Annotated in this window: 51 protein-coding genes (1 of these 51 only partly in view); 15 read left to right on the top strand and 36 right to left on the bottom strand. The window is 72.7% G+C overall.

Annotated elements, in window-relative coordinates:
- Positions 1-22: 22 nt before the first annotated feature.
- The 4 genes from ACIRSU_RS23995 to ACIRSU_RS23980 form a co-directional block, all read right to left on the bottom strand.
- Positions 23-1,147, bottom strand: coding sequence for a GuaB3 family IMP dehydrogenase-related protein (locus tag ACIRSU_RS23995; RefSeq protein WP_403795590.1), 1,125 nt, complete (start codon positions 1,145-1,147; stop codon positions 23-25).
- 115 nt (positions 1,148-1,262) lie between these two features.
- On the bottom strand, positions 1,263-2,762 hold the full coding sequence (gene guaB / locus ACIRSU_RS23990; RefSeq protein WP_403795587.1) for an IMP dehydrogenase: 1,500 nt from the start codon (positions 2,760-2,762) through the stop codon (positions 1,263-1,265).
- 151 nt (positions 2,763-2,913) lie between these two features.
- On the bottom strand, positions 2,914-3,516 hold the full coding sequence (locus ACIRSU_RS23985) for a sigma-70 family RNA polymerase sigma factor (RefSeq protein ID WP_403795584.1): 603 nt from the start codon (positions 3,514-3,516) through the stop codon (positions 2,914-2,916).
- Positions 3,517-3,762: 246 nt separating this feature from the next.
- On the bottom strand, positions 3,763-4,374 hold the full coding sequence (locus ACIRSU_RS23980) for a response regulator transcription factor (RefSeq protein ID WP_003948568.1): 612 nt from the start codon (positions 4,372-4,374) through the stop codon (positions 3,763-3,765).
- Positions 4,375-4,813: 439 nt separating this feature from the next.
- Here ACIRSU_RS23980 and ACIRSU_RS23975 point away from each other — a divergent pair, with 439 nt between their 5' ends.
- The gene (locus ACIRSU_RS23975) at positions 4,814-5,161 is read left to right on the top strand and encodes a WhiB family transcriptional regulator (RefSeq protein ID WP_403795581.1); all 348 of its coding nucleotides are present in this window, start codon (positions 4,814-4,816) and stop codon (positions 5,159-5,161) included.
- A gap of 1,132 nt (positions 5,162-6,293) precedes the next feature.
- Here the strand turns inward: ACIRSU_RS23975 and ACIRSU_RS23970 are convergent.
- Positions 6,294-7,229 (bottom strand): LysR family transcriptional regulator, encoded by a 936-nt coding sequence (locus tag ACIRSU_RS23970; protein WP_403795578.1) that lies wholly within the window; start codon positions 7,227-7,229, stop codon positions 6,294-6,296.
- Between the two features lie 87 nt (positions 7,230-7,316).
- Between ACIRSU_RS23970 and ACIRSU_RS23965 the strand changes: the two genes are divergently transcribed.
- On the top strand, positions 7,317-7,991 hold the full coding sequence (locus ACIRSU_RS23965; protein ID WP_403796450.1) for an MOSC domain-containing protein: 675 nt from the start codon (positions 7,317-7,319) through the stop codon (positions 7,989-7,991).
- 67 nt (positions 7,992-8,058) lie between these two features.
- Complete coding sequence (locus tag ACIRSU_RS23960; RefSeq protein WP_403795575.1) at positions 8,059-8,832, top strand: SDR family NAD(P)-dependent oxidoreductase; 774 nt, start codon at positions 8,059-8,061, stop codon at positions 8,830-8,832.
- Between the two features lie 30 nt (positions 8,833-8,862).
- On the opposite strand, the gene ACIRSU_RS23955 is transcribed toward ACIRSU_RS23960, so the two are convergent.
- The gene (locus tag ACIRSU_RS23955; protein WP_403795572.1) at positions 8,863-10,389 is read right to left on the bottom strand and encodes a right-handed parallel beta-helix repeat-containing protein; all 1,527 of its coding nucleotides are present in this window, start codon (positions 10,387-10,389) and stop codon (positions 8,863-8,865) included.
- Positions 10,386-12,245, bottom strand: a complete 1,860-nt coding sequence (locus ACIRSU_RS23950; protein WP_403795569.1) for a DUF2264 domain-containing protein — start codon at positions 12,243-12,245, stop codon at positions 10,386-10,388. The genes ACIRSU_RS23955 and ACIRSU_RS23950 overlap by 4 nt, the downstream gene beginning before the upstream one ends.
- Before the next feature lie 174 nt (positions 12,246-12,419).
- On the opposite strand from ACIRSU_RS23950, the gene ACIRSU_RS23945 reads away from it, so the two are divergent.
- From ACIRSU_RS23945 to ACIRSU_RS23925, 5 genes are all read left to right on the top strand, one after another.
- Complete coding sequence (locus ACIRSU_RS23945) at positions 12,420-13,532, top strand: substrate-binding domain-containing protein (RefSeq protein ID WP_403795566.1); 1,113 nt, start codon at positions 12,420-12,422, stop codon at positions 13,530-13,532.
- A gap of 99 nt (positions 13,533-13,631) precedes the next feature.
- Positions 13,632-14,957, top strand: a complete 1,326-nt coding sequence (locus ACIRSU_RS23940) for an ABC transporter substrate-binding protein (RefSeq protein ID WP_403795563.1) — start codon at positions 13,632-13,634, stop codon at positions 14,955-14,957.
- Between the two features lie 4 nt (positions 14,958-14,961).
- The gene (locus ACIRSU_RS23935; protein ID WP_403795561.1) at positions 14,962-15,849 is read left to right on the top strand and encodes a carbohydrate ABC transporter permease; all 888 of its coding nucleotides are present in this window, start codon (positions 14,962-14,964) and stop codon (positions 15,847-15,849) included.
- The gene (locus tag ACIRSU_RS23930; protein WP_403795559.1) at positions 15,846-16,706 is read left to right on the top strand and encodes a carbohydrate ABC transporter permease; all 861 of its coding nucleotides are present in this window, start codon (positions 15,846-15,848) and stop codon (positions 16,704-16,706) included. Before ACIRSU_RS23935 ends, ACIRSU_RS23930 begins: the two co-directional genes overlap by 4 nt.
- A gap of 17 nt (positions 16,707-16,723) precedes the next feature.
- A complete protein-coding gene (locus ACIRSU_RS23925) occupies positions 16,724-17,743 on the top strand; it encodes a hydroxyacid dehydrogenase (protein WP_403795556.1) in 1,020 nt (339 codons plus the stop codon).
- Here the strand turns inward: ACIRSU_RS23925 and ACIRSU_RS23920 are convergent.
- Positions 17,720-21,181 (bottom strand): hypothetical protein, encoded by a 3,462-nt coding sequence (locus ACIRSU_RS23920; RefSeq protein WP_403795554.1) that lies wholly within the window; start codon positions 21,179-21,181, stop codon positions 17,720-17,722. The two genes, ACIRSU_RS23925 and ACIRSU_RS23920, sit on opposite strands and share 24 nt — an antisense overlap.
- 87 nt (positions 21,182-21,268) lie before the next feature.
- Here ACIRSU_RS23920 and ACIRSU_RS23915 point away from each other — a divergent pair, with 87 nt between their 5' ends.
- Positions 21,269-21,967: an ester cyclase gene (locus tag ACIRSU_RS23915; protein WP_403795552.1), complete on the top strand. Its 699-nt coding sequence runs from the start codon at positions 21,269-21,271 to the stop codon at positions 21,965-21,967.
- A gap of 120 nt (positions 21,968-22,087) precedes the next feature.
- Here the strand turns inward: ACIRSU_RS23915 and groL are convergent, their stop codons facing one another.
- The 3 genes from groL to ACIRSU_RS23900 form a co-directional block, all read right to left on the bottom strand.
- Positions 22,088-23,716, bottom strand: a complete 1,629-nt coding sequence (groL, locus tag ACIRSU_RS23910) for a chaperonin GroEL (RefSeq protein ID WP_403795549.1) — start codon at positions 23,714-23,716, stop codon at positions 22,088-22,090.
- A gap of 126 nt (positions 23,717-23,842) precedes the next feature.
- Positions 23,843-24,151: a co-chaperone GroES gene (gene groES, locus ACIRSU_RS23905; protein WP_020132158.1), complete on the bottom strand. Its 309-nt coding sequence runs from the start codon at positions 24,149-24,151 to the stop codon at positions 23,843-23,845.
- 506 nt (positions 24,152-24,657) lie between these two features.
- Complete coding sequence (locus ACIRSU_RS23900; protein WP_403795546.1) at positions 24,658-25,638, bottom strand: polysaccharide deacetylase family protein; 981 nt, start codon at positions 25,636-25,638, stop codon at positions 24,658-24,660.
- A 101-nt stretch (positions 25,639-25,739) separates the two neighbouring features.
- Between ACIRSU_RS23900 and ACIRSU_RS23895 the strand changes: the two genes are divergently transcribed.
- Positions 25,740-26,924, top strand: a complete 1,185-nt coding sequence (locus ACIRSU_RS23895; protein ID WP_403795543.1) for a methyltransferase domain-containing protein — start codon at positions 25,740-25,742, stop codon at positions 26,922-26,924.
- Here the strand turns inward: ACIRSU_RS23895 and ACIRSU_RS23890 are convergent.
- The 8 genes from ACIRSU_RS23890 to tsaB all read right to left on the bottom strand — a co-directional run bounded on the left by ACIRSU_RS23890 (position 26,869) and on the right by tsaB (position 32,747).
- Positions 26,869-27,555: a hypothetical protein gene (locus ACIRSU_RS23890; protein ID WP_403795540.1), complete on the bottom strand. Its 687-nt coding sequence runs from the start codon at positions 27,553-27,555 to the stop codon at positions 26,869-26,871. The two genes, ACIRSU_RS23895 and ACIRSU_RS23890, sit on opposite strands and share 56 nt — an antisense overlap.
- Positions 27,556-27,564: 9 nt before the next feature.
- Positions 27,565-28,794 carry an RNA polymerase sigma factor gene (locus ACIRSU_RS23885; RefSeq protein WP_403796447.1) on the bottom strand — a complete coding sequence of 410 codons (1,230 nt, stop codon included), beginning with the start codon at positions 28,792-28,794 and terminating at the stop codon, positions 27,565-27,567.
- Positions 28,795-28,884: 90 nt separating this feature from the next.
- Positions 28,885-29,241 (bottom strand): YciI family protein, encoded by a 357-nt coding sequence (locus ACIRSU_RS23880; RefSeq protein WP_403795537.1) that lies wholly within the window; start codon positions 29,239-29,241, stop codon positions 28,885-28,887.
- 98 nt (positions 29,242-29,339) lie between these two features.
- Positions 29,340-30,203 (bottom strand): polysaccharide deacetylase family protein, encoded by an 864-nt coding sequence (locus ACIRSU_RS23875; RefSeq protein ID WP_403795534.1) that lies wholly within the window; start codon positions 30,201-30,203, stop codon positions 29,340-29,342.
- Positions 30,204-30,249: 46 nt separating this feature from the next.
- Positions 30,250-30,492, bottom strand: coding sequence for a hypothetical protein (locus ACIRSU_RS23870; protein ID WP_403796444.1), 243 nt, complete (start codon positions 30,490-30,492; stop codon positions 30,250-30,252).
- Between the two features lie 14 nt (positions 30,493-30,506).
- On the bottom strand, positions 30,507-31,610 hold the full coding sequence (tsaD, locus tag ACIRSU_RS23865) for a tRNA (adenosine(37)-N6)-threonylcarbamoyltransferase complex transferase subunit TsaD (protein ID WP_403795531.1): 1,104 nt from the start codon (positions 31,608-31,610) through the stop codon (positions 30,507-30,509).
- The gene (gene rimI / locus ACIRSU_RS23860) at positions 31,600-32,070 is read right to left on the bottom strand and encodes a ribosomal protein S18-alanine N-acetyltransferase (protein ID WP_403796441.1); all 471 of its coding nucleotides are present in this window, start codon (positions 32,068-32,070) and stop codon (positions 31,600-31,602) included. The genes tsaD and rimI overlap by 11 nt, the downstream gene beginning before the upstream one ends.
- Positions 32,071-32,087: 17 nt before the next feature.
- Positions 32,088-32,747, bottom strand: a complete 660-nt coding sequence (gene tsaB, locus ACIRSU_RS23855; RefSeq protein ID WP_403795528.1) for a tRNA (adenosine(37)-N6)-threonylcarbamoyltransferase complex dimerization subunit type 1 TsaB — start codon at positions 32,745-32,747, stop codon at positions 32,088-32,090.
- A 121-nt stretch (positions 32,748-32,868) separates the two neighbouring features.
- Between tsaB and ACIRSU_RS23850 the strand changes: the two genes are divergently transcribed.
- Positions 32,869-33,438 carry a L,D-transpeptidase gene (locus ACIRSU_RS23850; protein ID WP_403795524.1) on the top strand — a complete coding sequence of 190 codons (570 nt, stop codon included), beginning with the start codon at positions 32,869-32,871 and terminating at the stop codon, positions 33,436-33,438.
- Positions 33,439-33,672: 234 nt separating this feature from the next.
- On the opposite strand, the gene ACIRSU_RS23845 is transcribed toward ACIRSU_RS23850, so the two are convergent.
- The 8 genes from ACIRSU_RS23845 to ACIRSU_RS23810 all read right to left on the bottom strand — a co-directional run bounded on the left by ACIRSU_RS23845 (position 33,673) and on the right by ACIRSU_RS23810 (position 41,661).
- Positions 33,673-33,849, bottom strand: a complete 177-nt coding sequence (locus ACIRSU_RS23845) for a hypothetical protein (protein WP_403795521.1) — start codon at positions 33,847-33,849, stop codon at positions 33,673-33,675.
- A gap of 111 nt (positions 33,850-33,960) precedes the next feature.
- The gene (gene tsaE / locus ACIRSU_RS23840) at positions 33,961-34,461 is read right to left on the bottom strand and encodes a tRNA (adenosine(37)-N6)-threonylcarbamoyltransferase complex ATPase subunit type 1 TsaE (protein ID WP_403795518.1); all 501 of its coding nucleotides are present in this window, start codon (positions 34,459-34,461) and stop codon (positions 33,961-33,963) included.
- A 28-nt stretch (positions 34,462-34,489) separates the two neighbouring features.
- Entirely contained in the window at positions 34,490-35,629 is a 1,140-nt protein-coding gene (locus tag ACIRSU_RS23835) for an alpha/beta fold hydrolase (protein ID WP_403795515.1), read from the bottom strand.
- Positions 35,630-35,643: 14 nt separating this feature from the next.
- Positions 35,644-36,792 carry an alanine racemase gene (gene alr, locus ACIRSU_RS23830; RefSeq protein ID WP_403795513.1) on the bottom strand — a complete coding sequence of 383 codons (1,149 nt, stop codon included), beginning with the start codon at positions 36,790-36,792 and terminating at the stop codon, positions 35,644-35,646.
- Between the two features lie 243 nt (positions 36,793-37,035).
- Entirely contained in the window at positions 37,036-38,484 is a 1,449-nt protein-coding gene (locus ACIRSU_RS23825; RefSeq protein ID WP_403795510.1) for an NAD(P)H-hydrate dehydratase, read from the bottom strand.
- 194 nt (positions 38,485-38,678) lie between these two features.
- Positions 38,679-39,047 carry a holo-ACP synthase gene (locus tag ACIRSU_RS23820; protein ID WP_403795507.1) on the bottom strand — a complete coding sequence of 123 codons (369 nt, stop codon included), beginning with the start codon at positions 39,045-39,047 and terminating at the stop codon, positions 38,679-38,681.
- A 50-nt stretch (positions 39,048-39,097) separates the two neighbouring features.
- Entirely contained in the window at positions 39,098-40,945 is a 1,848-nt protein-coding gene (gene glmS, locus ACIRSU_RS23815; RefSeq protein ID WP_403795504.1) for a glutamine--fructose-6-phosphate transaminase (isomerizing), read from the bottom strand.
- A gap of 38 nt (positions 40,946-40,983) precedes the next feature.
- Positions 40,984-41,661: a hypothetical protein gene (locus ACIRSU_RS23810; RefSeq protein ID WP_403795503.1), complete on the bottom strand. Its 678-nt coding sequence runs from the start codon at positions 41,659-41,661 to the stop codon at positions 40,984-40,986.
- Between the two features lie 171 nt (positions 41,662-41,832).
- Here ACIRSU_RS23810 and coaA point away from each other — a divergent pair, with 171 nt between their 5' ends.
- Complete coding sequence (coaA, locus tag ACIRSU_RS23805; protein ID WP_403795501.1) at positions 41,833-42,837, top strand: type I pantothenate kinase; 1,005 nt, start codon at positions 41,833-41,835, stop codon at positions 42,835-42,837.
- Positions 42,838-42,957: 120 nt separating this feature from the next.
- Positions 42,958-43,923, top strand: coding sequence for a DUF389 domain-containing protein (locus ACIRSU_RS23800; protein WP_403795499.1), 966 nt, complete (start codon positions 42,958-42,960; stop codon positions 43,921-43,923).
- Between the two features lie 96 nt (positions 43,924-44,019).
- Here the strand turns inward: ACIRSU_RS23800 and glmM are convergent, their stop codons facing one another.
- The 4 genes from glmM to ACIRSU_RS23780 form a co-directional block, all read right to left on the bottom strand.
- Positions 44,020-45,378: a phosphoglucosamine mutase gene (gene glmM / locus ACIRSU_RS23795; protein ID WP_403795496.1), complete on the bottom strand. Its 1,359-nt coding sequence runs from the start codon at positions 45,376-45,378 to the stop codon at positions 44,020-44,022.
- A 213-nt stretch (positions 45,379-45,591) separates the two neighbouring features.
- A complete protein-coding gene (gene rpsI / locus ACIRSU_RS23790; RefSeq protein WP_403795494.1) occupies positions 45,592-46,104 on the bottom strand; it encodes a 30S ribosomal protein S9 in 513 nt (170 codons plus the stop codon).
- Between the two features lie 42 nt (positions 46,105-46,146).
- Positions 46,147-46,590, bottom strand: a complete 444-nt coding sequence (gene rplM / locus ACIRSU_RS23785; RefSeq protein ID WP_403795492.1) for a 50S ribosomal protein L13 — start codon at positions 46,588-46,590, stop codon at positions 46,147-46,149.
- 257 nt (positions 46,591-46,847) lie between these two features.
- A complete protein-coding gene (locus ACIRSU_RS23780; protein ID WP_403795489.1) occupies positions 46,848-47,258 on the bottom strand; it encodes a winged helix-turn-helix transcriptional regulator in 411 nt (136 codons plus the stop codon).
- Positions 47,259-47,376: 118 nt separating this feature from the next.
- On the opposite strand from ACIRSU_RS23780, the gene ACIRSU_RS23775 reads away from it, so the two are divergent.
- The gene (locus ACIRSU_RS23775) at positions 47,377-48,321 is read left to right on the top strand and encodes an NADP-dependent oxidoreductase (RefSeq protein WP_403795487.1); all 945 of its coding nucleotides are present in this window, start codon (positions 47,377-47,379) and stop codon (positions 48,319-48,321) included.
- A 31-nt stretch (positions 48,322-48,352) separates the two neighbouring features.
- On the opposite strand, the gene ACIRSU_RS23770 is transcribed toward ACIRSU_RS23775, so the two are convergent.
- Positions 48,353-49,975, bottom strand: coding sequence for an ABC-F family ATP-binding cassette domain-containing protein (locus tag ACIRSU_RS23770; RefSeq protein WP_403795484.1), 1,623 nt, complete (start codon positions 49,973-49,975; stop codon positions 48,353-48,355).
- A gap of 56 nt (positions 49,976-50,031) precedes the next feature.
- On the opposite strand from ACIRSU_RS23770, the gene ACIRSU_RS23765 reads away from it, so the two are divergent.
- Positions 50,032-51,030 carry a hypothetical protein gene (locus tag ACIRSU_RS23765; protein ID WP_403795482.1) on the top strand — a complete coding sequence of 333 codons (999 nt, stop codon included), beginning with the start codon at positions 50,032-50,034 and terminating at the stop codon, positions 51,028-51,030.
- A gap of 15 nt (positions 51,031-51,045) precedes the next feature.
- Here ACIRSU_RS23765 and ACIRSU_RS23760 read toward each other — a convergent pair whose 3' ends face one another.
- From ACIRSU_RS23760 to ACIRSU_RS23745, 4 genes are all read right to left on the bottom strand, one after another.
- A complete protein-coding gene (locus ACIRSU_RS23760) occupies positions 51,046-52,524 on the bottom strand; it encodes a glycosyltransferase family 39 protein (protein WP_403795479.1) in 1,479 nt (492 codons plus the stop codon).
- Complete coding sequence (locus ACIRSU_RS23755; RefSeq protein ID WP_403795477.1) at positions 52,521-53,951, bottom strand: glycosyltransferase family 39 protein; 1,431 nt, start codon at positions 53,949-53,951, stop codon at positions 52,521-52,523. Before ACIRSU_RS23755 ends, ACIRSU_RS23760 begins: the two co-directional genes overlap by 4 nt.
- Before the next feature lie 224 nt (positions 53,952-54,175).
- The gene (locus ACIRSU_RS23750; protein WP_403795475.1) at positions 54,176-55,195 is read right to left on the bottom strand and encodes a glycoside hydrolase family 26 protein; all 1,020 of its coding nucleotides are present in this window, start codon (positions 55,193-55,195) and stop codon (positions 54,176-54,178) included.
- Positions 55,195-55,757: the final stretch of a glycosyltransferase family 2 protein gene (locus tag ACIRSU_RS23745; protein WP_403796438.1), read on the bottom strand. The gene runs 865 nt beyond the window's last position; only the last 563 of its 1,428 coding nucleotides appear in the window; the start codon falls outside the window, past its right edge; it ends in the stop codon at positions 55,195-55,197. Before ACIRSU_RS23745 ends, ACIRSU_RS23750 begins: the two co-directional genes overlap by 1 nt.

Below are 55,757 nucleotides of genomic sequence, written 5' to 3'. Positions count from 1 at the left end.
CTCCTGCGTACGCCGGGGGGCGTCAGCGCTTGTGCTGCGCGTCCGCCACGGTGACCTCGACGCGCTGGAACTCCTTGAGCTCGCTGTAGCCGGTGGTGGCCATCGCGCGGCGCAGGGCGCCGAAGAAGTTCATGGAGCCGTCCGGGATGTGCGACGGGCCGGTGAGGATCTCCTCGGTGGTGCCGACGATGCCCAGGTCGACCAGCTTGCCGCGCGGCACGTCCTCGTGGACGGCCTCCATGCCCCAGTGGTGGCCCTTGCCGGGCGCGTCCGTGGCGCGGGCCAGCGGGGAGCCCATCATGACGGCGTCGGCGCCGCAGGCGACGGCCTTCGGGAGGTCGCCGGACCAGCCCACGCCGCCGTCGGCGATGACGTGCACGTAGCGGCCGCCGGACTCGTCCATGTAGTCGCGGCGGGCGGCGGCCACGTCGGCGACGGCGGTGGCCATCGGGACCTGGATGCCCAGCACGTTGCGGGTGGTGTGCGCGGCGCCGCCGCCGAAGCCGACCAGGACGCCTGCGGCGCCGGTGCGCATCAGATGCAGGGCGGCCGTGTAGGTGGCGCAGCCGCCGACGATCACGGGGACGTCGAGCTCGTAGATGAACTGCTTCAGGTTCAGCGGCTCGGCGGCGCCGGAGACGTGCTCGGCGGAGACGGTCGTGCCGCGGATGACGAAGATGTCCACGCCGGCGTCGACGACGGCCTTCGAGAACTGCGCGGTGCGCTGCGGGGAGAGCGCGGCGGCGGTGACCACACCCGCGTCGCGCACCTCCTTGATGCGCTGCCCGATCAGCTCCTCCTTGATCGGCGCGGCGTAGATCTCCTGCAGACGCCGGGTCGCCGTGGCCTCGTCCAGCTCGGCGATCTCGTCGAGCAGCGGCTGCGGGTCCTCGTAGCGGGTCCACAGGCCCTCGAGGTTCAGCACGCCGAGGCCGCCGAGCTCGCCGATGCGGATGGCGGTCTGCGGCGAGACGACCGAGTCCATGGGGGCGGCCAGGAAGGGCAGCTCGAAGCGGTAGGCGTCGATCTGCCAGGCGATCGAGACCTCCTTCGGGTCCCGGGTGCGCCGGCTCGGTACGACGGCGATGTCGTCGAACGCGTACGCCCTGCGGCCGCGCTTGCCGCGCCCGATCTCGATCTCAGTCACGTTGTGTGGCCTTTCCCTCTGTGTCTGCGCCTACCAGTATCCCCGACACACGCGGAAGGGACGGTTCCGGCCACATGCCGGAACCGCCCCTCCCACGAGCGAGGACGCGTACGGACTACTTCCTGCTGTAGTTCGGTGCCTCGACCGTCATCTGGATGTCGTGCGGGTGGCTCTCCTTGAGGCCCGCCGAGGTGATCCGGACGAAGCGGCCGTTCGCCTGGAGCTCCGGCACCGTGCGCCCGCCGACGTAGAACATCGACTGGCGCAGGCCGCCCACCAGCTGGTGGACGACGGCCGAGAGCGGGCCGCGGTAGGGCACCTGGCCCTCGATGCCCTCGGGCACGAGCTTCTCGTCGGAGGCGACGCCCTCCTGGAAGTAGCGGTCCTTGGAGAAGGAACGCTGCTCGCCACGGGACTGCATGGCGCCGAGCGAGCCCATGCCGCGGTACGACTTGAACTGCTTGCCGTTGATGAAGAGCAGCTCGCCCGGGGACTCCTCGCAGCCCGCGAGCAGCGAGCCGAGCATCACCGTGTCGGCGCCGGCGACCAGGGCCTTCGCGATGTCGCCGGAGTACTGCAGACCGCCGTCGCCGATGACCGGGACGCCGGCCGCCTTGGCGGCGAGGGAGGCCTCGTAGATCGCGGTGACCTGCGGGACGCCGATGCCGGCGACCACGCGGGTGGTGCAGATGGAGCCCGGGCCGACACCGACCTTGATGCCGTCGACACCGGCGTCGATCAGCGCCTGGGCACCGTCGCGGGTGGCGACGTTTCCGCCGATGACGTCGACCGAGGAGTTCGACTTGATCTTGGCGACCATGTCGCCGACCAGGCGGGAGTGCCCGTGGGCGGTGTCGACGACGATGAAGTCGACGCCCGCCTCGATCAGGGCCTGGGCGCGCTCGTACGCGTCACCGGCGACACCGACGGCCGCGCCGACGAGCAGCCGGCCGTTGGCGTCCTTGGCCGCGTTCGGGTACTTCTCGGCCTTGACGAAGTCCTTGACCGTGATGAGGCCCTTGAGCAGCCCGGCCTCGTCGACGAGCGGAAGCTTCTCGATCTTGTGGCGGCGCAGCAGCTCCATGGCGTCCACGCCGGAGATGCCGACGTGGCCGGTGACCAGCGGCATCGGGGTCATGACCTCGCGCACCTGGCGGCTGCGGTCGGACTCGAAGGCCATGTCACGGTTGGTGACGATGCCGAGGAGCTTGCCCGCCGGGTCGGTGACCGGGACGCCGCTGATGCGGAACTTGGCGCAGATCGCGTCGGCCTCGGCGAGCGTGGCGTCCGGGTGCACGGTGATCGGGTCGGTCACCATGCCGGACTCGGAGCGCTTCACCAGGTCGACCTGGTTGGCCTGGTCGGCGATGGAGAGGTTGCGGTGCAGGACACCGACGCCGCCCTGGCGGGCCATGGCGATGGCCATCCGGGACTCGGTGACCTTGTCCATCGCGGCGGAGAGCAGCGGGATGTTCACCCGCACGTTCTTCGAGATGTACGAGGAGGTGTCGATCTGGTCGGGAGCCATGTCCGAGGCTCCGGGCAGCAGCAGCACATCGTCGTAGGTCAGCCCGAGTGTCGCGAATTTTTCGGGCACTCCGTCGACGTTGGTCATGACACCTTCCCCAATGGCCTTGATCGGTGCGGATGTCCATGCTAACGGGCTGCGGCCGTGTCTCATTCCACGAGCAAGATCAGCGAGGATCTTTGGACATTCCTACGTGTACGTGAGGGACACCTGCCCCTCGCGAGGCTTACTCGGCGGACTACTGCTCGGCCAGCGCGCGCAGCCGGCTCAGCGCGCGGTGCTGCGCCACCCGGACCGCGCCCGGCGACATGCCGAGCATCTGTCCGGTCTCCTCGGCGGTCAGCCCGACGGCCACCCGGAGCACGAGCAGCTCGCGCTGGTTCTCCGGGAGGTTGGCGAGCAGCTTCTTGGCCCATTCGGCGTCGTCGCTGAGCAGCGCCCGCTCCTCGGGCCCCAGCGAGTCGTCGGGCCGCTCGGGCATCTCGTCGGAGGGCACCGCCGTCGATCCGGGGTGCCGCATGGCGGCCCGCTGGAGGTCGGCGACCTTGTGTCCGGCGATGGCGAAGACGAACGCCTCGAAGGGCCTGCCGGTGTCCTTGTAGCGCGGGAGCGCCATCAGGACGGCGACACAGACCTCCTGGGCGAGGTCCTCCACGAAGTGGCGGGCGTCACCGGGCAGCCGGTTCAGCCGGGTGCGGCAGTAGCGCAGGGCGAGCGGGTGCACGCGCGCCAGAAGGTCGTGCGTGGCCTGCGCGTCGCCGTCCACGGCACGGTGTACGAGTGCACCGATCTCCCCCTGCCCGGCGGGCACGGGTGACCCCACGGTCTCGTCGTCGCGCATCGCTCCATGGTGCCCCGGCGCCGCTTCGTTCGCGGCACCGTGTCCGTAGTTGTGCACCGAAGCGTTATGAGCAGGTGCGCCGGGACTCATATCCTGCGCCCTCCCCTTCCGCTTGTCTTCCGCCGGCTCGCTCGTCTCGTCCCCGAGGAACTCCACGTCTTCAAGGATGCGGCATTCCGCGGGGAAGTGACACAAGCCCACCCCGTCCGCCCCGCGGCGGACGGGGATGCGGCCGACGGCCGCAGGTCAGCGGACCAGGCCCCAGCGGAATCCGAGCGCGACGGCGTGCGCCCGGTCCGAGGCGCCCAGCTTCTTGAACAGACGCCGGGCGTGCGTCTTGACGGTGTCCTCGGAGAGGAAGAGCTCGCGGCCGATCTCCGCGTTGGACCGGCCGTGACTCATGCCCTCCAGGACCTGGATCTCGCGGGCGGTGAGGGTGGGTGCGGCGCCCATCTCGGCCGAGCGCAGCCGGCGCGGGGCGAGCCGCCAGGTCGGGTCGGCGAGGGCCTGCGTGACGGTGGCCCGCAGCTCGGCGCGCGAGGCGTCCTTGTGCAGATAGCCACGGGCACCGGCGGCGACGGCGAGCGCGACGCCGTCCAGGTCCTCGGCGACGGTGAGCATGATGATGCGGGCGCCGGGGTCCGCGGAGAGCAGCCGGCGGACGGTCTCCACGCCGCCCAGACCGGGCATGCGCACGTCCATCAGGATGAGGTCCGAGCGGTCCGCGCCCCAGCGGCGGAGGACTTCCTCGCCGTTGGCCGCGGTGGTCACGCGCTCGACGCCGGGCACGGTCGCGACCGCGCGGCGGAGCGCCTCTCGGGCAAGCGGGGAGTCGTCGCAGACGAGAACGGATGTCATGACTGACCTCCGCGACTCTCGCAGCTGATGCGCGTCACCTTGAGCCTCCAGGGCTGGTACGTCGGGTCACCTGTGCGGTTGACGCCCTCGGACACCTGCCCGAGCGCTTGTTCCTTCAACCGCCTCGCACTCTCAACGATGGTCACTCGAAAGAGTTACGGGTCGGACGGCGACCTTCGGCACTCTACGTGAGGGACCGTACGCGGAGGAGAGCGTCGCAGGTCATCCGTCCTTCACCCGAAGCTATGCCCCATTTAGCGGGTTTTCTTCCCTTTTTGCGGTGTCTGTGGCTAGATTCGCAATGAGTCATATTTACATCTACTTAGACAGTAGACGTAGGTATCCGAGACCCACGAGGGCGAAGGGCCCCCGTCGATCAGCCATCCACCCGCCCACTCAATCCGTATCCGCTCGACACGGTTTCAAGGGGACAAGCGCAATGGCAGATTTCTCCCGCCTTCCCGGACCCAACGCCGATCTGTGGGACTGGCAACTCCTCGCGGCCTGCCGCGGGGTGGACAGCTCCCTCTTCTTCCACCCCGAGGGAGAGCGCGGCGCGGCACGGAGTGCGCGTGAGAACTCGGCGAAAGAGGTCTGCATGCGGTGCCCGGTGCGCGCGGAGTGCGCGGCACACGCGCTCGCAGTACGGGAGCCCTACGGCGTCTGGGGCGGCCTCACCGAGGACGAACGCGAGGAACTCATGGGCCGGGCGCGCAACCGCCTGGTCACCACGACGGCCGGGCCGCCCGGCCCGGCGACGACGGCGAGGGCGGCCGCCACGACCTGAAGGAACGTTTCATCACCCGGACTCGCTCGTCCGGGAGCCATCCGGGCTTGCCCGCACGTGATCTGACGGGCCGGCACACCGGGCGCCGCACCGCGCGCGGCCCGGGGGCGCGCGGCGCGGACCCATCGGACGGGCGTCGCCGACCCCGTTCGGCCGGACCCGGTCACCCGTGCGGTCCCGGCCCGTGGCTGTCGTCGTCCCCCGTACGGCGGCGGGGCCGTCACCCGTACGGGCCCGGGGCACTCACTCCGACGGCCCGCACCTCCTCACCCGAACGGCCCCGGGGCGCACGCCCGTAGACCACCGCACGCTCGGCCGAGCGAGGGCGTGACATCACCCGTACGGCCGGGTCGCGGACCACTCGTACGGCCGGGTCGCGGACCACTCGTACGGCCCTGCCCGCACATCACCCGAACGGCGGCGGACGCCAGGGCCCGAGCGGGCGGCGCGACCGCCCTGGGACGCCCGCGCGGATCGCGTGCGCCGCCCCCGCCGGGCGGCCCTCGCCGCCCGCGTCACGCCTCCCGCCGCCCGGCCGGGGCAGGGCCGATCCGCCGAACGGCCGCCGGAGCCCGCCTCGGGAACAGGGTCGTGGACCGGCCGTGTCCGGCAGCACCTCCCGAGCCGGACGACCGCGAGGCGAGCGGCGCCGGGGGCACGGCCCCCGCACCCGAAGGGCTACGAGGCAACGCCTGCCGGTCCGCGAGGCCGGGAGGGCCTGCGGGTCCGGTCGGGCCCGCCAGGCCGGTCGGGCCCGCCAGGCCGCCAGGGCCCGCAAGCCCAGCAGCGTCCGCGAGACCCGGAGGGCCGCAAGCCCAGCAGCGTCCGCGAGACCGGGAGAGCCCGCCAGGTCGGCAGGGCCCCGCACGCGGGTCCGCGAGGCCAGTCGGGCCCGCCAGGCCACCAGGGCCCGCAAGCTCGGGCCCGCCAGGCCGCCAGGGCCCGCAAGCCCGGCAGCGTCCGCGAGACCCGGAGGGCCCGCAAGCCCAGCAGCGTCCGCGAGACCGGGAGAGCCCGCCGGCTCGGCAGGGCCCCGCACGCGGGTCCGCGAGGCCAGCAGGGTCCGGGAGGCCGGGGGCGCGAGACCGGGAGGGGCCCGGGAGGGCCGCACGCCCCCTCCCTGAGGCTGTTGCTATGCGCCCGCCGCGCGCGGTCGGTCGGCCGCGCGGGTTGCTGCGTGGGCGAGTTCGTCGAGGGTGGCGGCGACGGCCGGGACCTGGGCCAGGTCGGGCAGGGTGAGGGCGACGATCTCGCGCTCGACGGCCGGTTCGACGGTCACGGTGACCGCGCCCCGGGGTCGTACGGACTCGATGGCGAGCGCCGGCAGGACGGCGACGCCCAGGCCCGCGCCCACCAGGCCCATCACGGCCGGGTAGTCGTCGGTGGCGAAGTCGATGCGGGGCGTGAAACCGGCCGTCTCGCAGACGTCGACCAGCTGGCGGCGGCAGCGCGGGCAGCCCGCGATCCAGGGGTCCTCGGCGAGTTCGCCGATCGCGACGGAGCCGGCGCCGGCGAGCCGGTGGTCCTCGGGGACCAGGCCGACGAGCCGGTCGGCGAGCAGCGGGCGGACGACCAGGTCGTCCCAGGCGTCACGGCCCGCGGCGTCCGGCCCGGTGCCGTAACGGAAGGCGAGCGCCACGTCGCAGTCGCCCTCGCGCAGCATCTCCACCGAGCGCGGCGGCTCGGCCTCCACCAGGGAGACCCGGGTGCCGGGATGGGCGGCGCGCAGGGCGGCGAGGGCGGTCGGGACGAGGGTGGAGCTGCCGCTCGGGAACGAGACCAGCCGGACCCGGCCGGCCCGCAGGCCCGCGATGGCGGCGACCTCCTCCTCGGCGGCGGTGAGCCCGGCGAGGATGCCGGAGGCGTGCCGCACCAGGGCCTCGCCGGCCTGGGTGAGCCGCATCTCGCGGCCGGTGCGGACGAGCAGCGGGGTGCCGGCGGAGGCTTCGAGCGCCTTCATCTGCTGGCTGACCGCGGGCTGGGTGCAGCCGAGTTCGCGCGCGGCGGCGGAGAAGGAGCCGGTGGCCGCGACGGCGCGCAGGACACGGAGGTGGCGGGCCTCGATCATAGGTCGAGCATAAGTGACTCTTGGGGCCGCAGGCGAATTTCGCTGGTCAACTTTGAGACAGCGAATTAGGGTGCCGCCATGGAGTCCATGGAGCTGCTGAGCGTGAACGCGGGCCGGGCCAAGGCCGTGGAGTACACCAACGCCCCCTCGGGCACGACGGGCATCGACAAGCGGCCGGTCGCCGGGCCGGTGCGGGTCGAGGCCCCGGGCCCGGCCGGGACGGCCGCGAGCGGGGTCGCCGGAGACGACGTCTGCGACCTGCGCTTCCACGGCGGGAACGACCGGGCCGTGTACGCCTTCGCCCGCGAGGACCTGGACCACTGGGAGCGCGAACTGGGCCGCGCCCTCGTCCCCGGCATGTTCGGCGAGAACCTCACCACCCGCGGCCTCGACGTCGACAACGCCCTGATCGGCGAGCGCTGGCGGATCGGCGAGGACGTCGTCCTGGAGGTGACCGGCGGCCGCATACCGTGCCGCACCTTCGCCGGCTTCCTGGAGGAGGCCGGCTGGGTCAAGCGCTTCAACGAGTCGGCGGCCGGCCCCGGCGCGTTCTGCCGCGTGATCGTTCCGGGCGAGGTCAGGGCGGGCGACCGCATCGAGGTCGTCCACCGCCCCGACCACGACATCACCGTCGCCCGGCTGCACCACGCGGCCACCCTCGACCGCACGCTGCTCGCGGACATGCTGCCGGCGGCCGAGTGGATGGAGTCGGGGCTGCTCGGGCTGGTCCAGCGGTACACCGACAAGTACGGGGAGCGATAAGGAGAGACGCCGAGGGCGGTGGATTCCCGCACACGGCCTTCACACGCCGCGGGCTAACGTGCCGCATATGACGACTGCACTGATTACGGGCGCGACCGCGGGCATCGGCGCCGCCTTCGCGCGGCGGCTCGCCGCGGACGGGCATGACGTGGTCCTCGTGGCCCGGGACGTGAAGCGGCTGCGCGAGCAGGCCACCGAGCTGCACGACCGGCACGGGATCGAGGCCGAGGTGCTCACCGCGGACCTCTCCACGGAGGAGGGCATCACGGCCGTGGAGGCGCGGCTCTCCGACACCAGGCGCCCGGTCGATCTGCTCGTCAACAACGCCGGGTTCGGCAACAAGGGCCGCTTCCTCGAAGTGTCCATGGCCGACGAGCTGACCATGCTGAAGGTGCACTGCGAGGCGGTGCTGCGGCTGACCTCGGCGGCGGCCGGAGCGATGCGCACGCGCGGCCGGGGCGGCGTGGTGAACGTCGCCTCGGTGGCCGCGTTCGTGCCGCGCGGCACGTACGGCGCGTCCAAGGCGTGGGTCGTGCAGTTCACCCAGGGCGCGGCGCGGGACCTCGCGGGCAGCGGGGTGCGGCTGATGGCGCTGTGCCCCGGCTTCGTACGGACGGAGTTCCACCAGCGGGCGGGGATGGGGACGGACAACATCCCCGGCTGGATGTGGCTGGACGCGGACAAGCTGGTGGCCGCGGCGCTCACCGACCTGGCCCGGGGCAAGACACTGTCCATCCCCGATCCCCGCTACAAGGCGCTGATGGGCGTGGTGAAGCTGGCGCCGCGCGCGCTGCTCGGCGGGGTGTCGTCGAAGGCGGGCCGCAAGTACGGTCCGCAGTAGGCCCGTACGTACGGCCGGCCCACCAGCTCGCTAGTCCAGGCCGGGGCCCTCGTACGCGCCGATGTTCGGGGCCGCCGTCGCCGGCACGGCGTTCCCGAACCAGTCCCGGCCGCCGTTGTCCTCGATGACCGCGCCGGCGGACAGGGCCGGGGAGCCGGTGCCGAGCCGCAGGTCGGGGCGGAGCAGCGGGTCGGCGTCGAGGCCGCCGGGGTTCGGGCGGGTCATGGCGATGCCGTGGAAGAGGTCGTGGTCGAAGGAGAGCCCCGGTGTGGGGTTCTTGAAGCCGTAGCCGCCCGCCGCGCCCTCGCTGACGAAGATGTTGTTGCTGAAGGCGAGTTCGTGGCGGGTGGTGGCGGGGCTGCCGGCGTCGTCCTGGACGAGGTAGGCCGGGACGGTGGTCCGGTTGACGAACGTGTTGTTGTGGATCCGGGTGTTCAGGATCGGGCCCCAGCAGTTCTGGACGAGCCGGGCGCCGTCGTCGGTGCTGATGTTGTAGCGGACGACGGTGTCGAGGGTCTGGGCGCCGCTGTAGGGGCAGATCAGCAGGAAGCCGCCCTTGTTGTCATGGCTGTGGTTGTACTGGAAGACCGTGCCCCTGGACGCGCCGTCGGCGTCGAAGGACATGCCGTCCCTGGTGTTGCCGCCGCCGGAGACCTCGTTGTACTCGACGGTGGTGTGGTCGGTGTTGAAGGTCCAGACGCCGGCGTTGGCGGCCTTGGAGCGGAGCTGGAAGCCGTCGACGCGGTTGTGGTCGACGCGGGCGCCGCGGGTGGTGTCGAGCTTGATGCCGTCACCGGCGATCGAGGTCAGGGTGTTGTGGTGGATCCGGACGCCGAGGCTCGGGGTCCAGGGACCGGGGTAGGCGCTCGGGTCCTGCTGGTTGCCGACCAGATCGCGCTTGGAGAAGCGGGATTTGAAGTAGATGCCCTCGCGGTCGACGTCCCTGATGTCGTTGTGGTGGATCTCCAGGTCCTCGTACCAGCTGGGGACGGTCGTGCCCTCGACGGCGACGTGGATGGCGCTGGAGCCGGTGAGCGTCTTGTGGTCGCCGCCGCGGACGTCGTGGATGGCGAGGTGGTCGAGGGTGATGCCGGGCGCGGCGCCGTAGTCGGTGAGGCGGAGGCGGACGCCGTTGCGTTCGCTGCCGGGGGCGGCGGCGTTGGTGATCTCCAGGCGGGTGAGCCGCACGTGTCGGGTGTTGGCGAGGAGTACGGCGTCGTGGGCGCCGGCGCCGTCGATGACGGCGCGGCCGGGCGCGTCGCCGTAGTCGGCGATGGTGAAGGGGTACGCGGCCGAGCCGGCGCCCTGCGGCTGGAGCGTGCCGGTGCAGGTGGTGCCGCGCTTGAACAGGAGCGTGTCGCCGGGCCCGTAGGGGTGGGCGTCTGCCTCGGTCAGGGTGGTCCAGGGGTGTTGTGCGGAGCCGTCGCCCGGGCCGGTGGCGGCACAGTCGACGTGGTGGCGGTCGCCGGGCGGGGCGGCGGCCTGGGCGGGGACGGCGGCCAGGAGCGGGACGGCCAGGGCGGCGGCGAGAGCGGCGTACGGGCTGCGCGGGGTCACTGATCCTCCGAATCGGGGGCTTCGAGGGCGAGACGTGCGGTGGTGCCGTTCCGCCAGGTCACCGTGAGTGTGTGGGGGCCGGTGACCTGGACGTCTGCGAGGTCGGCCACGGGGGCCGGGTCGGGTTCCGCCGTGAGGGAGGCGAGGGAGACGAAGAGGGTGGCGGGGCCGGTCGTGGTGCCGTGCAGGGCTGGGGTGCGGGTCGGGCCGGGGCCCTGGAGGGTGGCGCCGGTGGGGAGTTCGGCGGCCTCGGGGCCGTAGCCGTGGACGGGGTGGAGCTGGGAGACGGGGGCGTCGGGGCCGGGGTGCACGGTCCAGCCGGTCTGCCGTACGGGTGTCCCTTCCGGGGCGCCGAGGACGAGGTGGACGCGGACCTCGGCGCGGCCGTGGACGAGGACGGCGGAGACGACCCGGACGCCGGGCAGCGGGCGGTGCGCGGAGACGGCCCGGTCGGGGCCGGTGCCGAGCGGGACGGCGGGGCCGCGGGTGGTGGCGGTGCCGTCGGGCCGGAGCAGCGCGAAGTGGTTGTCGGCGGGATCGGGGGCGGTGGTGGGTCCCGTACGGGTGGAGTAGGCGTGGCGGGCGTAGCCGGGCTCGTCGTCCGCTCCCCACTCGGTGGCCCCGACGTGGTTGCTGCCGTGGTTGTGGAGGCGGACGAGTCCGTCGGCCGCGGTGGTCTGGACGAGCAGGCCGGTGGGGCCGAAGGGCCGCACGGTGTCGGCGCGTTCGGCGGGCAGCGGCTCCTCGGTGGCGGTCCAGACGGGGTGGTCGGCGGGGAGCAGCAGGCCGAGGAAGCCCTTGGACGCCCAGTAGGGGGAGCCGGGTCCCGAGTAGGCCTGGAGCACGGGCTCGTAGGGGCCGTGCCAGCCGAGGGTGAGCAGGCCGTGCTCGTCGGTGGCGCCCCGGTCGAGGAAGTGGCGCAGGGCGCCGGAGGCGAGCCGGCGGGTGGCGCCGGGGGTGAGCGGGGTGTGTCCGGTGAGGGCGCCGAGCCAGGGGGCCGCGGCGGCGGCGAAGCGGTAGGTCAGGGACCGTCCGTACGGGACGGGGGCGCCGTTGGCGTCGAAGAGGTGGACGTGGTCGTCGAGTTGGGCGCGGAGGCGGGGGCCGTGGCGGTCGAGCAGCTCGCGGTCGCCGGCCAAGTGGGCGTGGAGGACGGGATAGAAGTGCAGGGCCCAGGCGTTGTAGTGGTCGAAGGCGCGGTTGTCGCCGTCGCTGTACCAGCCCTCGCCGAGGTACCACCGCTCGATCCGGTCGAGGGAGCGGCTGATGGTGGCTGCGGCGCGGTCGGTCTCGATGCCGGCGTCCTGGAGGAAGCCGGCGACGGTGAGGCCGAAGAGCCACCAGTTGTTGTCGACGGGGGACGGGTCGAGGGCGGGGAGCAGCCAGTCGACGGTCCGTTGGCGGACGTGGTCGTCGAGCCGGTCCCAGAGGCGGGTGCGGGTGAGGCGCAGGGCGAGGGCGACGGAGGCGGACTCGACGACGGCCTGGCGGGTGTCGGCCATGAGCGGCCAGGCGTCGGGTCCTTCGCCGCCGGGTTTCTCGGTGCCGGCGGCGAGTCCGGCGGCGTAGCGGTCGAGGTGGGTGTCCCTGCCGAGGAGCGCGGCGAGGAGGAAGGTGCGGGCGTAGCCCTCCAGGCCGTCGGAGCGGGCGCCGGACCAGCTGGGGCGGGGGCCGGGGAGATCGATCAGGCCGCCGCCGGGTGAGGCGTGGGGGCGGACGGCGAGCAGGAGGCGGTCGGCGGCGTCCTCCCAGTGGGCGCGGGTCCAGCCGGTGTACGGGCTGAGCTCCCGGCTCTCGGGCTCACGGTTCTCCGGCTCACGGTTCTCGGGCTCACGGTTCTCGGGTGGCGTGGGCATGATGCTCCCTGGAACTCGCTGGGGACGTCGGGCGTCGCCCGGAATCCTGAGGACGCTTCGATCGAACGTCAAGAGGCGAGGGAGCGAATGATCGAAACTCCTTCCGTTCGATCATTCCACCCCGGCCTGGTCTAAGGTCGGGTGACACCCACCACCGCAAGGGGGAACCGCACCGTGCGCGAGAGTGCTGCCGAACGACACGACCGACTGCTGGCCCTGGTGCGCGAGCGCGGCACGGCCCGCGTCTCCGACCTGGCCGGACTGCTCGGCGTCTCCCCCGTGACCGCCCGCCGGGACGTCGAGGCGCTGGCCGAGCGGGGGCTGCTCGACCGGGTGCACGGCCAGGTGTCCTGGCCGCGGGGCGCCCCGGGGCCGGCGGGTTCCGGGACCGGCGCCGGCGGCCTGGTGCTCGGCCTGCTCGCGCCCTCCGCCACGTACTACTTCGCCGAGGTCATCCGGGGCGCCCACGAGGCCGCCGCCCGGGCCGGCGCCCGGCTGATCCTGCGGATCTCCGACTACCGGCCCGAGGAGGACCGGGCCCGCACCGAGGGGCTGCTCGCGGCCGGCGCGGAGGGCGTGCTGGTGGCGCCCGGCTGGCGCGGGCCCGAGGACCGGCTCGCGTACGGGGACTGGCTCGCCGAACTGCCGGTGCCGGCCGTGCTCGTGGAGCGCCGGGCCGATCCGGGCAGCCCGCTCGACGGCCTCGACCGGGTGTCGTCCGACCACGCGCACGGGGTGCTGCTCGCCGTGCGCCACCTGCTCGGGCTCGGCCACGCGACCCCGCTCCTGGTGGCGCGCGGGGACAGCCCGACGGCGGTCGCGGTGCGCGCCGGGTACACCGAGGCGCTCGCCACGCTGGGCCTGCAGGCGCCGCGCGCGGTGATCGACTCCGTACCGGCGGAGACCGATCCGGAGGGCTTCGAGCGGGCGGTGCGGGCGCTGCACGCGGCGGTGGCCGGGGGGCGGGCGAGCGCGGCGCTCGTGCACAACGACGTGGACGCGATCCAGATCGTGCAGCGGCTCGCCGAGCTCGGGGTGCGGGTGCCGGAGGACCTGGCCCTGATCGCGTACGACGACGAGGTCGCCGCGCTCGCCGACACCCCGCTGACGGCGGTCGCCCCGCCCAAGCGACAGGTGGGCCGGCACGCCACGGAACTGCTCGTGGAGCGGCTCGCGGAGGCGTCCGCGGGCGGCGCCGGCGAGGAGCCCGCGAGGCGGCACCTGAGCCTGCTGCCGCGGCTGCGGGTGCGGGCCTCGTGCGGGGCGCCCCGGACAGAGACGGTCTGATCTTTTTTCGATCAATCAATCTTTCGCTCTTGACTTCGCTCATGAACCGTCCCAGGATCACGGCCAACCCGTCCGCGCCGCCGTGTCAGGAGCCGTGCCGTGAGCCTCAGTTGGAGCAGTTGGACCAGAACCACCCGTGTCATAGCCGGCACCGCCACCGCCCTGGCCGTCCTCACGGCCTGCGGCGGAAACGGTGACTCCGGTACCTCCAAGGACTTGTCCGGGCCCGTGACCATCACGTTCTGGGGCTGGGCCAAGGGCTCCAAGGACGTCGTCGACGCCTTCAACGCCTCGCACAAGGACATCCGGGTGACCTTCGAGGAGATCCCCTCGGGCACCGCCGGCGGCTACGCCAAGATCTCCAACGCGGTGAAGGCCGGCAACGCCCCCGACCTGGTCTCCATCGAGTACTCCTCGCTCCCCGAGTTCGTCTCCTCCGGCGCCCTGCAGGACATCGGCGACCAGTTCACCGAGCAGGACCGGGCCAAGCTGCTGCCGCAGGCCGTCGAGCTCACCACCCTGGGCGGCAAGAGCTGGGCCGTGCCCTTCGACGCCGCCCCGCAGGCCTTCTACTACCGCAAGGACCTCTTCGCGAAGTACGGCGTCGCGGTGCCGAGGACCTGGGACGAGTTCAAGTCGGCGGCGGAGAAGGTCAAGAAGGCCGACGCCAAGGCCCGGATCGCCACCTTCTTCCCGGACGACCCGACCACCTTCGAGGCCATGGCCTGGCAGGCCGGCGCGCAGTGGTTCAAGGCCGAGAACGACACCTGGAAGATCGACACCACCGACCCGGCCACCACCAAGGTCGCGAACTTCTGGCAGGGCCTCCTCGACGCCGACCTCGTCCACAAGAACGCCTCCTTCAGCCCCGAGTGGACCGGCTCCCTGAAGAACGGCACCACCATCGGCTACCTCGGCGCCTCCTGGGGCGCGGGCGTCCTCAAGGGCACCCTGCCCGAGCAGAGCGGCAAGTGGGCCGTCGCGCCCATGCCGAACTGGGGCACCCCCGCCAGCGGCATGCTCGGCGGCACCTCCTTCGCCGTCACCAAGGGCAGCGGGAAGAAGGCCGCCGCGGTCGAGTTCGCCGAGTGGATGTCCACCACCGAGGCCGGCGTGAAGGCCCGCATCTCCTCCGGCACCTCCAGCGCCTTCCCCGCCGCCACCGCGCTGCGCCCGGTCGCCAAGTCCGTCTTCGACGCGAGCTACTACGGCGGCGAGGACATCTACGCCCTCTTCGAGCAGTCCGGCGCCACCATCCAGCAGAACTGGGCCTGGGGACCGACCACCGGCACCACCAACACCACCATCAAGGACCAGTTCGGCAGGATCGCCAAGGGCGGCCCGACCCTCGCCGACGCCGTGAAGGCCGGCCACGACGCCACCGTCGCCGAACTCACCAAGCGCGGCCTGAAGGTCGAGGGCTGATCCCGTGAAGGCCCGCACCCGCGCGGCGGCGACCCTGCTGACCCCGTTCTTCCTGCTCTTCACCGCGGTGATGGTGGTGCCGATCGGCTACGCCGGCTGGCTCAGCCTCTTCACCGAGAAGCAGTCGGGGCTCGGCTTCGGCGGCACCGAGACCGTCTTCAGCGGACTCGACAACTACACCGCGGCGCTGGGTGACCGGGCCTTCCGCGAGGGCTTCGGCGTGCTGCTCGGCTACTGCCTGCTCTACATCCCGCTGCTGCTCGCCGGCGCCCTCGGCCTCGCCCTGCTGCTCGACTCCGCGCTCGCCCGCGCCCGCCGCTTCTTCCAGCTGGCGCTCTTCCTGCCGCACGCCGTCCCCGGCATCATCGCCGCGCTGATCTGGGTCTACCTCTACACACCGCAGCTCAGCCCGGTCGTCCAGGCCATGGAGGCCGGCGGCGTCGGCTTCGACTTCTTCTCCCCCGCGGGCTCCCTCCCCTCCGTCGTCAACATCGCGCTGTGGGAATGGCTCGGCTACAACATGGTGATCTTCTACGCGGCGCTGCAGGCCATCGACCGCTCCGTCCTGGAGGCCGCCACCGTCGACGGCGCCGGCGCCTGGCGGGCCGCCCTCGCCGTCAAACTCCCGCTGATCAGGCCCTCGCTCGTGATGGTGGCCCTGTTCACCGTCATCGGCTCACTCCAGCTGTTCACCGAACCGCTGATCCTCAACAAGGGCACGGGCTCGGCCGTCACCTCCACCTGGACACCCAACATGTACGCGTACACCGCCGCGTTCGACCGCAACGACTACGGCCTGGCCGCCGCCGCGGCCGTACTGCTCGCCCTGACGGCGGCGCTGCTGTCGTTCGCGGTGACGAGGCTGACCAGCCGGAAGGGGAAGGCCGCATGAGCACCACCCGCAACCGCCCCCAGAGCGTCTGGCTGTCCAAGGCCGCCGTCAACGGCGCCCTCGTCCTCGCCGTCGTCTACATGCTCTTCCCCCTCGTCTGGCTGCTCACCGCCGCCACCAAGGACGCCGGCGGACTCCTGGCCGGAGACGCCTTCTCCTTCGAGGGCTTCGACCTCGGCGGCAACCTGAGCCGGCTCGCCGCCTACAACGACGGCATCTACTTCCACTGGTACCTCAACAGCCTCCTCTACGCGGTCCTGGGCGCCCTCGGCTGCTCGCTGGTGAGCGTCGCCGCCGGATACGCCTTCGACAAGTACGACTTCCGGGGCAAGGAGCAGCTGTTCGGCGTCGTCCTGCTGGGCGTGCTCGTCCCGACCACCGCGCTCGCCCTGCCCATGTACCTGCTCGCCAGCAAGGTGGGCATCGTCAACACCTACTGGGCCGTCCTCGTCCCGGTCCTCGTCAACCCCTTCGGGGTCTACCTCGCGCGGGTCTTCAGCGCCGGCTACATCCCGAACGAGGCTCTCGAAGCCGCCCGTATCGACGGGGCCGGCGAGCTGCGCACCTTCTGGTCCATCGGACTGCGCATGATCATGCCGGGCTTCGTGACCGTCTTCCTCTTCCAGTTCACCGCGATCTGGAACAACTTCTTCCTCCCCCTGGTGATGCTCTCGGACCAGAAGCTCTTCCCGCTGAGCCTCGGCCTCTACGCGTGGAACAGCAACGCCCACGCCGAACCCGGCTACTACCCCCTCGTCGTCACCGGATCCCTGCTCGCCGTCGTCCCCCTCGTCGTCGCCTTCGTCTCCCTCCAGCGCCACTGGAAGGCGGGTCTGACCGCCGGCAGCGTCAAGTGAGGAGCGCAGTTCCCAGCATGCACCCCACCACTGACAACCGCCCCGGACTCCTGCTGGCCATGGGCCCGGGCGTCTCCGAACGGCTCCTCACCGACACCCACCGCGCCCGCCTCGCCGCCCTCACCCGCACCGACCCGCACCTCGTCGCCCACGACCTCACCGCGCCCACGCCCGAGGCCGCCGCCGCCCTCGCCGAGGCCGAACTCCTCCTCACCTGCTGGGGCGCGACCCCGCTCACCCCCGACGTCCTCGCCCGCGCCCCGCGCCTCAAGGCCGTCGTCCACGCCGCCGGCTCGGTCAAGCACCACATCACCGACGCGTGCTGGGAACGCGGCATCCGGGTCACCTCGGCCGCCGCCGCCAACGCGCTGCCGGTCGCCGAGTACACCCTCGCCGCGATCCTCATCGCCGGAAAGCAGGTCCTCCGCTCGGCGCAGCGGTACGCCGAACTGCGCACCGACCACGCCTGGCTGGCGGAGTCCGCCACCTGGGGCAACTACCGCCGCACCGTCGGCATCGTCGGCGCCTCTCGCATCGGCCGCCGGGTCCTCGACCTGCTGCGCCCCTTCGACCTCGACGTCCTGCTCTACGACCCGTACGTCACCACGCCCCCGCCCGGCGTCGAGCTCGTCGCCCTCGACGAGCTGTGCGCCCGCAGCAGCGTCGTCTCCGTCCACGCGCCCCAGCTCCCCGCCACGTACCGCATGATCGGCGCGGCCCAGCTCGCCGCGATGCCCGACGGCGCGACCCTGATCAACACCGCGCGCGGCTCACTGGTCGACGAGGACGCGCTGCTGCCGCACCTGGTGAGCGGCCGCCTGCACGCGGTCCTCGACGTGACGGACCCCGAACCGCCCGCGCCGGACTCCCCGTTGTGGGAGCTGCCCAACGTGCTGCTCACCCCGCACGTCGCCGGCTCGCTCGGCAACGAGCTGCACCGGATGGCCGACCAGGCGCTCGACGAGGTGGCGCGGTACGGGCGGGGCGAGCCGTTCGCGGAGGAGGTGCGGGCGTCAGATCTGCAGCGCTCGGCGTAGCCGGTCGGCCTCGGCGAGAACGAGCGGCAGGGCGTCGGGCTCACAGCGGAAGACGGCGGGCAGGACGTCGTACCAGCCCCCCACGTGCAGGGCGAGGGCGGTGTACGCGCGCGCCCGAGCGGGGTCGGTGTGGGCGCGGGCGAGGTCGGCGTAGACACTCGCGCAGCGGTACCCCTCGGAGTGCAGCCCGGCCAGGATCTCGGCCGCCCGGTCGTACTCGTCCGCCGCCACGAGATCCCCGGCGACGGAGAGCAGCAGGTCCGTCGCATTCTCCGGCGCCACCTCGCGGGCGTAGTCGACCGCCGCGTCATACGCGCCGAGCAGGACGAGGGCACGGGCGATGTGGGCCGCCTGGAACGACCGGTACGGGCCGTTGACCTGCGCCCTGGCCCGCCGCAGGCGCTCCCACGCCTCCTCCCTCCGCCCCAGGGCGAAACAGGCCCCGACCAGTTCCGGCACCACACTCGCGTCGAATTCGGCGGCGGCTGCCTGGCGCGTGGCTTCGTCGAGCCATTGGGCCGCCGCGTCCAGGTGGCCGTCCCGGGCCAGCCTCCACGCCAGCACCGCGCAGGGCCCCGCCGTCCCGGACCGGCCCCGGGCGCGCAGCAACGGCACGACGTACGGCCAGGCCCGGGCGTTCACCAGCTCGCGCACTGCGGTCGCGAAGAGGAAGCCGTAGGGAGGCCAATGGCCTTCGACCAGCCGCACCACGGCCTCGTACGCACCCTCGGCGGCACGGGCGACGACCACCTTCTCCAGCGCCTTCCCCCGGTCCAGGTCGTCCCCCAGGCTCCTGGCCAGCTCCTCCGCCCGGTCGAGCTGCCCCGTGGCCACGAGGGCGGGCAGCAGGCGGGAGACGTCCACAGCCGTGCCGTACCGCTCCACGTCCGCGAGGAGCGCCCGCGCCGTCGCCTCCTGCCCTCCGACCCGGGCCAGGCCCTCGACCACCGCCAGCAGGACGGCCGTCATGGACTTCGGCCCGGATCGCCGCAGCGCGCGTTCCGCCGAGGTGAGCAGCTCGACCGCGGCGGACCGCTCCCCCGCGTCGAGGTGGGCGTCCGCGATGCCGATGTCGGCCAAGGGGCCGAGCAGGCGGTTCTCCCTCAGCGCCGTCGCCTGTTCCCGCCGCCCCGCGTGGCACAGCGTCCGTGCGTACTCCGCGATCACCTCGTCCCACAGGTCGTCCCCGGCACTGATGAGCGCCCCGACCTTGTCGAGCTCGCCCGCGCGCAGGCGTGCCTTCGCGAGCCGCTCCCAGTCCCACTCCTCGGCGTAGGTGCCCTCCGCCTCCAGCGTCGCTTCCACCTCGTCCAGACACCCCATGTCGAAGGCCGTCTCGACGAGGGCGTGCGTGATCCAGCCGGTCTGCGGCTCCGTGGTCCCGGCGGCGACCCTGCGTGCCAGGTCCCAGGCACCGCCCCGGGCCAGCTCGACTCCCCATTCCGTCAGCCCCTGCTCGCTCCAGCCGAGCCACCGGTCGAGGCGCTCGTACTCCCCCACGGCCACCAGCGCCCGGACCGTCTCGCGCGACCGCGCGTCGACCCCGGCGTCGAAGGCCCGGAGCGCCATGGCCCGCAGTGCGGCCCCCCACGCCTCGTACCCGGCGTCCCGCAGGGCCCGCGAGCCGTCGAGGAGAACGGCGATCCCCATCTCCTCGGCGTCCTCGGCCACCTCCCTGAGCGACTGAACCGCCTCCTCCGCGTGACCCGCCGCGAGCAGTCCCCGGATCACCCGGTCCACGGCCCGGAGGTACAGACGGTCGTCGTCCTCGTCGTTCACGATCTCGATGGCTTTGTCGAACTCCTCCGCCGCACAGAGCGCGTCCACCAGGGCCAGCAGCGGGTCGATCCGGTCGTGGTCCTTCTCAAGGGTGCGGACCGCTCGCTCCGCCCGGGAGAACTCGCCCGCCTCCAGGAGCAGCGGTACGAGCTCCTGGACCATCATGTCGCGCTTGACCCGGCTCCCCGAGCCGAAGGTGATCGCCTCGATCTCCGCGACGAGCTCGGCTGCGCGCTCCCGGTCTCCGACGGCCAGCAGCCGTCTCGCGACCGCGCACAACCCGCCCGTCCACGCCTGCCCGCCACTCGTACGGACCTGCGCCAGGGCCCGGTCCAGCTGCCCGGCGGCGGCCCAGGACGCCGCCAGCGCGTCCGGGACGAAGGAGCCGCGGAGCAGATCGGCACGCCGGACCGCTAGTCGCAGCATCGTCGTGAGGAGCCCCGCCGGTTCGGCGCCTTCGAGCACCGCCTCGCCTGCCGTGCGCACCTCGCCCAGGGGCGCGCCGACGCCGCCGGTCACCTCCACGAGCCGGTCGTGCCGCGCCTCGTCCAGCGCGCACGTGACCATCCGGTCCACGTCACCTGCCATCCGCAGCATCGGGACGTATCCGTGCAGCAGATAGGCGGGCGTCCGCTCGGGCCAGCCCCGGTCCCGCCAGTTCTCCGCCCAGTAGTGCAGCACATCGCGCCACCGGTCCAGCGCGGCTTCCCCCAGCATCTCCCGGGCCGCCGCCGCCAGTTCCTCGTGACCGAGCAGGTAGGCGTCGCCGCGCAGGGCGAAGGTCCGGCCGGGACCCGTCCGCAGCACGTCCCTGATCTCGTACCGCTCTTCGCCGGTCAGCTCCGCGAGGTCGTCCGCCGTCAGGCCGCCGCCCGCCGCCGTGAGCAGGGCGAGGAGGTCGTACGGAAGTCCGTCGGCCGCGAGGAGTCGCTTCAGTTCGCGTTCGGCCTCGAACCTGATCGCCCTGGCCTGCGGGGACGGGGCGAGGATCCGTACGACCGCGGGGTCGCGCAGCGGGTGGTCGTCGGGGACGTCCGGCGGGAGCGGCGGGTTCAGCCGGCCGGAGACGATCACGTGCGCGTCGGACGGGAGCAGGGCCGCGATGGAGTGGGTGTCCGGGCCGGTGGTGACGCCCCGGTCCTCGTCGAGGCCGTCGACGAGGAGGACCAGGCGCTCGCCGCGCTCGGCGCAGGCGCGGGCGGCCGAGGCGTGCAGACGCAGCAGATGGGCTTCCCTGGTGGCAGCGGTGAGCAGGGCGGGAAGTGGCTCGCCCGTCAGTTCCGCGAGCTGTTCCAGGACCACGTCCACGTATGCGACGGAGTCGTTCTGGCCGGCCCAGCGGGCCGTGACGAAGAAGGGGACGATCCGCACCCCGGGGGGCGGGTTCAGCGCGAACCACGAGAGCAGCGCGGTCTTCCCCGCCCATGCGTCCGCCCGCCACCACAAGTATCCGGGCTCCGCGCGGCAGAAGGCGGCCAGCTCCGCCAACTCCGCTTTCCTGTCCGGGAGTTCGGCCGGTGCGATGCGGCGAACCTGTTCCCAGTAGCCCGACCGGACGACGGGCACGGCCCCGACCACGACCCGGTTGCCGTCGCCGATGACGACGATGCCGTTCTTGTTGTCGACCGTGACCGGCCGCTCCCCCGCGCCCCGCTCCATGGCGCCCATGCTGCCAGGGCGCCGCGGCCGCCGGGGCCTAAAATGGAAGAGTTCCAGCGGGTCCGGGAGACGTCCCCGGGAGGCGCCATGACCTTCGTACAGATCATCGATCTCAAGACCAGCCGGGCGGAAGACCTGAACCGGCTGATGGACCAGTGGGTCGAAACGACCAAGGGCAAGCGCACCGCCACCCACAGCATCGTCGGCAAGGACCGCTCCGACTCCTCCCATGTCGTGGAGATCGTCGAGTTCCCCTCGTACGACGTGGCCATGCGCAATTCGCAGCTCCCCGAGACGGACCGGATCTTCAAGGAGATGGTCGCGCTCTGCGACGAGATGCCCACCTTCACCGACCTGGACGTCGTCCGGGACGAGGCCCTCTACAAGGCCAACTGCCGCCGTCTCTTCGAGCTGCTCGGGGCCGAGGGAGAGATGCCGCCGCTCGACGAGGTGGTCGCGGAGTCGTACCACGACCACGACCCCAACAACGAGCAGGACACCATCGGCATGGACGCGCTGCGGCGCGAGGCCGAGATGTGGCGGCAGGGCTTCGACTTCGATTTCGAGATCAACGACCAGATCGCCGAGGGCGACCGGGTGTGCACGCGCTGGACCTGGAACGCGACCCACACCGGCGACTTCATGGGGCTCCAGCCCACGGGCATGACGGTGGCCATGACCGGGATGACCGTCTACCGCTGCCGGGAGGACGGGAAGATCGTCGAGGGGTGGTGGCAGTACGACCTGCTCGGGCTGATGGGGATGCTCGGCGCGGTCGAGGCGTGAGGAAGCCGAGGCGTAAGGAAGTCGGAAACGCGCCGAGGCCCGGTACTCCCGCGACGGGAGTACCGGGCCTCGTGACACTCAGGTGTCAACGACCGGTGTCAGTGACCGGTGTCAGTGACCTCAGTGGGAGTGGCCGTGACCGTGGCCGTGGCCCGCGTCCGCCGGCTCCTCTTCCTTCTTCTCCACCACGAGGGTCTCGGTGGTGAGCAGCAGGGAGGCGATGGAGGCGGCGTTCTCCAGGGCGGAGCGCGTCACCTTGACCGGGTCGATGACGCCGGCCTTGACCAGGTCGCCGTACTCGCCGGTGGCGGCGTTGAAGCCGTTGCCCTTCTCGAGCTCCGCCACCTTCGAGGTGATGACGTAGCCCTCGAGGCCGGCGTTCTCGGCGATCCAGCGCAGCGGCTCGACGGCGGCGCGGCGGACGACGGCGACACCGGTGGCCTCGTCGCCGGTCTTGTCGAGGTTGCCCTCGAGGACCTTGACGGCGTGGACGAGCGCGGAGCCACCACCGGAGACGATGCCCTCCTCGACCGCGGCGCGGGTCGCGGAGATGGCGTCCTCCAGACGGTGCTTCTTCTCCTTCAGCTCCACCTCGGTGGCGGCGCCGACCTTGATCACGCACACGCCGCCGGCCAGCTTCGCGAGGCGCTCCTGGAGCTTCTCGCGGTCCCAGTCGGAGTCGGTGGCGTCGATCTCGGCCTTGATCTGGTTGACGCGGCCCGCGACGTCCTCGGAGGAGCCGGCGCCGTCGACGATGGTGGTGTCGTCCTTGGAGACGGTCACGCGGCGGGCGGTGCCCAGCACGTCCAGACCGGCCTGGTCGAGCTTGAGGCCGACCTCCTCGGAGATGACGGTGGCGCCGGTGAGGACGGCCATGTCCTGGAGCATCGCCTTGCGGCGGTCACCGAAGCCGGGCGCCTTGACAGCGACGGCGTTGAAGGTGCCGCGGATCTTGTTGACGACGAGGGTGGAGAGGGCCTCGCCCTCGACGTCCTCGGCGATGATCAGCAGCGGCTTGGAGCCACCGGACTGGATGACCTTCTCGAGCAGCGGCAGGAGGTCCTGGATGGAGGAGATCTTGCCCTGGTTGATCAGGATGTACGGGTCGTCGAGGACGGCCTCCATACGCTCCTGGTCGGTCACCATGTACGGGGAGAGGTAGCCCTTGTCGAAGGCCATGCCCTCGGTGAAGTCGAGCTCCAGGCCGAAGGTGTTGGACTCCTCGACGGTGATGACACCGTCCTTGCCGACCTTGTCCATGGCCTCGGCGATGAGCTCGCCGACCTGCTGGTCCTGCGCGGAGAGCGCGGCGACGGCGGCGATGTCGGCCTTGTCGTCGATCGGGCGCGCGGTCGCGAGCAGCTCGTCGGAGACGGCCTTGACGGCGGCGTCGATGCCCTTCTTCAGGGCGGCCGGGGAGGCGCCGGCGGCGACGTTGCGCAGACCCTCGCGGACCAGGGCCTGGGCGAGCACGGTGGCGGTGGTGGTGCCGTCACCCGCGATGTCGTTGGTCTTGGTCGCCACCTCCTTCACGAGCTGGGCGCCGAGGTTCTCGTACGGGTCCTCGAGCTCGACCTCGCGGGCGATGGTGACGCCGTCGTTGGTGATGGTGGGGGCGCCGAACTTCTTGTCGATGACGACGTTGCGGCCCTTGGGGCCGATCGTCACCTTCACCGTGTCGGCCAGCTTGTTGACGCCGCGCTCAAGGGCGCGACGGGCGTCCTCGTCGAACTTCAGGATCTTCGCCATGGGAGCGGTTCAGCCCTCTCGGAAATCGTTGTAACGAAACTGCGCCCCACGACGCCCGCGGGAATCGAGGGGGTCGGGGGCGCAGCTCAAAGCATCGGTGAGGTGCCTTGGATGGTCCTCGGTGACTTACTTCTCGATGATCGCGAGAACGTCGCGAGCCGAGAGGACGAGGTACTCCTCGCCGTTGTACTTCACCTCGGTGCCGCCGTACTTGCTGTAGAGCACGACGTCGCCGACCTTCACGTCGAGCGGAAGGCGCTCGCCGTTCTCGAAGCGGCCCGGACCCACGGCGAGGACGGCGCCCTCCTGGGGCTTCTCCTTCGCAGTGTCCGGGATGACCAGGCCAGAGGCGGTGGTCTGCTCGGCGTCGAGCGGCTGGACCACGATGCGGTCCTCGAGCGGCTTGATGGCAACCTTGGAGCTGGTGGTCGTCACGATCCGACCTCCCCCTTCGGAGATCTCACGGGGTTAACTGTCTGAGGTGGCGACCAGGTGGATCCGTCGTCGCGGGTGCCGGACCTGCCCGTCGCTGTGTTGGCACTCTCCTGCGGGGAGTGCCAGAGCCGAGACTATGACCGCGATTAGCACTCGGTCAAGCGGAGTGCCAATTCACGACCCCGTGGCGTGCTCCGTCGCTCGTGAAGGGGGAACGCCCGGACGGATTCCGTGGTTCCGTGCGAGAGGTACGACGGGCGCTGCAGGCACGACGGACGCTGCGGGTACGACGGACGCTGCGGGTACGGCGGGTGCGGGAGGCGCCGAAGGATCGCGCACCACCACCGGCCTCGGGTGCGGATGGGGACGCGGGCGCGGATGCGGGGTGACCTTCTCGGCCGCCTTGCGGCCGAGCCGTTCGATCGGGTCGACCGAGGAGGCGCAGGCCGGGAGGGCGAACAGCGCGCCGGCCAGGGCCAGGGCGGCGGTGAGCCGGCGCGCCCGGCTCACACGTAGTCCTCGAGCTTCGCCACCGCGTACCCCTTGTCCGTCACGGTCTTCATCACCCGTCGGATCATGTCCGGCATGGTGCCCTTCCAGTCCTCCTTGCCCCGGAAGTGCGTGAGGATGATGTCGCCGGGGTGCAGGTCCCGGTCCCACTCGCGCCACTCCATGTGGTCGGGGAACGCCTCCTCCGCCCACAGCGGGACCGCCTTCACGCCGCACGACTTGGCCGCCGTCAGGGTGTCCTCGTTGTAGTTGCCGTACGGCGGGCGGAAGAGCCGGGGCCGCTTGCCGAACTGCTTCTGGACGATGTCCTGCATCCCGCAGATCTGCTTCTTCTGGTCGTCGTAGTCGAGACCGGGCAGATAGGGGTGGGTGAGCGTGTGGTTGTGGAGCGAGACCCCGGAGGCCTGCATCTTCCTGAAGTAGCCGTAGTCGTCCTTCACCAGGTAGTTGCTGAGGAAGGCGCTGTACGGGATCTTCAGGTCGCTCATCATGCGCAGCAGGTCGGGGTCCTTCTCGGCGCCGTCGTCGATCGTCAGGAAGACGATCTTCTGCTTGGTCGGCACGGTCGTGAAGACCGGTGGCAGGTCCTCGCCGTCGGTCTCGAATCCCTTGCGGGTGGTGATCTCCGGCTTGACCGCGGGCGGCTCGGGCGCGTCGAGCGGCGGCTTGGCCAGGCCCCACTTCTTGGCCGCGGCCACGCGCGCGGCCCGCGCCGCGCGCACCCGCTCCACGTACGCGTCGAGCGCGCCGGCCGGGCCCTGCCTCACCGCGGCCTTGCCTCCGGCCTGCTTGCCGGCCGCCTGCTCGCCCGCGACCTGCTGTCCGGCGGCCGGCTTGGGCTCCTTCGCCGGTACGGGGGTGTCGTCGCCGCCCGACCCGGCGCAGGCGGAGCCCAGCGCGGCGACGAGCAGGGCGGCGCCGGCCACCCGCACCGAGCGGAATGCTCTTCTTTTTCCCTTTTGTCGTACTAGCTGCATGGCGCCGCATCCTGTCAGCGCCGCGCCGCTCCACCGCCCCGACACCACCGGCGCCGCCCGCACCATCCCCCGGGCGGCCCACACCGCCCGCGACCACGACAATGGGTGGGGTGACCGACCTCGCCGCCTTCGCCGCCCTGCTCGCCCCCGAGGGGCAGGCCCTGCTCGACACCCTGCGTGACTACGACCCCGCCCAGGAGCTGGCCGTCGCGTCCCGGCTGCGCCGGGAGCATCCCGCCGAGCTGGTGTCGGCGGCGCTGGGGCAGGCCCGGCTGCGGCAGCGGGCGGTGGCGAAGTTCGGCGCGGAGGACGCGTACCGGATGTACTTCACGCCGAACGGCGTCGAGCAGTCCACCCGCGCCACCGTCGGCGCCTACCGCGCGGCCCGCCTGAAGGCGCTCGGCGTCGGCAGCGTCGCCGACCTGTGCTCGGGCATCGGCGGAGACGCGATCGCGCTCGCGCGGGCCGGGATCACGGTGCTCGCCGTCGACCGCGACCCGCTGACCGCCGAGACCGCGCGCGCCAACGCGGCGGCGCTCGGGCTCGCGGAGCTGATCGAGGTGCGGTGCGCGGACGTGACGGAGATCGACCCGAGCCCGTACGACGCCGTGTTCGTCGACCCGGCGCGGCGCGGCGGTCGGGGCCGCATCTTCGACCCGGAGGCGTACTCGCCGCCGCTCTCCTGGGCGGTCGAGGCGGCCCGGAAGGCCCCGCACGCGGCCCTGAAGATCGCGCCGGGCATCCCGCACGAGGCGGTGCCGGAGGAGGCCGAGGCGGAGTGGATCTCGGACGGCGGCGACGTGAAGGAGGCCGTGCTCTGGTTCGGCACCGAGCCGGGCGCCCGCCGGGCCACGCTGCTGCCCGGCGGCGCGTCGCTCACCGGGGGCACGCTCCCCGACCCGGCGGTCCGGCCCGTCGGGCGCTATCTGTACGAGCCCGACGGCGCCGTCATCCGGGCGCACCTGGTGGCCGAGGTCGCCGCGGAGCTCGGCGGCGGACTGATCGACGAGACCATCGCGTACGTGACGGCGGACGAGCTGCGCCCCACCCCGTACGCCGCCGCCTACGAGATCACCGACGAACTCCCCTTCAACCTCAAGAAGTTGAAGGCCCTGCTGCGGGAGCGGGAGGTCGGCACGCTCACCGTGAAGAAGCGCGGCTCGGCCGTCGAACCCGAGGAGATCCGCCGCAAGGTGAAGCCGAAGGGGCCCAACTCCGCGACGGTGCTGCTCACTCGGGTCGCGGGAGCCCCGACGATGCTGATCGGGCACCCGGCGGGCCGCTGACCGGGCCGGTGAGACGCAGCGCCATCCGGTAGTGCCCGACGGCCTTCACGAGGCCCGTGAGGCCGGTCACCCAGAGGATGAGCGCCACACCCATCCCGTACACGACGAACGGGTAACCGCCGTTGTCCCGCGTGGTGTTGAGCGGCACGGCGAAGGCCGTCCACAGGCCGACCGCGCACATCGCGCAGGACAGCAGCAGCCAGCAGACGCTCAGGCCCGGTGCGCGCAGCCGGGCGTCGGCGGCGGCGTCGCGGTCGAGCGCGGCCCACGCGATCAGCCGCTCGCGCACCACCCGGTCGCGGCGCAGGCTCCGTACGGTCAGCCAGACGGCCGGGACCAGCACGCCGATCCCGAGGATCCCGCTGAACAGACAGAGGATCCAGGAGAGCGGATCCACGATCGCACCGCCGTCGACGGCCGTGAGGCCTGCGCCGACGAACCCCCAGCCGAGTTCGAGCAGCAGGAACCAGGTCAGGAAGAGCGTGAGCCGCCCGACGCCGAGGAAGCGGCGCTGCAGGTCGTCGAGGGCGAGCGCCCGGTCGGCGAGCCGGGCCGCGCGGTCCGGCCAGCTCTGCAGCTCGGCGGGCGGCGGGGGCGGCGGGAGATACGGCAGAGCGGTACGGCGCGACATGCCGTGAGCCTAACCTCCGGACTCCGGGGCCTGTGCGGCCCGTTGGAGCAGGAGGGCCCGTTCCCGCTCGTTACGGGTCAGGGCGGCGGCCCGCTCGAACTCCGCCCGCGCCTCGGCGCCCCGGCCGAGGCGGGCCAGGAGATCGCCGCGGACGCTCGGCAGCAGGTGGTAGCGGTCCAGGCCGGGCGCGGCGGCGAGAGCGTCGACGAGGGCGAGGCCGGCCTCGGGTCCGTCGGTCATGGAGACCGCCACGGCCCGGTTGAGCTCGACGACCGGCGAGGGCGCGACGACGGCGAGCCGCCCGTAGAGCGCGGCGATGGCTGCCCAGTCCGTGTCCGCGTACGTCACCGCCCGCGCGTGGCAGGCGGCCACGGCGGCCTGCAGGGCGTACGGCCCGGTCACGCCGCCCGGCACGCCGCCACCCGCCTCGACGGCCCGCTCCAGGGCCGTGAAGCCGCGCCGGATCAGCAGTCGGTTCCAGCGCGTGCGGTCCTGGTCCGCGAGCAGCACGGGCGCGCCGTCCGGCCCGGTACGGGCCGCGGTCCGCGACGCCTGGAGCTCCAGGAGCGCGGCGAGGCCGTGCACTTCGGGCTCCTTCGGCATCAGCGCGGCGAGCTGCCGGGCCAGCCGGAGGGCGTCCTCGCACAGGCCGGGGCGCAGCAGGTCGTCGCCCGCGGTGGCCGCGTACCCCTCGTTGAAGACCAGGTAGATGACCTCCAGGACCGAACCGAGCCGGGCCGCCCGGTCCGCCCCGTACGGCACCTCGAACGGCACGCCCGCCCTGGCGAGCGTGCGCTTGGCCCGCACGATCCGCTGGGCGACCGTCGGCTCGGGGACGAGGAAGGCGCGGGCGATCTCGTCGGTGCGCAGGCCGCCGACGAGCCGCAGGGTGAGCGCCGTGCGGGCGTCGGCGGACAGCACCGGGTGGCAGGCCGTGAAGACGAGCCGCAGCATGTCGTCGTCGATGTCGCCGGGCCCGGACGGCTCGGGGTCGTACGCCTCCTCGTCGAGCGTCCGGCCCACCTCGGCCAGCTTCCGCGCGTACGTCTCGCGCCGTCGCACCAGGTCGACGGCGCGGTGCTTCGCGGCGGCCGTGAGCCAGGCGCCCGGGCGGTCCGGGACGCCCGACTCGGGCCACTGCTCCAGGGCGGCGAGGAACACGTCCTGGGCGATCTCCTCGGCGATGCCGACGTCACGGACGATCCGGGCCGCGGTCGCGATGATGCGCGCCGACTCCATCCGGAAGACCGTCCCGAGTGTGTTCCGCAGGGTGCTCTCCACCGTCACCCTTCACACTCTGGCAGGCGCCTGTGACATCGGCGCGCGACATCAGCCCTCGTCGAGCTGGCGCAGCTCCAGGCCGACGGTCCACTGCGCGGGGTGGACCTCCAGGAAGCGCCGGCCCCACTCCAGGGCCTCGGCCTTGTCCTTGCACTGCATCAACGCGTAGCCGCCGACGACCTCCTTGGTCTCGGTGAACGGGCCGTCGGTGTACGACAGCTTGCCGTCCTGCCAGGTGATCCGGGTGGCCTGGTCGGTCGGCAGGAGGCCGGCCGTGTCGAGCATGACGCCCGCCTTGGTGATCTCCTCCAGGAGGGCGCCCATCCGCGCGCCGAACTCGGGGCCGGCCTCCTCCATGTCGATGGTGTTCTCCTCGATGCGGACGAGGGACAGGAAGCGGGGCATGGTGACTCCTCGGGGTGCGGTGGCGGGGCCGTTCCCCGCCTTCCACTCATACGTCGAACGGGAGAGGCCCGCATCGACACCCGGGGGCGATTCTTTTTCTAGAGGTAGTCCTCCAGGCGCGCCACCGTGAAGCCCTGCTCCTGGATGTGCCGGAGCAGGTTGGCCATCATCTGCGTCATCGTGCGGCCCTTGAGCTCGGACGGGCCGCGGAAGTGGGCCAGGATGATGTCGCCGGGGTGGAGCTTCTTGTCGCCGCGCTGGTACTGCATGTTCTGGATCTGCATGGACTCGCGCCAGAGCACGATCGCGTCGAGGCCGCACTGGTCGGCGGCGGCGCGGGTGGCCTCGTTCCAGTTGCCGTAGGGCGGGCGGAAGAGGCGGGGCGGCCTGCCGTACTCCTTGGTCAGCTTCGCCTGCTGGCCGCAGATCTCCCGGTGCTGGGCCTCCGCGGAGAGGGTGCGCAGGTTGGGGTGGGTGAGGGTGTGGTTGCCGATGCCGTTGCCCTCGGCGGCGAGCCGGGCGAAGTAGGGGTAGTCCGAGCGGATCGAGGCGTCGGTGAGGAACATCGTCACCGGCACCTTGAGGTCGCGCATCATCTCGACGAAGCGGGGGTCCTTCTCGGCGCCGTCGTCGATCGTGACGAAGACGATCTTCTGGTCGGTCTCGATGTCGCTGACGACGGGTACGGGCCCGCCGGCCGCGCGCCGCTGCACCGGCTTCTTCGCGGGCGGGGCCGGCGGGGCCGGGAAGGGCTTGAGGCCCCACTTGCGGTACGCGGCCGTGCGCGCCGCCGCGGCAGCCGCGGCGGCGTCCGGGGCGGCGTCCGGGGCCTTGTCGCCCACGGTCGGGGCGGCCTTGGGGACGCCCCCGGAAGGGGCGTCGGCGTCGGCCGCCGTGCAGCCGGTCGTCGCGAACAGAGCCACGGCGGTCAGCACCGCCCACAGCGCGATCGTCTTCTTCACGCGCTGTGGGATGCCCGATCACGGCGAAAGGTTGCTCGAAGTACGACTATCCGACTGATTCGAAGCGCCAGCGGTGCACCGGACGGGTGATCAGCTCCCCGTCCGGCTCCGGCAGCTCGGGCAGTTCCGCGTCGAGGCCGTCCGCCGTCTCCCACCACGTGAGGACGAGGACCCGGTCCTCAGGCGCGCGGAAGGTCTCCCGGCGCACCGGCTCACCCGGCAGCTCCTGCGCCCGCGCCCAGTCGAGGAGTTCGGCGCCCCGCCCCTCGGCGGCCCGGGCCTCCCACATCAGGGTCACCGTGGTCACGAGTAGAGGTTCTCCTTGCTGACCTCGTGCACGTGGTCGTGGCCGTGGTGGTGGTTCCCCGGCACGTGCGACTCCGTCACCGGCAGCGACGAGTCCGCCGACAGCTCCAGGTCCGAGGCCGCCCGCCCGCGCGCCACCATCTCGGCGCCGAGCGCCGCGACCATGGCGCCGTTGTCCGTGCACAGGCCCGGCCGCGGCACCCGCAGCCGGATGCCGGCCCGCTCGCAGCGCTCCTCGGCGAGCGCCCGGAGCCGCGAGTTGGCGGCCACACCGCCGCCGATCATCAGGTGGTCGACGCCCTCGTCCTTGCAGGCCCGGACGGCCTTGCGGGTGAGCACGTCGACGACCGCCTCCTGGAAGGACGCGGCCACGTCCCGCACCGGCACCTCCTCGCCCGCGTTCCGCTTGGCCTCGATCCAGCGGGCCACGGCGGTCTTCAGACCGGAGAAGGAGAAGTCGTACGCCGGGTCCTTGGCGCCGCTCAGGCCGCGCGGGAAGGCGATGGCGGCCGGGTCGCCCTCCTTGGCGAGCCGGTCGATGACCGGGCCGCCCGGGAAGCCCAGGTCCAGGACGCGCGCGATCTTGTCGAAGGCCTCGCCCGCCGCGTCGTCGATGGTCGCGCCCATCGGCCGCACGTCGGAGGTGATGTCGCTGGAGAGCAGCAGCGAGGAGTGGCCGCCGGAGACGAGCAGCGCCATCGTCGGCTCGGGCAGCCGGCCGTGCTCCAGCTGGTCCACGCAGATGTGCGAGGCGAGGTGGTTGACGCCGTAGAGCGGCTTGCCGAGGGCGTACGCGTACGCCTTGGCCGCCGAGACGCCGACGAGCAGCGCGCCCGCCAGGCCGGGGCCCGCCGTGACGGCGATGCCGTCCAGGTCCTTCGGGGAGACGCCGGCGGTCTTCAGGGCGCGCTCGATCGTCGGGACCATCGCCTCCAGGTGCGCGCGGGAGGCGATCTCGGGGACGACGCCGCCGAAGCGGGCGTGGGTGTCGACGCTGGAGGCGACGGCGTCGGCCAGCAGGGTGGTGCCGTGCACGATGCCGACGCCGGTCTCGTCGCAGGAGGTCTCGATGCCGAGTACGAGCGGTTCGTCAGCAGCCATCTGAATCAGTCTCTGTTCCTTGAACGGTGTGTCGCATCACGAGCGCGTCCACGTTGCCGGGCTGGTAGTAGCCGCGGCGGAAGCCGATGGGTTCGAAGCCGAAGCGCTCGTAGAGCTTCTGGGCCCGGGTGTTGTCCACGCGCACTTCGAGGAGGATCTCCTCGCACTCGAAGGCGGTCGCGGCCTGGAGGAGGTCGGTGAGGAGCCGCGCGCCGAGGCCGGTGCCCCACTGGTCGCGGGCGACGGCGATGGTCTGCACGTCGCCGAGCCCGCCGGCCGCGGCCAGCCCCGCGTACCCGACGAGCCGGCCGGACGCGTCCTCGGCCACCACGTAGTGCCGGGTCGCGCGCGGCCCGCGGGCGTGCGCGAGCTCCGACCAGAACATCCCCTCCGACCAGGCGTCCTCGGGGAAGAGCTCGGCTTCGAGCGCGAGCACGGGCCCCAGGTCCCACCAGCGCATCTCACGGAGCACGGTCGTCACTTGGGGGTGACCACCTTGTAGTTCTTCGGCACCTGGGCGTCGGGGCGCCGCAGGTACATCGGCAGCGGCTCCAGGAAGGCGTCCCGGTCCCCCGCCGCCAGCCGCTCGGCCGCGAGGCCGGCCAGCGCGGCGGCCGACTGGTGCTCGGGGTCGCGGGCGTCGGGGAAGACGTCCGGGTAGAGCCGCGCCCCGGCGCCGACGACCGGCATTCCGGCGAGCTGTTCGGCGATGTCGGCGGGCCGGTCGACGGACGCCTCGGTCACCCGCGTACGGGAGTTCTCGTAGCGCGCCCAGTAGACCTCCTTGCGCCGCGCGTCCGTGGCGACGGCGAAGGGCTCGTCGATCCCGGAGGCGTAGGCGAGACCGTCGAGGGTGCACAGGCCGTGCACCGGCACGCCGAGCGCGGAGGCGAAGGTGGCGGCCGTGACGAGGCCGACGCGCAGTCCGGTGTACGGGCCGGGGCCGACGCCGACGACGATGCCGGTCACGGCGTCGAGCTTCAGCCCGGCCTTCTCGAGCACCCGGTCGACGGCGGGCAGCAGCAGCTCCCCGTGCCGGCGGGCGTCGACCTGGCTCGACTCGGCGACGACGGAGTCGCCGTCGTGGAGGGCGACGGTGACGGCGGGTGTGGCGGTATCCATGGCGAGCAAGAGCACGCGAACAGCCTACGGCGCCTGGCGTGGGGGTGCGGCGCCCCGCCCTCGGGCCCCGGCGGCTGCTACGGTCAGCCCGTCAGATTGACACCGATACGTACGTACGACAGAAGGTGGGCGCACGGTGGCACGGAGCAGCTCGGGATTCGTGGCCGGGCTCACCGCGGCGGCCGTCGCCGCGGTCGGTTTCCTCGCCTATCAGGCCTCGGCTCACGCGCCCTCGCCGGCCGAGCTGGCCGCCCAGCCGCGGACGCCGGTCACGGCGCCGTCCGCCGCGCCGAGCGGACAGCCCGAGCGCCCGCGCAAGGACCCGACGGCGCTGCCCGCGAACTCCGGCAAGGGCGAGCGCGTGGTCTACGCGCTGGGCGACCGCCGGGTGTGGCTGGTGGACGCGAAGAACCAGGTCACACGCACCTTCTCGGTCATGCCCAGCACGGTCTCGCCGCTGCCGGGCTCGTACGCGGTGACCTCGCGGTCCGGTTCGGTGCGCGGCTCCGACGGCGTGCAGGTCGAACACGTGGTGCGGTTCGCGACCGCGCAGGACGTGTCGGTCGGCTTCAGCGCGGCGGTCGACGGCTCGACGCCGACCCCCGACCCGGGCAGGAAGACCGGCGGCATCCGGATGAAGCGAGCGGACGGCGACGCGCTGTGGACGTTCGCGTCGATCGGCGCGAAGGTCGTCGTGGTCGCGTAGACCCGTGGGACGTCGCGCAGGCCGGTACGGCGTCGTCCCGCAGGCCCTAGCGTCGTCGCGCAGACCCGTACCGCGTCGCGCGGACCCGAGCGTCATCGCGCGGACCCGGACGTCGTCGCGCGGACCCGAACGTCATCGCGCGGGCCTGAGCGTCATCGCGCAGCCGGTACGGCGTCGCGTCAGGCCGGCACCACCTCGCGTCAGGCCCGTACCGCGTCGCGCAGCCCGTACGGGTCAGGCGGCTTCGTCGCGTACGGGACGGGGCTCGCCGTCCACCCCGGGCCGGGGCTCGCGCGGCGGGGTCGACACGGCGTTGGCGGCGGCGCAGGAGGCGAGCAGGTCTCTCATCGAGACGTTCTCCGCCCGGTGCGCACCACGGTCCTCGCGGTCCTCACGCTCTGGCGTCGCCATGCCTGCCTCCCGTAGGTTAGGTACACCTAACCAGCATCGTGCATCCATGTGACCACGGTTCGGAGCACCTGCGCAACATTTTCCCGACAGGTTGTCGGAACCTACGTACGTTCAGGTCAACGACAGGTCCGCGTCCGCCCAGCGCGCGCCGATCCCGTTCAGGACGAGGGTGCGCCGGTCGTCCTCGGCGTCCGCCGTGTCGCCCACCACGCGGTGGATGAGCACGTGCAGCCGGTCGTCCGTCAGCTCCTCGACCTTGCCGTCACCCCATTCGACGACCACGACCGAGTCGGGCAGCGAGACGTCGAGGTCCAGGTCCTCCATCTCGTCGAGACCGCCGCCGAGCCGGTACGCGTCGACGTGGACGAGCGCCGGGCCGCCGGAGAGGGACGGGTGGACGCGGGCGATGACGAAGGTCGGCGAGGTGACCGCGCCCCGTACGCCCAGGCCCTCGCCGAGGCCGCGGGTCAGCGTGGTCTTTCCGGCGCCGAGCTCGCCGGTGAGCATCACGAGGTCACCGGGGCGCAGCAGCTTGGCGAGGCGGCGGCCGAGCTCCTTCATGCGCTCCGGCGAGTCGACTTCGAGGGTGACCTGGTTGAGCGGAGAGTCCATTCCGCCAACCTATCGAGCCGGCGGCGGCCTAGCGGACGGCGGGCACCGCCCCGACCCGCCCCAGCAGGTCGGCGATCCGGTCCGTGACCGCCTCCGGGTGCTCCAGCATCACCAGGTGACCGGCGTCGGGCACGATCACCAGCTCGGCCTCCGGCAGCAGGTCGGCGATGGCCTCGGTGTGCGAGCTGGGGGTGACCAGGTCATGGTCGCCGGCGAGGGCGAGCACCGGCAGCTCCCGGAACGCGGCGAGGGCCGCCGTCTTGTCGTGCTCGACGAACGCCGGGTAGAACTCGGCGACCACGTCGATCGGCGTCGACTCGATCATCCGCTCGGCGAACCGCACGACCGCCGGGTCGACGTCCTTCGACGAGAACGAGTACTTCTTGATCAGCCCGGCGAAGAGGTCGGCCGTGGCCCGCCGCCCGCGCTCCACCAGCTCCGCCTGCGAGCCGAGCGCGCGCAGCACGCCCGGCAGCACGCGGCGCACCGCGTTGACGCCGGCCACCGGCAGGCCGTAACTCACCTCGGCGAGCCGGCCCGCCGACGTACCGACGAGGCCGACGCCGACGACCCGCTCCCGCAGCAGCTCCGGGTACAGGCCGGCCAGGGCCATGATCGTCATGCCGCCCATGGAGTGCCCGACCAGGACGAGCGGCCCCTCGGGCGCGGCCGCGTCGAGGACGGCCTTCAGGTCGCGGCCCAGCTGGTCGATCGAGACCGGCACCCCGTCGGGCCCGGCCTGGGCGACCCCGCGCGCCGAGCGCCCGTGGCTGCGCTGGTCCCAGTGCACGGTGCGGACCAGGCCGCGCAGGGCGGCGCGCTGGAAGTGCCAGGAGTCCTGGTTCAGGCAGTAGCCGTGGCTGAAGACGACGGTGACGGGCGCGGGGGCCTTGCGCCCGAAGAGGCGGCGCCGGCGGAGCCCGGAGGGGTCGGGCTCCACCTCGTCGACCTCGTAGTAGAGCTCGGTGCCGTCGTCGGCGAGGGCCCGGCCGGGGGTGCCGCGCAGGGCGCCGTACGGGCCCTCGGCGTCGAGCGCGAGCCGCGCCTTCTGGCGTACGGAGCGCCCGACCGTGAGCCGTTCGACGGCGACGCCGGCCGCCGCGCCTGCGGCGAGCACGCCTATCGCGGCACCGGCCCAGCCGGCCCGCCGCCAGGTGTCGTCGCCCACGGCCGCTCCCCCCTCTACTCCCCGAGGTGGACGCGCGGGACGCGCGCGCCGATCCGGGTGACGATCTCGTACGCGATGGTGTCGGCGGCCTCGGCCCAGTCCTGCGCCGTCGGCTCGCCGCGGTCGCCGGGGCCGAAGAGGACGGCCTCCGTGCCCGGCTCGGGCGTGTCGCCTTCGAGGTCGACGACGAACTGGTCCATGGCGACCCGGCCGGCCACCGTCCGCACCCGGTCGCCGACCAGGACCGGGCCGCGGCCCGAGGCGTGCCGCGGGATGCCGTCCGCGTAGCCGAGCGGGATCAGACCGAGCGTGGTCTCGCCGGGCGTGACGTAGTGGTGCCCGTACGAGACGCCGTGACCGCCCGGCACCTGCTTGACCAGGGCCACGCTCGCCTTCAGCGACATCACCGGGCGCAGCCCGAGCTCGGCGGAGGTGCCGACGGCCGGGTCGGGCGACACGCCGTACATGGCGATGCCGGGGCGGACGAGGTCGAAGTGGGACTCGGGGAGGGTGAGCGTGGCGGGCGAGTTGGCGAGGTGGCGCACCTCGGGCTCGACGCCGGCCTTCTCCGCGAAGTCGAGCATCGAGCGGAAGACGTCCAGCTGGGGGGCGATCGACGGGTGCCCGGGCTCGTCGGCGCATGCGAAGTGCGACCACAGGCCGGTGATCTTCACCAGACCCTGCGCCTCGGCCTTCAGCGCCTCGGAGACCAGCTCGGGCCAGTCGGCGGGCTGGCAGCCGTTGCGGCCGAGGCCGGTGTCGGCCTTGAGCTGGATGCGGGCGGGCCGGCCGACGGCCTGCGCGGCCCGCGTCACCTCGGTCAGCGCCCACATGCCGCTGACCGACATGTCGAGCCCGGCCTCGATGCCCTGGTCCCAGGGATCGCCCGGCGTCCACAGCCAGCACATGATCCGCGCCTCGGTCAGCCCCGCCGCCCGCAGCGCCAGCGCCTCGTGCGGCGTCGCCGTCCCCAGCCACGTCGCCCCGGCCTGCAACGCGGCCCGCGCACACGGCACGGCCCCGTGTCCATACGCGTCCGCCTTCACCACGGCCATCACCTGGACGTGTGGCGCGACCCGGGCGCGCAGCGTGCGGACGTTCGCACGCAGCGCCCCGAGGTCGATCTCGGCGCGGGCTCGTGGGGGCGGCTGTGTCTGGCTCATCGCGCCCCAGTCTCTCAGGTCGCGAACCCAGGGCCACGTACCCGGTCACCCGGGCCGCGTTGTGGGCGGTCGTCCCTGGGGGTCCCCGGGCGGGACGGGTGGGCACAACGGCCCGGGTCCCGCACGGCCCGGGTCCCGCACGGCCCGGGTCCCGCACGGCCCAGGTCCCGCACGGCCCAGGTCCCGCACGGCCCAGGTCCCGCACGGCCCAGGTCCCGCACGGCACGGGTCCCGCACGGGGTCTCAGCCCCCCGTCACGTCCGCCCACGCGCCCCGCAGCGCTCCCGCCACGTCTCCCGCAGTGATCGGGGTCCCGGGCGTCGAGGCGCGGCGGGCTGCCAGGCCGTGCAGGTAGGCCGCTGCCGAGGCGGCGTCCGTGGGAGGGAGGCCGGCGGCGAGGAGGGAGCCGGCGAGGCCGGACAGGACGTCGCCGCTGCCGGCGGTGGCGAGCCAGGAGGTGCCGGTGGGGTTGACGCGGACCGGGCCCGCGCCGCCCGGCCCGCAGACCAGGGTGGTGGAGCCCTTCAGGAGGACCGTGGCGCCGAAGCGGGCCGCCAGCTCGCGGACCGCGGCGAGGCGGCCCGCCTCGACCTCCTCGCGGGAGGTGCCGAGGAGCGCGGCGGCCTCGCCGGCGTGCGGGGTCAGGACGGTGGCGGCGGTACGGGACTTCACCGCCTCGGGCGACAGGTCGCGCAGCCCGTCCGCGTCGACGAGGACCGGGACGTCGGAGGCGAGGACCTCCGCCACGCCCGGGTCGTCGCCGAGGCCGGGTCCGACGACCCATGCCTGGACGCGGCCCGCCTTCGCCGGCGGGCCCGGGTGGACCAGGGTCTCGGGGTGCGCGGCGATGACGGCGTCGGCGGCGGGGCCGACGTACCGTACGGCGCCCGCGCCGCCCCGCAGCGCGCCCGCGACGGCGAGGACGGCGGCGCCGGGGTAGCGGGCGGAGCCGGCGACGACGCCGACGACGCCGCGCCGGTACTTGTCGCTCTCCGCGGCCGGCCGGGGCAGCAGCCGCGCCACGTCCTCGTGCTGCAGCGCCTCAAGGTCGGGTACGGACGGCAGCGTGGCGCCGAGGCCGATGTCGACGAGCCGCAGCGCACCGGCGTACTCGCGCGCCGGGTCGACGAGCAGTCCCGGCTTGTACGTGCCGAAGGTGATCGTCGCGTCGGCGCGCAGCGCCTCGCCCGCGACCTCGCCGGTGTCGGCGTCGACGCCGCTGGGCAGGTCGACGGCCACCACGACGGCGTCGGAGCCGCGTGCCGCCCGGGCGACGGGCACGGCGTCGGGCCGCAGCCCGCCCCGGCCGCCGATCCCCGTGATCCCGTCCAGGACGAGGTCGGCGGCGGCGATGGCGTCATAGGGGTCGTCGTGCGGACCGACCACCCGGCCGCCCGCCCGCCGCAGCGCCGCGAGCCCGCCCTCGTGCGCCCGCGCGCCGAGCGGCACGGCCGTCACTCCGGCGCCTCTCCGGGCGAGCCGCGCGCCCGCGTACAGCGCGTCGCCGCCGTTGTCGCCGCTGCCGACGAGCAGGACGACCCGCGCCCCGTACACCCGTCCCTTCCCGAGCAGCGAACAGCAGGCGGCCGCGAGCCCGGCCGCCGCCCGCTGCATCAGGGCGCCCTCGGGCAGCCGGGCCATCAGCTCGGCCTCGGCGGCCCGTACGGTCTCCACGCGATAAGCGGTACGCATGGCACCCACCCTGGCGGTTCCGCCCCGGCCGCGCCACCTTCCCCGCGCGTCGCGGGCTCACCTGCCGGCAGTCGGGCAGTGAACGCGACGGTCCCCTCCCCTCGCCCGACGGGCCCACGCGTCGGCAGTCGGGCAGCGGGAAGCGGGCAGCGGGCAGTGAACGCGACGGCCACCTCCCCCCACGCGTCGCGGGCTCAGCCCTCCGCGATCACCACCGCCGACGCCACTCCCGCGTCGTGGCTGAGGGACACGTGCCAGTGCCGTACGCCCAGTTCGGCGGCGCGGGCCGCGACGGTGCCGCGGACCCGTAGCCGCGGCTGCCCGCTGTCCTCGACGTACACCTCGGCGTCCGTCCAGTGCAGGTTCCCGGGCGCGCCGAGGGCCTTGGCCAGCGCCTCCTTCGCGGCGAACCGCACCGCGAGGGAGGCCGGGCCGCGGCGGTCGCCGCTCGGCAGGAGCAGTTCGCGCTCGACGAAGAGGCGCTGGACGAGCCCCGGCGTGCGTTCGAGCGACGCGACGAAGCGGTCGATCTCCGCCACGTCGATCCCCACCCCGATGATCATCTGCCCACTACCTCACTCACTCGATACTCACTCGCTGCTCACGCGCCCGTTCACTCCACCGTCACGGACTTGGCCAGGTTGCGCGGCTGGTCGACCTCGTTGCCCCGGACAGTGGCCAGTTCGCAGGCGAAGACCTGGAGGGGCACGGTGGCGACCAGCGGCTGGAGCAGCGTAGGCGTCACGGGAATGCGGATCAGGTGGTCGGCGTACGGGACGACGGCCTCGTCGCCCTCCTCCGCGATGACGATCGTGCGCGCGCCCCGGGCCCTGATCTCCTGGATATTGGAGACGATCTTGTCGTGGAGGACGGCACGGCCGCGCGGCGAGGGCACCACGACGACGACCGGCAGGTCCTCCTCGACGAGCGCGATCGGCCCGTGCTTGAGCTCGCCGGCCGCGAAGCCCTCGGCGTGCATGTACGCGAGTTCCTTGAGCTTGAGCGCGCCTTCGAGGGCCACGGGGTAGCCGACGTGCCGGCCGAGGAAGAGGACCGTGTCCTTGTGGGCGAGCGAGCGGGCGAGCGCGCGCACGGGCTCCATGGTCGCCAGGACCCGCTCGACCCCGTCGGCGCTCCGGGCGAGCTCGCGGATGACGGCGTGGATCTCGTCGCCCCACTGGGTGCCGCGCACCTGGCCGAGGTAGAGCGCGAGCAGGTAGCAGGCGACGAGCTGCGTCAGGAAGGCCTTGGTGGACGCGACGGCGACCTCGGGGCCGGCGTGCGTGTAGAGCACGGCGTCCGACTCCCGCGGAATCGTCGACCCGTTGGTGTTGCAGACGGCGAGGACCTTGGCGCCCTGCTCGCGGGCGTGCCGCAGCGCCATCAGGGTGTCCATCGTCTCGCCGGACTGGGAGATCGCGACGACGAGGGTGCGCTGCCCGAGGATCGGGTCGCGGTAGCGGAACTCGCTGGCCAGCTCCACCTCGCAGGGGATCCGGGTCCAGTGCTCGATCGCGTACTTGGCGATGAGCCCGGCGTGGAAGGCGGTGCCGCACGCGATGATGACGATCTTGTCGGCCTCGCGGAGCACGCGGTCGGGGATGCGGATCTCGTCGAGGCGGAGGTGTCCTTCGGCGTCGATCCGGCCGAGGAGGGTGTCGGCGACGGCCTTCGGCTGCTCGGCGATCTCCTTGAGCATGAAGGAGGCGTAGCCGCCCTTCTCGGCGGCGGAGGCGTCCCAGTCGATGTGGAAGGCCCGTACGTCGGCGGGGGCGCCGTCGAAGTCGGTGACGGTGACGCCGTCGCGGGTGAGCTCGACGACCTGGTCCTGGCCGAGCTCGATCGCCGAACGGGTGTGGGCGATGAAGGCGGAGACGTCGGAGGCGAGGAAGTTCTCGCCCTCGCCGACACCGACGACGAGCGGGGAGTTGCGGCGGGCGCCGACGACGACGTCCGGCTGGTCGGCGTGCACGGCGACCAGGGTGAAGGCGCCGTCGAGCCGCTTGCACACCAGCCGCATGGCCTCGGCGAGGTCGCCGACGGACGAGAACTCCTCGGCGAGCAGATGGGCCACGACCTCGGTGTCGGTCTCGGACAGCAGCTCGTGGCCGCGCTCGGCCAGTTCGGCCCTGAGGGTGGCGAAGTTCTCGATGATGCCGTTGTGGACGACGGCGACGCGGCCCGCGTTGTCGAGGTGCGGGTGCGCGTTGCTGTCGGTGGGGCCGCCGTGGGTGGCCCACCGGGTGTGTCCGATGCCGGTGGAGCCGCTCGACAGCGGCCGGTCCACCAGTTCCTTCTCCAGATTGACGAGCTTTCCGGCCTTCTTGGCCGCGGCGAGGCCGCCGTCGGAGAGCACCGCGACTCCGGCCGAGTCGTAGCCGCGGTACTCGAGCCGCTTCAGGCCCGCGATCACCACATCGAGCGCCGACTGTCCGCCGACGTAACCCACGATTCCGCACATGGCGGCAGCCTACGGCGGAACCGGCCCACCGGCCGGACTCAGCGCAGCTTGGCCGCCTGCGCGTCGGCCACGGCGGTGGGGAGCGCGTCGGCCGTGACGGCGACGAGGCTGTTGCCCTTCCGGAAGACGACGAGGGCGCCGGCGCCGCTCTTCTTGCCGGTGACCGTCCAGCCGAGGGCCTCATCACCGGCGGTGACCGGCTTCGGCACGAGCTTGGTGATGTCCTCGGTCCTGACGGTCGAGGTCAGACGGAACCCCTGGGCGCAGGCGGTGCCCGCGGCCTTGAGCGCCTCGAACGCCCGCTGCGCCCCCTCCCCGTCGTACGACCCGAGGGCCACGTCCGTCCGCGCCCCGCCCTTCTCCGCCCTGCGGTGCGCGGTGGCCGCCGGCGTGCCGGGCGCCGCACCGGCCAGCGCCTCGGCGAGCGGCCCACAGGCCGGCTGGTCGGAGCTGACGTCGCCGACGTTGACGACGTCGGCGCCCTCGACCTTCGTCACCCGGTAGCCCCTGAGGTCCGCCGGGCCGACGGCCAGCCGGTCGAGGGCGACGGCGGGCAGCGCCCGTACGTCCGGCTTCGCGGCGGCGGACGCGGAGGCATCGGCCTTCCCGCTGTCCTCCCTCGGCTTGTCGTCACCGCCACAGGCGGTCAGCACCAGCGCCAGCGTGACGGCGGCGGACGCGGCGACGGCGGTACGGCGGAGCGGAGTGGGGCGCATCTGTCATCTCTCGGCAAGGAAGTCGGCAAGGAAAAGCGGAACCACGGGAACCGTACGCACCCTATGCGCGCCCTCCGCTGTCATGACCACGCGGTACCCGATCGACTGCGGACACCGCCGAGTGACCCACCCCACCCCCCGCTCGCGCCCCGCACCCACGACAATGGGCGGGTGATCGATTCGCCGCCACGAAGCCCCAAGGGAAACGGGAACGGTGCCGCAGGGCGCCGGGTCGCCGAGCCGACGCCGTACGTCGACCTCACGCGGGCGGAGTGGAGCGCGCTGCGGGACAAGACGCCGCTGCCGCTCACCGCGGACGAGGTGGAGCGGCTGCGCGGGCTCGGGGACGTCATCGACCTCGACGAGGTGCGGGACATCTATCTGCCGCTGTCCCGGCTGCTCAACCTGTACGTGCAGGCCACCAGCGGGCTGCGCGGGGCGCTCAACACCTTCCTCGGTGAGCGGGCCGAGCAGCGCGGCACCCCGTTCGTCATAGGAGTGGCCGGCTCCGTCGCCGTCGGCAAGTCGACCGTCGCCCGGCTCCTGGAGGCGCTGCTCGCGCGCTGGCCCGAGCACCCGCGGGTGGAGCGGATCACCACCGACGGGTTCCTGTACCCGATGGAGGAGCTGAAGGCGCGCGGGCTGATGTCCCGCAAGGGTTTCCCCGAGTCGTACGACCGGCGGGCGCTGACCCGCTTCGTCGCGGACGTGAAGGCGGGCAAGGAGGAGGTCTCCGCGCCGGTCTACTCGCACCTGATCTACGACCGGGTCCCCGACGAGAAGCTCGTCGTGCGCCGCCCCGACATCCTCATCGTCGAGGGCCTCAACGTGCTGCAGCCCGCGCTGCCCGGCAAGGACGGGCGGACGCGGGTCGGTCTCGCGGACTACTTCGACTTCTCCGTGTACGTGGACGCGCGCGCCGAGGACATCGAGCAGTGGTACCTCAACCGCTTCCGCAAGCTGCGTCAGACCGCGTTCCAGGACCCGTCCTCGTACTTCCGGCGCTGGACCCAGGTCTCCGAGGAGGAGGCCCTGGACTACGCCCGCACGATGTGGCGCACCATCAACAAGGTCAACCTCCTGGAGAACGTGGCCCCGACCCGCGGACGGGCGACGCTCGTCGTGCGCAAGGGCCCGGACCACAAGGTGCAGCGGCTGAGCCTCCGCAAGCTCTGACCGTCCGCGAGCTCGGAGGATCCGTACGCTCTGAGTCTTCGTACGCTCTGAGTCTTCGTACGCTCTGAGCCTCCGCAAGCGCTGAGCCGCCGTGAGCCCCGCGCTCCGTAAGCTCTGAGGATGCTGCACCTGCGACTGATCGTGCCGCCGGACCGTACGGATTCGGCGGTCGGGCTCATCGAGCGGACCGTCGGCACCGCCCACCTGGTGGTGATGCCGGGCGCGGCCCGCGACCCGGCCGGGGACCTCGTGCTGTGCGACGTGGCCCGCGAGGCCGGGCAGGAACTCCTGCACGGGCTGCGGGAGCTGAGGATCGATCAGGACGGCTCGATCGCCGTCGAGAACATCGACCTGTCGCTGTCGGCCCGCGCCACCGCCGCCGAGGAGGAGGCCCCGGGCGAGGCCGCCGACGCGGTGATCTGGGAGCAGCTGACCGACGCCACCCACGAGGAGTCGACGCTCACCATCACGTACAGCGCCTTCATGATCGTGGCGACGATGATCGCGGCCTGCGGTGTCGTGCTCGACAACGCGATCCTGATCGTGGGCGCGATGGCCGTCGGACCGGAGTTCGGTCCGCTCGCCGGCATCTGCACCGGGATCGTGCGGCGGGCCCCCAAGCTGGTGCTGCGCTCCTCGTACGCGCTGGTCGTCGGCTTCGCGGCGGCGATCATCGCGACGACCGTGTTCAGCCTGGGGATGGACGCGCTCGGCCTGTTCAGCCTGGAGCAGCTCGACGCGCCGCGCGCCAACACCAGCTTCATCTGGAAGCCGGACCCGTTCTCCTTCGTCGTCGCCCTGCTGGCGGGCGCGGCCGGCACCCTCTCGCTCACCTCGACGAAGTCGGGGGCGCTGATCGGCGTCGCGATCTCCGTGACGACGGTCCCGGCGGGCGCGAACGCCGCCGTGGCGCTGAGCTACGGCCAGTACGCCCAGATGTGGGGCTCGGTCGAGCAGTTGTTCCTCAACCTCACCGGCATCATCCTGGCCGGTACCGTCACCCTGTACGGGCAGGTGCTGCTGTGGCGGACGCAGCGCGGTCATTGGACCCGCAACGGCAACAGCACCGGCAACGGCAAGGGCTGACCGGCGAGGGGGTGTGATCCGCAGGGACGACAACGGCCCCCGTTCCGCCCTATGGAAAGAAGGGGCGGAACGGGGGCCGACAGGCCGTCATACGGACTAGCCGAGCGCCGACTTCACCGCGTCCGCGAGCCGTCCCGCCACCGACCGGGCCTGCTCGATGTCCGCCGCCTCCACCATGACCCGCACCAGCGGCTCGGTGCCCGAGGGACGCAGCAGTACGCGGCCGGTGGTGCCCAGCTCGCGCTCGGCGTCGCCGACGGCGTGGGCCAGTTCGGCGGAGGTGTTCACGCGGGCCTTGTCGACGTCCGGCACGTTGACGAGGACCTGCGGCAGCCGCTCCATCACGCCGGCGAGCTCGGCGAGGGACTTGCCGGTGGCGACGACCCGGGCCGCGAGCATCAGACCGGTCAGGGTGCCGTCGCCGGTGGTGGCGTGGTCGAGCACGATGACGTGGCCGGACTGCTCGCCGCCGAGGGCGTAGCCGTGCTCCTTCATCGCCTCCAGGACATAGCGGTCGCCGACCCCGGTCTGGACGAGCTGAAGGCCTTCGCGCTCCATGGCGAGTTTGAAGCCGAGGTTCGACATGACGGTGGCGACGACGGTGTCGCCGCGCAGCGTGCCGGCCTCGCGCATGGCGAGCGCGAGCACGGCGAGGATCTGGTCGCCGTCGATCTCCGCACCCGTGTGGTCGACGGCCAGGCAGCGGTCGGCGTCGCCGTCGTGGGCGATGCCGAGGTCGGCCCGGTGCTCGACCACGGCGGCCTTGAGCAGGTCGAGGTGGGTGGAGCCGCAGCCGTCGTTGATGTTGAGGCCGTCGGGCTCGGCCCCGATGGTGACGACGGTGGCGCCGGCCCGGGAGAACGCCTCGGGCGAGACGCGGGCGGCGGCGCCGTGGGCCTCGTCGAGGACGATCTTCAGGCCGTCGAGCCGGTTCGGGAGTACGGCGACGAGGTGGGCGACGTACTTGTCGAAGCCCTCGTCGTAGTCACGCACCCGGCCGACGCCCGCGCCGGTGGGACGGTCCCAGGGGGCGCCGGTGCGGTGCTCCTCGTACACGGCCTCGATGCGGTCCTCCAGCTCGTCGGCGAGCTTGTGGCCGCCGCGGGCGAAGAACTTGATCCCGTTGTCGGGCATGGCGTTGTGCGAGGCCGACAGCATCACGCCGAGGTCGGCGCCGAGCGCGCCGGTGAGGTAGGCCACGGCCGGCGTGGGCAGCACGCCGACGCGCAGCACGTCGACGCCCGCGCTGGCGAGGCCGGCCACGACGGCGGCCTCCAGGAACTCTCCCGAGGCGCGCGGGTCGCGCCCCACCACGGCGGTCGGCCGATGGCCCTCGAACGTGCCCGCCTCGGCCAGCACGTGCGCGGCCGCGACCGACAGGCCGAGCGCCAGCTCCGCCGTCAGGTCGGCGTTGGCCACGCCCCGCACCCCGTCCGTGCCGAAGAGTCGTCCCACAGCTGTCCTCCGAAAGTGCTCCGAAAATGCGTTGCCCTGAACGACGCGCCGAACGCCTCTGAACGGCTCATGCCCGTTTTTGCTCGGCAGCGCGCGCAGGGTTGTGCCCAGATTATGAAAGCAAGAAGTGAAAAAGCCGTACGCCCCGGCAGCACGGGAGTGCCGCCGGGGCGTACGGACCAAGCCAAGCAGGCCTGGCAGGCCAGCAGGCGATTAGCGCTTGCTGTACTGCGGGGCCTTGCGGGCCTTCTTGAGACCGGCCTTCTTGCGCTCGACCGCACGGTCGTCGCGGGAGAGGAAGCCGGCCTTCTTCAGCGGGCCGCGGTTGTTCTCGACGTCGGCCTCGTTGAGGGCGCGGGCCACGCCGAGGCGCAGGGCGCCGGCCTGGCCGGACACGCCGCCACCGGCGATGCGGGCGATGACGTCGTAGCGGTCGTCGAGCTCGAGCACCTTGAAGGGCTCGTTGACTTCCTGCTGGTGCACCTTGTTCGGGAAGTAGTCCTCGAGGGTGCGACCGTTGATCTTCCACTTGCCGGTGCCCGGAACGATCCGGACGCGGGCGATGGCGTTCTTGCGACGGCCCAGGCCGGCGGCCGGCTGCGGGTCGCCGAAGCGGGAGGCGAGGGACTCGGAGGTGTAGTCACCCTCGACGATCTCGGTCTCGGTGGTGTACTCCTCGACGCCCTCGAACTCGTCGACGGGGGTCTCGGGGGTGGTCTCGGCCACGATGCTCCTCAGATTTCTTTCGTTCTTAGGGGGTGGCCGGAACTACTGCGCGACCTGGGTGATCTCGAACGGGACCGGCTGCTGGGCAGCGTGCGGGTGGTTCTCGCCCGCGTAGACCTTCAGCTTCGAGAGCATCTGACGGCCCAGGGTGTTCTTGGGGAGCATGCCCTTGATGGCCTTCTCGACGGCCTTCTCGGGGTTCTTGTCCAGCAGCTCGTCGTAGCGGACGGAGCGCAGACCACCCGGGTAGCCGGAGTGGCGGTACGCCATCTTCTGGGTCCGCTTGTTGCCGGACAGGTGCACCTTGTCGGCGTTGATGATGACGACGAAGTCACCCATGTCCATGTGGGGGGCGTAGACGGGCTTGTGCTTGCCTCGCAGGAGGGTCGCAGCCGTCGTCGCCAGACGGCCCAGGACGATGTCCTGCGCGTCGATGATGTGCCACTGGCGAGTGACATCGCCGGGCTTGGGGCTGTACGTACGCACTTCGTAGCCTTCGCTTCTTCAGTGGATGGAGTCCAGACACACCTGAAGCGATCATGCAGCTGGGGCCTACACTGCCGGGATCACTGCCCGTATGCAAGCCACTGGTAACTGCTCCAGGGAACTTGCGCAACGGCCCCTCGCGTGAGAACGACGGAGCCAATACGCATAACAAAGCAGAAGCGTACCCGGGCTCCCCCGAGCGGGTCAAAACGCGTCGGCGCCGCCGGCCCTCCCGCTGACGCCGCCCTCGCACGGAGTCAGCGGGCAGAAGCCTCCGCTTCGTCGTACGCCTCCCGGGCCGAAGCGACCTCCTCGATGTGGGTGTCCGCCCACTCCTTGATCGCCCGCACCACCGGAAGCAGCGACACGCCCAGCTCCGTCAGCTCGTAATCCACCCGGACAGGCACCGAGGGGGTCACCGTGCGCACCACCAGACCGTCCCGCTCCAGGCCCCGCAAGGTCTGCGTCAGCATCTTCTGGCTGACGCCGGCGACCTTGCGGCCCAGGTCGCTGTAGCGGTGGGGGCCGTCGGCGAGGGCGGAGAGGAGGAGGGTGACCCACTTGTCGGAGATGCGGTCGAGGAGCCGGCGGGCGGGGCAGTCGGCGAGGTAGGCGTCGTAGGCGCGGCGGGCGTCCTCGCGGCGTTCGGCGGCGGTGCGGGTGGCCATGGGCGCTCCTTCCGGTGCGGTACGCACTTCCGGGTACGTACTTCCCGCTGGAGAGTAACGCTCCCTAGGTTCGTTCCGTAGCCCCTCCCCCACGCCTTCACGGAAGGAACCTCACGCCATGCGCGCTCTCGTCATCGACTCCTTCGGCGGCCCCGAGGCCCTGCGGATCGCCGAGGTCCCCGTCCCCGCCGCCGGCCCCGGCCAGGTGCTGATCCGGGTCGAAGCCGCGACCGTCCACCCCGTCGACCTCGCCACCCGCTCCGGCGTCCTCGCGGAGGCGGGCCTGATGGCCGGGACGGGCCGGACGGGGCTCGGCTGGGACGTGGCCGGCGTCGTGGAGGCGACCGGGCCGGGCGTCCGCGGGGTGCGGCTCGGCGACCGGGTCGTCGGGATGAACGACCGGCTCGACGTGGAACTCGGCACCCAGGCCGAGTACGTGGTCCTGGACGCCCACGCGGTGGCCCCGGCGCCCGTCTCGCTCGCACCGGCGGCCGCCGCGACCCTGCCGCTGGCCGGTCTCACCGCCCTCCAGGCCCTGGACGCGCTCGACCTCCCGGCCGGCGAGACCCTGCTCGTCACGGGCGCCGCGGGCGCGGTCGGCGGCTACGCCGTGCAGCTGGCCGCCGCGCGCGGCCTACGTGTCGTGGCGGCCGCCCGCCCCGGCGACGACGAGCTCGTACGGGAGCTGGGCGCCGAGCACGTCGTGGCCACCGGCCCGGACGCGCCCCGCCTCGGCGCGGCCGTCCGCTCCCTGGTCCCCGGCGGCGTCTCCGGCGCACTGGACGGCGCGGTCCTGGGGGCGTCGGCCCTCGACGCGGTCCGCTCGGGCGGCGTCTTCGCCGCCTTGGTCGCGGGCGGCGCCCCGTACCCCCTGCGCGGCATCCGCGTCCTCCCGGTCTGGGTCCGCGCCGACACCGCCGACCTCACCCGCCTCGCGTCCCTGGCGGACGCGGGCGACCTGACGCCGCGCGTCGCGGCCACCCTGCCGCTGACGGAAGCGCCGGAGGCGCACCGCCGCCTGGCGAAGGGAGGCCTGCGGGGCCGCGTGGTGCTGGTTCCGTAGATCGGATCCGGGATCCAAAATCCGCCCGGGCTCAGCGCGCCCGCTCCACCCTCCGCTCGTCCCACACCGGCTCGCTCGTCTCCCGCACGACCCCGTCCGACCCGAAGACCAGGTAGCGGTCGAAGGACCGGGCGAACCAGCGGTCGTGGGTGACGGCCAGCACCGTGCCCTCGTAGGACTCCAGGCCGTCCTGGAGGGCCTCCGCGGACTCCAGGTCCAGGTTGTCGGTGGGCTCGTCGAGGAGCAGGGCGGTGGTGCCGGCCAGCTCAAGGAGGAGGATCTGGAAGCGGGCCTGCTGGCCACCGGAGAGCTTGTCGAAGGGCTGGTCGCCCTGGCGCTCCAGCTCGTAGCGGCGCAGCATCGACATCGCCGCCCCGCGGTCCTTGGCGTGCTCGGTCCACAGGATGTCGACGAGCGGGCGGCCCTGGAGCTCGGGGTGGGCGTGGGTCTGGGCGAAGTGGCCGGGGACGACCCGGGCGCCCAGCTTCCACGTACCCGTGTGGGCGACCGACTCGTCGCCCGCGAGGAGCCGCAGGAAGTGGGACTTGCCGGAGCCGTTCGAGCCGAGGACGGCGACCCGCTCGCCGTAGAAGATCTCCAGCGAGAACGGCTTCATCAGGCCGGTGAGCTCCAGGTTCTCGGCCGTCACGGCCCGCACGCCGGTGCGGCCGCCGCGCAGCCGCATCCGGATGTCCTGCTCGCGCGGCGGCTCCGGCGGCGGGCCGGCCTCCTCGAACTTCTTCAGCCGGGTCTGCGCGGCCGCGTACCGCGAGGCCATCTCGTGGCTGACCGCGGCGGCCTGCCGCAGGTTGATCACGAGCTTCTTCAGCTGCGCGTGCTTCTCCTCCCAGCGCCGCTTCAGCTCCTCGAAGCGGGCGAAGCGCTCCCGCCGCGCCTCGTGGAAGGTGTCGAAGCCGCCGCCGTGCACCCACACGTCGGAGCCGGCCGGGCCGGGCTCGACGGCCACGATCTTCTGGGCGGCGCGGGAGAGCAGCTCGCGGTCGTGGGAGATGAAGAGCACGGTCTTGCGGGTCTCCCGCAGCCGCTCCTCGAGCCAGCGCTTGCCGGGGACGTCCAGGTAGTTGTCGGGCTCGTCGAGGAGCAGCACCTCGTCGTTGCCGCGCAGCAGGTACTCCAGGACGAGCCGCTTCTGCTCGCCGCCGCTGAGCGTGCGCACCTGCCGGAACTGCGCCTTGTCGTACGGCACGCCCATCGCGGCCATGGTGCAGATGTCCCAGAGGGTCTCGAACTCGTACCCCTGCACCTCGGCCCAGTCGCTGAGCGCCTGCGCGTACGCCATCTGCGCGGCCTCGTCGTCGACCGTCATGATCCGGTGCTCGGCCTCGTCGACCGCCTTCGCGGCGGTGCGGATGCGGGCGGGCGCCACCGAGACCAGCAGGTCGCGGACGGTGGACTCGTCGCGCACGGAGCCGACGAACTGCGGCATGACGCCGAGGCCGCCGCTGACCGTGACGGTGCCGCCGTGCGGCTGGAGCTCGCCGGAGACCAGCCTGAGCAGGGTCGTCTTGCCGGCGCCGTTGGCGCCGACCAGGGCGACGACGTTGCCCTCGCCGACCCGGAAGGAGACGTCCCCGAGCAGGACCCTCCCGTCCGGCAGGTAGTACTCCAGATGTGCGGCCTCGACATGTCCCATGCGGGGCATTGTCGCCGCCCGCACCGCTGTCGCCCAACCGGATTAGGATGCCGCGCATGAGCTTCGGGGGACCGCAGTGGCCGCAGCAGGGCCAGGGACAGGCGCAGGGCCAGGGACAGCAGCCGTACGGACAGCAGCCGTTCGGACAGCCGCAGCAGCCCGGCCAGTGGCAGCAGTCACAGCCCTACGGGCAGCAGCAGTGGCCGTCTCAGCAGCCCGATCCGTTCCCGGGGGCCCAGGCCCCCCAGGGCGGCGGCCCGACCCCGGACTGGAGCGCGCTCGCCGAGGCCTCCGCCGCCCGTAGTCAGCGCAAGCGCTGGCTGCTGATCGGCGGCGGCGTGGTCGGCGCGCTCGTCGTCGGCGCGGTCGTCGCGACCGCGATCGTCGCCACGAACAAGAGCAACGACGAGGCGAAGAACGGCGGCCCGACGGCGACCGGCCCGGCCGCCCCGACGGACAGCGCCACCCCGGCCCCGACGTTCTCCTCGGTCGCCCCGCTGCCGCCGCCGAACCCGCGCGACTACATCTCCGACGCGAAGAAGGACAAGGCGCCGCTGAGCGCCGAGGGCCTCTTCCCGGGCCGGAAGCTGACCATGAACGGCCGCGCGTACGCCAAGGGCGCGACCGCCTCCACGACGAACTGCGCGGCGGTCACCCAGGGCGGCCTCGGCTCGGTCCTGAACGCCAACGGCTGCACGCGCGTGCTGCGCGCCACGTACGTGAAGGACGGCGTCGCCGTCACCGTCGGCGTCGCCGTCTTCCCCACCGACGAGCAGGCCCTCAAGGCGAAGAAGCAGGCCACCGGCGGCATCGCCCCGCTGACCGGCGCCGGCGTCGGCGACTTCTGCCACGCCACCGTCTGCCTGCGCCGCACCAACTCGATCGGCCGCTACGTGTACCTCACCCAGGCCGGCTTCCTCAACGGCAAGAAGGTGACCACCGGCGACCAGGCCGTCTTCAAGGCCAGCGACGACCTGGGCACCTTCGCCTTCAACCAGATCTACGCCCGCGGCCGCAGCCAGGCAGCGGCGGCGGCCGGGGCTCCGGGTCAGTGACCGGTCAGTGACCGGTCACTGAGTGCGGCGCTCCAGGAGCTGGACGGTCACGTGGCGGAGCCGCTGGGTGCGGGCCACCGTGTAGCCGTCCTTGAGGGCCTTGGCCTTCTCCTCGGGCATGTAGGCGTACGGGTCGTCGTCGTCGCCCGGTGAGACGAACCAGAGGCGGGCGGAGCCGGAAAGGCGCCCGCTGGGCCTCTGGTACTCGTGCGCCCAGAACCAGCCGGTCTGCTGCGGCGCCCGCTTCATGAGGATGTCCTCGGGCCGGGCGCCCTCGCGCAGCTGGTACGCCATGGCGAGCCGGGAGTTGTAGCTCCGGTGGAAGACGATGCCGTCGCCGGGGCGCTGTCCGGCCTTCACGAGCCGGGCCGCGCCCGCGTAGTCGGGCTCGGTCGGGATGTCCTCGCGGACGCTCTGCAGGGCGGGCAGGGTCAGCACGACGAACCCGGCCATCGCGGCGGCCACCAGGGCCGTGCCGCGTGCCCGTCGCCAGAGGGTGCCGCGGCCGACGGCGCTCAGCAGGTCAGCGACGCGGACGGCGCCGGCCGCCGCGAGGAGCGCCCACGCCGGGACCGTGAAGAGCAGGTACCGGGGCAGGAAGAGGTGCAGCCACTCGCCGGTCGCGGCGGTCACCACCGGCGGCAGCAGGGCCCAGGTCGCCAGCGCGGCGGCAGTGGGACGGCCGGCCGCCCACAGTCCGAGGACGGCGAGCCCGAGCACGGCCGTGGCGACGGTCCAGTTCCCGAACAGGTCCGACGCGTACCAGAGCAGGTCGCGACGGGAGACGTCGTTCCAGGCGATCTGGCCGCTCTGGCCGGTGCTCCGGTACGCCATGGGAACGACCACGGAGGTCCCCATGACCGCGGCGCAGGCGAAGGCCCAGTGCGCGACGGGGTCGCCGGACCGCCTGGCCCGCAGCACGACCACGGCGTGGGCCGCGAGCACGCTCAGCGCGACCAGGTGGCTGAATCCGGTCAGCGCGACGGCGAGGGCGTAGCCCGCCCAGACCCGCAGCGAGGGCCGGTCGAGGGCGCGCAGCAGCAACACCGTCGCGAGCAGCGAGAAGAACATCGCGAAGGCGTACGGGCGGGCCTCCTGGCCGTACCGGGAGACGGTCGGGAGCAGGGCGAAGAGCAGCCCGGCCACCACCCCGACGCGCGCGGTGAACAGCCGGCGGCCGACGAGCGCGACCAGTCCAGCCGAGGCCGCCATGGCCAGTGCCTCGGGCAGCCGCAGCGCGGTGGTGGAGCTGCCGGCGAGCCACGTCCACGCGTGCATGAACGTGTAGTACGGCACGAAGACGATGTCGACGTGTTCGGTGAGCCGGTCGAAGGCGGCGGACGGCAGGGAGGACGCCCACCAGGTGGCGTACTCGTCGAACCACAGCTGGCGGTTCCCGAGGCGGGTCAGGACGCACACCAGCGCGACCGCCGTGGGCAGCAGGGAGGTCAGGAGCGGCCCGCGCCGGGGGCTCCGCACGGTCGGCGCGGTCATCGTCTCACCCAGATCCGATAGGAGCCCTGGCCGTCGCCCAGCCGGAACGGCAGGGTGCCGAGGAGGCGGTACTTGTCGCTGTCCTTCAGGGCCGCGGCGACGACCTTGTCCTTCTGCGGGACGGTGACCCCGTCGAGCACGATCAGGTCGAACCAGCCGTCGGCGATGGCCGTGCGGTAGCCGTCGTCGTCGTGGTGCACGGCGCCGTCGGCGTCCTGGTAGCCGATCCAGTAGAGCGAGGTCCAGTGCGTGTGGTCGGTGATGTCCCGCAGGTAGTACACGGGCACGTTGGGCAGTGACGCGAGGTACCGGCCCTCACCCGGGGTGATGTACTGCCGGAGCGAGGCGGTGAGCCGGCTGGAGTCCGGCCAGGTGGCGAATCGTTCCACCGACTGGCCCATGCCCAGGCAGAGCATCACGACCCACAGGGCGCACGCGAGCTGCGGATGCCGGAAGTGGGCGCCGACGAGCCGGGTCAGCCCGACGCCGGCCAGCGGCGCGGCGAAGAGCAGACCGAAGCCGAGGTGCTTGTAGAGCGCGACGGACGTGTGGAGGTGGATCTGGTAGGCCGGGGCGAGCAGGGCCGTGCCGCAGAGGAGCAGGCCGAGCAGCACCCGCCAGCCCCGGCCCGGGACGGGCAGCCGGCGGGTCGCCGGGGACTCGTTCATCCGGCCGCGCCGGGCGTACGCGACGGCGCCTCCGCAGGCGGTCAGGAACAACAGGCCGGACCAGACGGCCGACTTCTGCAGCAGGTCGAGCGTCTCTTCGGTGCCGTGCGCGCGGGCCGTGGTGGTGGTCCGTACGCCTTCCAGGACGTCGGTCCCGTACAGGGCGACGGCGAGCAGCCCGGCGACGGTCAGCGCGAACGACACGGCCCGCCACAGGCTCGCCCGGCCGCGGTGCGGCCAGGCGACGAGCGCGGCGAGCACGATCAGGGTCGGCAGGTACAGCGCGGCGGCGTACTTCGTTCCGGCGGCGAGCACGGCGACCGGCGCGGCCAGGGCCGCCAGTGCCGGGTGCGCCCGGTCGGTCCGTACGAGGATCCAGGCCGCGAGGGCGAGCAGGAGGATCGCGGGCGCGTCGTAGGTCGCGAACCAGCCGAGGACGACCGTCGACTGGGTCACCGCGAACAGGGCGGCGGCGGCGAGCGCGGCCCGCTCGTTGAACAGCCTCCGGGTCGTCCCGTAGAGGAGGGTGGTGGCGCCGAGCATGCACGCCAGGCTGAGCAGCCGGGCTCCGGTCAGGCCGAGCCAGGCGTCGGCCAGGGCGGCCACCAGCGGGTACAGGGTCGGCGAGCCGGAGAAGTAGCTCGCGTAGTCGGTCAGCACCGGAGTGCCGTGCAGCAGATGGGCGAGTTCCAGGTGACCGGCGGTGATGTAGAGGGCCTCGTCCGAGTACGCCGTGTTCTCCAGGCGGAACGAGAGCACCGCCTGCAGGAGCAGGATGCCGGACAGGATGCCCCGGCAGGCCCAGGTGCGCCGGGGGCTGCCGGCCGTGGTCCAGGCCGTCCGCGGCGGACGGGGGACGTGATAGCCGACGGGGGCTTCGGGCGGTCCGGCCGGTCTCGGTGGTCCCGGCGGTCCCGGTGGCCGGTGCCCGGCGGCCTGCGGGACCGCCGGGAGGGGCGTTCTGGGGCCTGGCTCTGTGGCTGTCATCTGACCTTCCGCACGTCGAAGCCGTAGATGTCGTCTGCTGCCAGTCGCGTGAATTCCGCAGTCGTCGTCGCGCCCTCGTCGAGGCGCCAGTCGGCGCGGGCGGCCGCGTGGTCGAACCAGACGAAGCCGATGACCTCGGGATCCGCCGCCACGCCCGTGAGCAGCGCTCGCACATCGGAGTCGCGGCGCCAGCCGCGCTCGGCGGCGGTCTCCAGGAGGATGAAGGGCTTGGCGGAGAAGCCACGGATCTCCCGCATCGTCGGCCCGAACAGCTCGCCGAAGGTGTCCGGTTTCTCTTCGTAGGTGAAGTAGCCGATCAGGCCGACCCAGTCGACGTAGGCGTCTCCCGGGTAGTACGGCCGCAGCGGCACGTCCTTGACCGGGTTGATGACGTTCGGCGACCACGCCCAGATCACGTTGGCCGCGCCGACGTCCTGGAAGACCTGGTGGATGTGCCGCCAGGCGCGGACATATGCCTCGGGCGTGGTTCTCTCGGTGCCCCATGTCTCCCAGGCGCCGTTCATCTCGTCAGCGAAGGTGATCGCGACGGGCAGGTTCAGTTTGCGGACCGCTCTCGCGTACGACCGGATGTAGTCGTCCGACTTGCCCGCGGCGATGTCCTCGAGCGAGGGTTCGAAGGGCTCCCAGGAGACGACGGTCAGCGCACCGGACTGCCAGGCGTTGCGCACCCCGGTGATGTCGAAGCCGTCACCCCAGGCCGCGTAGTAGCTGATGAGGTTCGGCCGCTTGCCGACCTTGCGGGTGTACGCGTCCACCGGCTTCATGGACGTCGGGGCGCCCGCCGTCGAGACGCCGAAGTACTTCTTCGCCGGCCGGATCAGCGGCCTGACGTCGTAGGGAACCTCGGGTGCGGACTGCGGGGCGGCCTGCGGCCCCGGGTTCGCGTCCGACCGGCCGCCGGGGTCCGGGGCGGTGCACGCGGTCAGGGCGAGGAGCAGGGCGGCGAGCGGCAGGGCCGCCCGCATCGGGCGGAGGCGCGGGGGACGGACGTTCATCACGCGGCGACCCCCGTCCGGGGCTGCACCAGGGCGCGGCAGACGATCATCGCGTAGAAGAGCCCCGAGGAGAGCAGCAGCGCGAAGTCGTAGACGTCCACGGTGACCATCCGCCAGACCGCGGCCCCGACCCAGAGCAGGGCGGTGCCGCCGCCCCACGCCCACAGGCCGATCCAGAACCGCCGGGTGCCGTTGCGCCTGGCCTGGCTGGAGCCGGTGGCCTGCCAGCCCATGCGGGTGCCGCAGAGGATGTCCCAGATCGCGAAGACGTGCGCCCAGGAGTACATCATCCGGACGGCCCACGCCTCCAGGCGGTACGGGACGCGGTGCCACAGCGGGAAGACGATCGTGGTGTACGCGATGCCGGGCAGCACCAGCCACACGTTCTCGAACCGGGGCTGGTCGGGGAAGGCGAGCAGCAGCACGATCGGCAGGAGCGGCGCGACGAAGGTGAACAGCGCCGTGTGGATGTAGTAGAAGAACCCGGACAGGTAGCAGAGCCGGCTGCTGAAGCGGAGTCTGGCCTGCCAGAACTTCTTGCTGCCGAGCAGGCTCATCGAGC

The sequence above is a fragment of the Streptomyces sp. NPDC101160 genome (genome assembly GCF_044768205.1).
GTDB lineage: Bacteria > Actinomycetota > Actinomycetes > Streptomycetales > Streptomycetaceae > Streptomyces.
Note: the sequence above shows the minus strand (reverse complement) of the source record. Positions and strands in the feature narration are given on the sequence as shown.

What these genes read in the sequence shown, in the direction of transcription:
- alr (WP_403795513.1), bottom strand. Translation starts at nt 36,792, where the DNA reads ATGAGCCAGACACAGCCGCCCCCACGAGCCCGCGCCGAGATCGACCTC.
- ACIRSU_RS23770 (WP_403795484.1), bottom strand. Translation starts at nt 49,975, where the DNA reads ATGGGACATGTCGAGGCCGCACATCTGGAGTACTACCTGCCGGACGGG.
- ACIRSU_RS23965 (WP_403796450.1), top strand. Translation starts at nt 7,317, where the DNA reads ATGGAGCTGCTGAGCGTGAACGCGGGCCGGGCCAAGGCCGTGGAGTAC.
- groL (WP_403795549.1), bottom strand. Translation starts at nt 23,716, where the DNA reads ATGGCGAAGATCCTGAAGTTCGACGAGGACGCCCGTCGCGCCCTTGAG.
- ACIRSU_RS23970 (WP_403795578.1), bottom strand. Translation starts at nt 7,229, where the DNA reads ATGATCGAGGCCCGCCACCTCCGTGTCCTGCGCGCCGTCGCGGCCACC.
- tsaE (WP_403795518.1), bottom strand. Translation starts at nt 34,461, where the DNA reads ATGGACTCTCCGCTCAACCAGGTCACCCTCGAAGTCGACTCGCCGGAG.
- ACIRSU_RS23820 (WP_403795507.1), bottom strand. Translation starts at nt 39,047, where the DNA reads ATGATCATCGGGGTGGGGATCGACGTGGCGGAGATCGACCGCTTCGTC.
- ACIRSU_RS23920 (WP_403795554.1), bottom strand. Translation starts at nt 21,181, where the DNA reads ATGGAGCGGGGCGCGGGGGAGCGGCCGGTCACGGTCGACAACAAGAAC.
- ACIRSU_RS23870 (WP_403796444.1), bottom strand. Translation starts at nt 30,492, where the DNA reads ATGTGGGAGGCCCGGGCCGCCGAGGGGCGGGGCGCCGAACTCCTCGAC.
- ACIRSU_RS23845 (WP_403795521.1), bottom strand. Translation starts at nt 33,849, where the DNA reads ATGGCGACGCCAGAGCGTGAGGACCGCGAGGACCGTGGTGCGCACCGG.
- ACIRSU_RS23780 (WP_403795489.1), bottom strand. Translation starts at nt 47,258, where the DNA reads ATGGCCACCCGCACCGCCGCCGAACGCCGCGAGGACGCCCGCCGCGCC.
- ACIRSU_RS23800 (WP_403795499.1), top strand. Translation starts at nt 42,958, where the DNA reads ATGCTGCACCTGCGACTGATCGTGCCGCCGGACCGTACGGATTCGGCG.
- ACIRSU_RS23825 (WP_403795510.1), bottom strand. Translation starts at nt 38,484, where the DNA reads ATGCGTACCGCTTATCGCGTGGAGACCGTACGGGCCGCCGAGGCCGAG.
- ACIRSU_RS23775 (WP_403795487.1), top strand. Translation starts at nt 47,377, where the DNA reads ATGCGCGCTCTCGTCATCGACTCCTTCGGCGGCCCCGAGGCCCTGCGG.
- ACIRSU_RS23760 (WP_403795479.1), bottom strand. Translation starts at nt 52,524, where the DNA reads ATGACCGCGCCGACCGTGCGGAGCCCCCGGCGCGGGCCGCTCCTGACC.
- glmS (WP_403795504.1), bottom strand. Translation starts at nt 40,945, where the DNA reads ATGTGCGGAATCGTGGGTTACGTCGGCGGACAGTCGGCGCTCGATGTG.
- guaB (WP_403795587.1), bottom strand. Translation starts at nt 2,762, where the DNA reads ATGACCAACGTCGACGGAGTGCCCGAAAAATTCGCGACACTCGGGCTG.
- ACIRSU_RS23750 (WP_403795475.1), bottom strand. Translation starts at nt 55,195, where the DNA reads ATGAACGTCCGTCCCCCGCGCCTCCGCCCGATGCGGGCGGCCCTGCCG.
- ACIRSU_RS23930 (WP_403795559.1), top strand. Translation starts at nt 15,846, where the DNA reads ATGAGCACCACCCGCAACCGCCCCCAGAGCGTCTGGCTGTCCAAGGCC.
- ACIRSU_RS23900 (WP_403795546.1), bottom strand. Translation starts at nt 25,638, where the DNA reads ATGCAGCTAGTACGACAAAAGGGAAAAAGAAGAGCATTCCGCTCGGTG.
- ACIRSU_RS23915 (WP_403795552.1), top strand. Translation starts at nt 21,269, where the DNA reads ATGACCTTCGTACAGATCATCGATCTCAAGACCAGCCGGGCGGAAGAC.
- rimI (WP_403796441.1), bottom strand. Translation starts at nt 32,070, where the DNA reads ATGCGCTGGTGGGACCTGGGGCCCGTGCTCGCGCTCGAAGCCGAGCTC.
- ACIRSU_RS23960 (WP_403795575.1), top strand. Translation starts at nt 8,059, where the DNA reads ATGACGACTGCACTGATTACGGGCGCGACCGCGGGCATCGGCGCCGCC.
- ACIRSU_RS23880 (WP_403795537.1), bottom strand. Translation starts at nt 29,241, where the DNA reads ATGCCCCGCTTCCTGTCCCTCGTCCGCATCGAGGAGAACACCATCGAC.
- ACIRSU_RS23975 (WP_403795581.1), top strand. Translation starts at nt 4,814, where the DNA reads ATGGCAGATTTCTCCCGCCTTCCCGGACCCAACGCCGATCTGTGGGAC.
- ACIRSU_RS23980 (WP_003948568.1), bottom strand. Translation starts at nt 4,374, where the DNA reads ATGACATCCGTTCTCGTCTGCGACGACTCCCCGCTTGCCCGAGAGGCG.
- ACIRSU_RS23985 (WP_403795584.1), bottom strand. Translation starts at nt 3,516, where the DNA reads ATGCGCGACGACGAGACCGTGGGGTCACCCGTGCCCGCCGGGCAGGGG.
- ACIRSU_RS23895 (WP_403795543.1), top strand. Translation starts at nt 25,740, where the DNA reads ATGGGTGGGGTGACCGACCTCGCCGCCTTCGCCGCCCTGCTCGCCCCC.
- ACIRSU_RS23885 (WP_403796447.1), bottom strand. Translation starts at nt 28,794, where the DNA reads ATGGAGTCGGCGCGCATCATCGCGACCGCGGCCCGGATCGTCCGTGAC.
- ACIRSU_RS23890 (WP_403795540.1), bottom strand. Translation starts at nt 27,555, where the DNA reads ATGTCGCGCCGTACCGCTCTGCCGTATCTCCCGCCGCCCCCGCCGCCC.
- ACIRSU_RS23810 (WP_403795503.1), bottom strand. Translation starts at nt 41,661, where the DNA reads ATGCGCCCCACTCCGCTCCGCCGTACCGCCGTCGCCGCGTCCGCCGCC.
- ACIRSU_RS23765 (WP_403795482.1), top strand. Translation starts at nt 50,032, where the DNA reads ATGAGCTTCGGGGGACCGCAGTGGCCGCAGCAGGGCCAGGGACAGGCG.
- ACIRSU_RS23925 (WP_403795556.1), top strand. Translation starts at nt 16,724, where the DNA reads ATGCACCCCACCACTGACAACCGCCCCGGACTCCTGCTGGCCATGGGC.
- tsaD (WP_403795531.1), bottom strand. Translation starts at nt 31,610, where the DNA reads ATGGCTGCTGACGAACCGCTCGTACTCGGCATCGAGACCTCCTGCGAC.
- ACIRSU_RS23950 (WP_403795569.1), bottom strand. Translation starts at nt 12,245, where the DNA reads ATGCCCACGCCACCCGAGAACCGTGAGCCCGAGAACCGTGAGCCGGAG.